The following is a 57,129-nucleotide window of genomic DNA, read 5'->3' as shown; positions in this document are numbered from 1 at the left end:
GAACGGGCGCGGGTGACGGCCACGTTCCACAGATTGACCTCGCGGCAGAGCCAGTTGACCGCGCTGGGGCGCATTCTCGCACCCGCGACCAAGGACAACAGAATCACGTCCTGCTGTCCTCCCTGGAACGTGTGCACCGTGCCGACCCGTACGCGCTTCTCGTGCTTCCAGCGCTCGGCGATCAGGTCTTTCTGGGCGCGGAAAGGAGTGACCACCCCCACCGTCGAACCTTCAGGCAGCCGCATCAGCAACCGCTCCACGGAAAGATGAACGCGCTCTGCCTCCTCCTCGTTCATCCACGACCCGTTGCTGCCTCTGCGCGCCGTTCCCACCACATCGAGCCACTGCACCGCGTCGACTCCGTCGAGGCGTCGCAGCGATCGCGGTTCGGTGAGGACGGTCAGCCGGTCACCGTAACAATGCCGGTTGGAAATGCCGACGATGTCCGGATGACAGCGGAAGTGCTCGTCCAGCAGCAGGGTTTCCCCTGCGGCGCGGGCAGCCGCGTGGAACGCGGAGTAGCGGCGGTGCTCGAAACGGTGCTCGTCGAGCCAGCTCGCCCGCAGCCCCGCCCCACGGTGTGACTCCGCCTCCTGCCGGGGCTGAAGTGTGGTGATGTGCTGCAACTGCATGGGGTCCCCGATCACGAGGGCCCGCCGTGCGCGGAAGAGCAGAGGCAGCACATCCGGCGTGGAGCACTGGCTCGCCTCATCGACGATGACCAGGTCGAAGAGGGCGGCGCGGTCCCGGAACCGTCGTGGGGACCTGGCGGTGACGGCCCAGCCGGACACCTGCGGCAGGATCCGCTCCAAGGACGACCACTGCCGCGGTGATCGGGACTTCACGGCTTCGATGCGGTCGTGGATGGCCGCACGGGCGGTCATTGCCTGCTCCGCCACCGACGCCTGCAGCAGTGCTGCCGACGTCTCTCGAACCTGTCGATCGGTCTCCCGGAGCATCGTGAGGAGTTGGGCGTCGTTCGGTGCCGCATCAGCTTCGGTGCTCTTCCGTCGCCAGGCGGCTTCGGCTTCCGCGAAAGACAGAAGGTCGGCGAAGTCTTGGCGCCCTGCAACCTGTACGGGCAGCGGGGCGAGACCGCGCAGGCATCGGCCCCGCAGCCAACCTCCGAAGATCCCGAGGCGGACCGCCGTGCGAGCCCGGCGCAGCCACCGGCCGAGGGAAACATCGTCGCCCAGGGCTGCGGCAAGCGTCCGCGGGTCGCCATGGTGTTGTTCGGCGTAGGAGAAGCGCAGCCGGCCGAGGTTGGCCAGCTCTCGTTCCCGACGGGCGACCAGCGCGAGTTGACGACGTAGCGCCTCCTGCCCCCGAAGGTGGTTCCGCAGTTCACCGCGGTACATCTGGGAAGACTGGTGGGGCCGGACGCTGCGGGTGAGCTGCTCCAGCGTCCGCAACTCATGCTCGACGGCTGTCTGGTTGCCCGTCCGTACGAGAAGTCCCGGAGCCAGGGCTTCACAACGCTCCCAGACCTCGTCCACCGCCTTGTTGTTGGTCGAGGCGACGAGCACGGTCTGGCCGGCCGCTCTGGCCGTGGCGACCGTGTTGACGATGAGCTGGCTCTTCCCGGTGCCGGGCGGGCCGGTGGCAACCGTGAGCTTGCGGACCATGGCAGCCCGGATGACCGCTCGCTGTCCTTCGTTCAGTTCCAGGGGAGCGACAACCTGTACCTCTTGCTCGGCGGTCTCGTCCGCTCCTGATGCCGCCGGCGCGGTAAATGCTCCGAGCGCGGTGCCTGCGAACTGCCCCACGCTCTTTTGCAGCGTTCTGTAGTCCTTCATCAGCTGTGCGGTGGCCGCGGTGTCCGGCCGTGCGGCGAAGACGACCGCCACATTGCGGACACCCTCATGCGCGGCGTGCAGCGAGCTGCCGTCGCCGAGCGATCCGGGATCGAGGTGCTCCGTGTCGGGCAGTCCCAGCTCCTGCAGCAGACTGCGCAGGTCACGGACCATGTCCTCCCGGAATCCCGGCCGCCAGTTGGGCTGGTAGGCGGCGAGCAGTTCTTTGCCCTCGTCCTTGCCCAGCCGGTCGAGGACGAGTTTGGGATGTAGGGCGATCGGTCCTGTGGGTGTGACCACGCTGCGTCCCTGCGGACCGCGTTCGATCTCGATCTGACGCATGGCGAGCGGCGCGCACACCTGCCGCTTGCCGTCGTAGAGGACGGCGACGGGGTATCCGTACCAGAGGTCGGCGCCGTCCTTGAGGGCACGCTCGGCGAGGTCCACGACACGTTCCGGCGCTTGAACCGTGGTTTCCGTGCCGGAGAGCAGGACTTCCTCCCCGGCTGGCCAGACTGCGCGTGGAGGATCGCTTCCCACCAGTGGCAGCAGTTCGTCGGTGGCGTTCTCCGCCTCCAGACAGTGCTGGTAGTACGTCAGCAACTGTGCCCATTCGACGTCCGTGAAGGCGGAGTCGTCGTGTACCGCCTGGGTAGCCTTGACTGGTGCAGGAGTCACCCCACCCGCTCCGTCGGTGACTGCGGCGTGTCCGGCAGGCAGTGGATTGAGGGCGGGTATCTGACGGCCGACGGCGGCACGGGCTAGATAGATGTCGCCGGTCACGTGAAGACTGGACTGGGTCGGCGTCTGCCGGCGTCCGTCGGGTGCTTTCTGCAGGTCACGGCTGATGTGCCGAAACAGATCGTTCGCGGAGACCTGTCCGTCGCCGTCCAAGTCCGCCTGTCCGGAGTGCAGACCTTCGACGATCGCCCTGGTGAACTGCGAGGGTTGGTCCGCATCAGTGGTGAATGCCTGCTCCCAGTGCTGTGACGCGGTGATGACGTGCACTCCACCGGCCTCGACGACCGGTGCAGTGGCCGATTGTGAAGCCCCCTTGCTGCGGAAGCCCTGCACTGCGCTGCCGCTGAAACAGCAGTCGAGTAACAGGACTTTGCGCCGAGCCGCACACTTCTCCAACTGGTCGGTCACGAAAGAGGCTTCGAGGGCGGTCTGCTGTATCCGAACGACCTCGGTATCCGTGGTGACGTAGTACAGCTGACCGTCCTCACGGTCGTACGCCCCGTGGCCGCTGAGATAGAGCACGACCAGTTCGTCCGGCTCGCGTTCCCTCAGAAACCGTTCGATGGTCTGCTTGATCGCCTCCTTCGACGAGTCCTCGACCCGAACGCACGCCTCGTACCCTCCGACCGCCGGCATCTCCAGCACCTGGCTCAGGTAGTGAACGTCTGCGCGCACGGAGGGCAGAGCGGGGAAACCTACGTCCTCATAGGCAGCGGTCCCCACGAGTAAGGCATGTTTGCGGCTCATCGGGCGTCCCCCGGGCCGGTCTCCGGCCTGTCGCCCCGGCCGTCCCGCAGTGCCTTCACCTCACGCCCGGACACTCCGCCCTGGAACTCCGTGACCGTTCCGTCGGAATGCACCACGCGCACGCTGCGGCTCTTCCGGACCTCGACCCACGCTTTGATGGCGGTCCTCGCCAGCGCGAGGGTGCCTGTGGTGAGGATGAGCACGACCTCCGGAGTCAGCAGTGCCGGCCCTTTCGCACCCTCCGTAGCTCGCGGCGCTTCAGGCGGGGCAAAGCGCACTTCTGCGCCGTCTATCCGGTTCAGCACATCACGGAGCTCCTTCGCTTCGAGCTCCGCATGTCGCGGGTCGGCGCCGAACACCTGGATCCGGGCGGACTCGATCTCGTCGGACATCTTTCCCCTCGCACTGCTGACTTGCATGTAATGAAAGAGAGTTACGGGCGCTGCTGATTCGCCGTCACCCTAGCGATTCTTCCTGCCCCCCGTGATCCGGGTGCCCAACGCCTGCGCCTTGCGCCCTCGTCCGGAACACGCAGGATCCCGTACAGCGGCTCACCCAGGTCCGCCCATCTCCCCAAAGCGTCCCGGTCCACCAGGTGAATCCCATAGCGGGGACCACTGGCTCGCGCGGCTGCCGTAAAACCACCGGTGGTGACGATCACGGCGAAGTGGGCACCATGGTCGTGGCGGTACGTTCCATTGACCCGCTGGACGTCCTGGTCCCCGACCTTTCGGTCCGCCCGCAGCCGCTTGCACTGCACAACGACCCGCCGTTGCGAATGATCGACGACAAGTACGTCGGCGCCTTTGTCCCCCGCTTTGCCCATATGTTCCGCGGTCAGTCCGTCCCTGCGCAGCAGGGAACAGACTGCCAGCTCGAACTCCTGAGGAGAGAGGGCATCGAGATGAGCCAGCGAATAGCGAACCGGTCCCACGGGAAGCGCCGAGCGGCTGGCCCATCTCTGTACGGCCAGCCGCCCCGGCTTCAGGCCCAGCCCCACTGCCACAGCGGTCAGCGCGGTGCCTGTCCACACCGGCCATTGCTCGGCTGCCCGCCACAGACTACTGACCCCGGCCAGGGCGCCCACGCCCCACACCCACCAGGGAACTGCAGCCCATCCTCCCTGGCTCCGCCGGCGCCGCATCAGACACCCGACCCGAAGAGCGCCCACATACCGAATGCGAGACCGAACAACGCGAGTCCCGCCAGGTCGGTAATCGTGACCAGAGTGAAGGCATGGTCTCGGCAACGCGCGAACAGCCCCCTGCGCCTGCGACGACACGGCCGGTGGAACGCTGTCGGCCCCCCGCAACGCGACACCAGCACGGACCCACCGATCACCAGTAACGCGATGACAAACAGCAACGGATCCCCCCGTTCCCCAAACAAGTCTTCATGAGTATCGGGAAAACCACCGTCCCGACCAGTACTTCTTCGGCCGAACCAATGGAACCGGAGGACGCACGGGAGCGCTGACGAGGTTCACTCGTTCCTCGCGCGCGCCATCCTGGCACTCCGCAGGCCCTTCGCGATCTTCGACTACGCCCAGTGCATCCCCTGCCCCATGGCCCCTTCGCTTCGACGAGTACACGTTCCAGCGTGGTGGGAGCAGCGGGCGGATGACACTGGTGCGCCAGCTCGCCGAGCAGTGCTCGGCCTCAGGCTCTCACCAACCCTCCCCCAGCACCTGGCCGTTGCCACGCTCGCAGCGAGGCTGGCCAACTCCGACGGCGCACGCGACTGGCCTGTCGGGACCGAAGTGCTTCTCGACGTGGCCGACGGACTGAGCGACTCTCGACCTGCGCCTATCGCAAGTGAAGTCGGCAATGCGGGTCCCATTGCCGCTTGCCTGCTGCGAGAGACTGCGGGGCTGCTGACGCATAGCTCTCTCCAATAGCTCTCTCCAAAAATCGTCGACACGGCTTGAGCGCCGGAGAAGTCTGGCTTGATCAAGAGGACACGGCGCGGCAACGGGCACGTCGCCGTCCTGGCCTCGGACGGCCGCGACTTCCTGAAGTACGGCAGGCAACTCGCGAGGAGTAGGCGGAGCAAGTCTGGCCAGCGATGCCCGGCAGTTCCTCGCGCCAGCGACGGAGGCCACTGTTCCAGATTCGCCCCCGGACCGGCCCTGCCAACCGGCCCAACGTCGCGATCACCCGTCAGAAAATCGCTGGCTGCCACCCAACCTGTGTGCAACGGCGTCGAGTTGGCCGTCCTGGATTGTCAGCCCCGGTCGCTATCGTCGAATGCCGAACGGAACACCTGGCCTCGCCCACAGGGCACTAACCACCCCCTTCACCGTTAAGGACTGCCCGTGACCTACGTACGCCCCCACTACCGCCGCGACGGCACCTACGTCAAAGGCCACAACCGCCGCAGCCGGCCCCGCGCCGCGCAGCCCCATGCGGCGTCCCGACGTACCGCCCCACGTCCCACTCCTGGGCCGCGGCCCCGCCCAATCTCCACTGGACCGACGGCCTATGTCCGTCCCTACTACCGCTCGGACGGTACCCGTGTACGCGGGCACCACCGGTCCATCAGTCCTCGCACCCTCGCCGTGGCGGCGGGCACGGGCGGATGCGGTCTCCTGCTGTTCCTGTTACTGCTGGCCCTGGCCAGCGGGCCGGAAACAGGCAACAAGGCACCGTCCGGCGTGACGCCATCGCACTCGGCATCGGTCTCGGCGACGCACCACCCGTAGACCACGGCCCACACGGTAGTGGCCCCCTCGAAGCTGACGGGGTACCGCCCGAGGCCGTGTTATAGAGAAGGTCGGCGCGGGCGGCGGATGGCGCGAGCGGTACCCACTGATCTCCCTCGCTGTGCGCCATCAAGCGCGACCAGTATGGGCACGGCACATCGCTGGGAATCTTCCCCCGCAGACGACGTCGACTTCCGCCTACGTCCGAGGAGCCGTGGTCTGTCTCCAAGTCCGAGCCCTACGGCCCCCCCCAGCGCCGCACGCTGGCGAGCCGCTGACGAGGCCACCCCCGCTGTCCCAGACCCCACTCTCGACATCAGCACCTGGGCAACAGCGCCACCTCGGTAGCCGACCCCGACTTCACCTGGCCCGCCTGCGGCAGACATCGCCACGCCTCGGTGCGCCCCGCCGGCCCGACCGTCCCCTTCCCCTGCGAGATGACGAAGCGGGCAAACTCGACCTGGTCCTCGTCGTGGAAGCTGCCCCACGTCCCCTCCCGAGCCTCGCCAAGGACTGGCGACAACCAGAACCCACCCCGACCAACCAAGCCCGCCGCGAGCGACGCGGCGACGAGGTTTATCCGACAGTCGACGGCCTCGTCTTCGCCAGCCGCGCCGAACTCGCCGTCTACCAGCTCCTACAGGAACTCCAGCGGGAACGTCTCCCTCAGAGCACCGTCGCCATCTGGCCGCTGGCCGCCGCCAAGTTGCGCGACGCCGGCGTACGCAGCCCCGACTTCACGGTGCTCGGTAATGGCCGCGCCACCATCATCGAGGTCGACGGGCCGCATCAGTACGGCCGAACCCGCAAAGCCGACGACGAAGATCGCGACCGACACTGGCTCCGCTGCAGCATCCCCACCATCCGCATCGCCCATGAACACACCACCAACCCCACCGCCCCGAAAGGGCGGCTACGCGAAGACCTCACCCGGACGCTCTTTTCACCGCGGTGACCGCGATGTCCTCCGCACCGGCCGGGCCTCTCCAGTACATTCTTTCGCAGCTCTCCCAGCTCCCTGGAGTGCCTACCCATACAGACGGGCAACGTTCCGAATGGCATACGAGGGAGTCAGCGGAGGCATGGATGCAGCAGGACCTTAATGAGCGTCAGCAGGCCGTGCTCGACTGGGTGAGCCAAGGGTGCCCGGACGGGGTCTGGACGGACAGCGTCTTCAAGACCAGTGCCCAGGCCCTGCAAAGTCGCGGACTCATCAAAATCACGAAACGCCTCGGCTCCTGGTTCGCCCAACCTACCGAGAAAGGGCGACAGTACCTCCTTCACTCAGGTGGCCACCCTGCCGAGCAAAGTAACAGCGACACATCCGAGGATCTCAGCGAACGCCCGCCGCGTCCCCGCCCGAGAACCAGTCCGAAGCCTCGCCCGAACTATACGGACCAGCTCCTCGAAGAACTCATCGCCAACAACGGCCATCTCATCAAGCCTCTCGACTCCGGACCATGTTCGGTGAATTGGACGTCACGGGTCAACGCCGCCCGCAAGTCCGGCAAGATCCCCCACACACAGGAACTCTACGGATTCCGGACCCACCGGGGCTACGAAATCAAGCTCGTCGACATCCCCGCCTGGCGCCTCGCGGAACTCACCCCGCTCCCTGTACCGACCAGACTCACCCTCGCCGAAATCGCACAGCAAGTCGGCCTTCGTGGCGAAGCCGCCGAACGCAAACGCCACGCAGACCAGCAAGCCCGCGAGAAGCAGCAGCGGCGCTGGGAAGCCGCCATGCATGAAGCCCGCGCCGCATACGCTCACGCCTATCGCGTCAAACACCTCGAAGAACAGGCGGACGCCTGACACCAGGCCAAGCGCCTGACCGAATACGTCACAGCAGTACGCGACCGCGCCACATCACTGCCGCCCGGCCAGGAAAGGGCTGAGATCGAGGCGTGGCTCGCGTTCGCAGACACGCGCTCCATCAGAATGTGCGTCAAGCGTGCGTCACATGCGTCGAATATGCGTCAAGATATCGCCCGTAACGCCCACAGCGCACAAAATGCACACTCGACGAAACAGCAGGTCAGCGACCCTTCTCCACAGGCTCCAGAATCGCCACACACTCCACATGATGCGTCATCGGGAACAGGTCGAACGCCCGCAGCGTCCGCACCCGGTAGCCGCCCTCGCTGAAGTACGCCAGGTCCCGGGCCAGGGCGGCGGGGTCGCAGGCGACGTAGGCGATCCTTCGGGCGCCCAGGGTCGACAGGTGGGTCACCGTGCTGCGGCCCGCGCCCGCGCGGGGCGGGTCGAGGACGACGAGGTCGACCTCGGTGATGCCGGTGCGCGGGAGGACGGACTCGACCTTGCCCTGTTCGATGCGGACGCGGGGGAAGTCGGCGAGGTTGTGCCGGGCGTCCTCCACCGCGCGCTTGCCGGACTCGATACCGAGGACCGCGCCCTTGTCGCCGATGCGGTCGGCCAGCGCGCCGGCGAAGAGGCCGACACCGCAGTACAGGTCCAGGGCCATGTCGCCCTTGCGGGGGAGCAGGCCCTGCATGACCGCCGTGACCAGGGTGTCGGCCGCCTTCGGGTGGACCTGCCAGAAGCCGCCGCCGCCGACGCGGTGGGTGCGGCCGTCGGCGCGTTCGCGGACGAAGGGGCGGCCGTGGACGCGGTGGACACCGCCGGTCTTCTCGTCGACCCGCAGGACGGAGACCGGGCGGTCCAGTTCGACCAGCGGGAGACGGGCGCCGGGGCGTGGGGTGAGGATCACCTGGCGGTCCTGGGAGCCCGTGGCCGCGATCGCCTCGACGGACTCCATACCCGTCCACTCGCGCCGCTCGATGCCCAGTTCGCTGACGCCCTCCGCGGCGATCATGCAGTGCTCGACGGGCTCGACCTCGTGCGAGCGGTGACGGCGCAGACCGGCCTTCCCGGTGGCCGGGTCGACCGCGTACTGCACGCGCGTCCGCCACTGCGGGACCTCGCCCGCCGGCAGCTTGTCACCCTCGGCCGGCATCACCGTGCCGTCCCAGCCGGCCTCCTCGGGCGTGAGGCCCGCGAGCCGCTTCAGCTGCTCGGCGATCACCTCGCCCTTGAGCCGGCGCTGGGCGCCGGGCTTGGCGTGCTGCCAGTCGCAGCCGCCGCAGCGGCCGGGGCCTGCGTAGGGGCAGGGGGCCTCGACGCGGTCCTTGGACGCCTCCAGGACCCGTACGGCGTCCGCGCGCAGGAAGCGGGCGCCCTCCTCGCCCTCCGTCACCCTCGCCACGACCCGCTCGCCGGGCAGCGTGTGCCGGACGAACAGCACCTGGCCCTTTGCAGTACGGGCGATGCAGTGGCCGCCGTGGGCGACGGGGCCGATCTCGACCTCGTACTCCTGCCCCACCAGGGAGCCCGGCCGCTCTTCCGCCCGCGATCCCGCCTGCGACTTCTTCGGTTCTGCCTGCATGGCGGGGTGACTCCAGATCGGGGTGGTGAGGGGAAAGCGGAAACGGCCGGACAACAACAGCCCACCAGTCTACGTGGGTGTCGTCCGGCCGTTCACCACGAGGCCGGGGCGCGGAGCGTCAGCCCTTGGCCGCCGACGACTCCTTCGGGCGCTCCTGGGCCGGGCCACGGCGCACCGCGCCGGGCGCGCTCCACTCCTGGCGCCTGCGGGCCCGCAGCTTCGCCGCCTCGGAGGACGCCAGCTGGTAGGGCACCGAGGTGACCATCACGCCCGGCGTGAACAGCAGCCGGCCCTTCAGGCGCAGCGCGCTCTGGTTGTGCAGCAGGTGCTCGTACCAGTGGCCGACCACGTACTCGGGGATGATCACCGAGACCGCGTCGCGCGGGGTCTCCTTGCGCAGGCTCTTGACGTACTCGATGACCGGCCGCGTGACCTCGCGGTACGGCGAGTCGAGGACCTTCAGCGGTACGTCGATGCCGCGCCGCTCCCACTCCTCGCGCAGCGCCTTGGTCTCTGCCGGGTCGACGTTGACGGTGAGCGCCTCCAGGGTGTCCGAGCGCATCAGCTTGGCGTAGGCCAGGGCGCGCAGGGTGGGGCGGTGGATCTTGGAGATGAGCACGACGGAGTGCACCCGGGAGGGGCGGACGCTGTCGTCGCTCGGGCCCTCGGGGGCCGCGATCTCGTCGGCGACGCGGTCGTAGTGCTTACGGATCGCCGTCATCGTCGCGTAGAAGATGCACATGCCCAGCAGGGCCACCCAGGCGCCGTGCGTGAACTTGGTGACGAGGACGACGACCAGCACCAGGCCGGTGAAGAAGGCGCCGAAGGCGTTGATGGCGCGCGAGCGCACCATGTGCCGGCGCTTGGCCTGGTCCCTCTCGGTGGCCAGGTGGCGGTTCCAGTGCCGGACCATGCCGGTCTGGCTGAGCGTGAAGGACACGAAGACGCCGACGATGTACAGCTGGATCAGCCGGGTGGAGTCGGCGCCGTAGATGACGGTCAGCAGCATCGCCGTGCCCGCGAGCAGCACGATGCCGTTGGAGAAGGCGAGCCGGTCGCCGCGGGTGTGCAGCTGGCGGGGCAGGTAGCGGTCCTGCGCGAGGATCGAGCCGAGCAGCGGGAAGCCGTTGTAGGCGGTGTTGGCGGCGAGGAACAGGACCAGGGCCGTGGCCGCCGCCAGGACGACGAACAGGAAGCTGCCCTTGCCGAAGACGGCCTCGGCGACCTGGGAGATCACCGGGTTCTGGACATAGCCGGAGCCGACCGGGACACCGCCCCGGATCAGGTCGGTGGCCGGGTTCTCGGCCATGCGGACGTTCGTCGACATGGCGAGGGCGATGATGCCGCAGAACATCGTCACGGCCAGCAGGCCCATCATGGCCAGCGTGGTCGCGGCGTTCTTGGACTTGGGCTTGCGGAAGGCCGGGACGCCGTTGGAGATCGCCTCGACGCCGGTGAGCGCCGCACAGCCGGAGGAGAAGGCCCGCAGCAGCAGGAAGACCAGCGCGAAGCCCGCCAGGCCCTGGTGCTCGGCCTGGATGTGGAAGCCGGCGGTCGGCGCGCGCATGGTGTCGCCGAGCACCAGCCCGCGGAAGGCGCCCCACGCGATCATGATGAAGACGCCCCCGACGAAGACGTACGTCGGGATCGCGAAGAGCTTGCCCGACTCCTTCACCCCGCGCAGGTTCATCAGCGTCAGCAGCACGATCACGGCGACCGCGCACAGCACCTTGTGCTGGACGACGAAGGGGATCGCGGAGCCGAGGTTCTCGATGCCGGAGGAGATGGAGACGGCGACGGTGAGGACGTAGTCGACGAGGAGCGCGCTGGCGACCGTCAGGCCGGCCTTGGCGCCGAGGTTGGTGGTGGCGACCTCGTAGTCGCCGCCACCGCTCGGGTAGGCGTGGACGTTCTGCCGGTAGGACGCGACCACCGTGAACATCAGCACGACCACCGCGACGGCGATCCACGGGCTGAAGTGGTACGCCGACACACCCGCGATGGACAGGACCAGCAGCACCTCGCCGGGTGCGTAGGCCACGGAGGACAGCGGGTCGGAGGCGAAGACGGGGAGTGCGATGCGCTTCGGCAGGAGCGTTTCGCCCAGCCGGTCGCTGCGCAGTGCGCGCCCGATCAGGATCCGTTTGGGCACGTCGGTCAGTTTGGACACAACAGTGGATCGTAAGCCTTCGAACACGGTGTCGCCCACCCGCCACCCCCCTGAAAGACGCGCGGGCGTCCTCAGCGGTCAGGAGGCGGGCGTTTTCCGCGGTCGTAAGACGGGCGGCTCGCGCCCTTCCAGCAGCACGTTCAGCGTGCTGGATGGTGTCCCGCACCTCGCGGGCCGGCTTCTCCACCAGCAGCGGGTCCTCCGCCGCGTCCTCGGGGAAGGCGTCCATGGTGATGGGGGCGCCGAAGCGGATGGACGATCTCCTCGCCCGGGCGGCGCAGCCCGGGCTCCGGTGTTGACGCGCCGGGTGGCGTGCTTGGTGTCGACCACGGACGGCTCGCTGAACTCGCGGGCCACGATGGAGCTGTGCGAGAGCATCGAGCCGATGTCGGTGACGACGCCGCCCGCGATGCGAACAGCGGGGTCCGGGAGCCGTCGGTGCGGCGGGTCACGAGGATCTCCCCCGCCTCGAACTCGCCGGCCCGCCAAACCAGGCCGAAACACCGCGCGGGCAGCCCGGCGGCGGCGCCTCGGTGCCCCGGACCCGCCCGCCCGCCGTGCGGCCATGCCGACCGCCGCGTCGCCGCGTCCTCCGGACGGGTGCCGCCGACCACGCCGCGTCGCCACCGGTTCGGTCGCGGGGCCGGCCCGTACCACGGCCCTTCTCTGCGGGCGGGCCGGGGCCGTCGATCCCGCGCCAGGACCACGCCGTCGTCCTCCCCGCCCCCGCCCGGACCGGACACGCGGGTCTGCGCGGGCAGCCGATACGTTGGGGACAGGGCGACGGGCCGGTCCCCGGGAAGGCCCGGAAGAGGCATCGACCGGCATGATGGTGCACGACGGCCCGCGACCGGGCCGCGACCGTTGCCCGCCGGCGAGCCGAGAGAGAGATATGAGCAGGACGCGTACGCAGGTCCAAGGACCTGTGGGGAGAGTGGTGTAGCGCCGTGCACATCGTCATCATGGGTTGCGGGAGAGTGGGTTCCGCTCTCGCCCAGACCCTGGAGCAACAGGGGCACACGGTCGCCGTGATCGACCAGGACCCCACCGCCTTCCGTCGGCTGGGCCCCGGGTTCGGCGGCCGCCGGGTCACCGGCATCGGCTTCGACCAGGACACCCTGCGTGAGGCGGGCATCGAGGAGGCCGGCGCGTTCGCGGCCGTCTCCAGCGGCGACAACTCGAACATCATCGCCGCGCGCGTGGCCCGCGAGATGTTCGGCGTGCAGAACGTCGCGGCCCGTATCTACGACCCCCGGCGCGCCGAGGTCTACCAGCGCCTGGGCATCCCGACCGTGGCCACCGTCCGCTGGACGGCCGACCAGATGCTGCGCCGGCTGCTGCCCTCGGGCGCCGAGCCCCTGTGGCGCGACCCCACCGGCGGGGTCCAGCTGGCCGAGGTGCACGCCTCGCCGAAGTGGGTCGGGCACAAGATCAGCAAGCTGCAGGAGGAGACGGGCGTCCGAGTGGCGTTCCTGACCCGTCTCGGCGAGGCCATCCTGCCCAGCTCGCAGACGGTGCTGCAGGAGGGCGACCTCGTGCACGTGATGATGCGGACGGACGACGTGGAGAAGGTCGAGGCGTCGTTCGCCGAGGGCCCCGAAGAGGAGAGCGGTCACTGATGAGGGTCGCCATTGCCGGTGCCGGGGCGGTCGGTCGCTCGATCGCGGGCGAACTGCTGGAGAACGGCCACGAGGTCCTTCTCGTCGACAAGGCGCCGACCGCCATCTCGGTCGAGCGCGTGCCACAGGCGGAATGGCTGCTGGCCGACGCCTGCGAGATCACGTCCCTGGACGAGGCGGCGCTGCAGCGTTGCAACGTCGTGATCGCCGCGACCGGTGACGACAAGGTGAACCTGGTCGTCTCGCTGCTGGCGAAGACGGAGTACGGCGTGCCGCGCGTCGTGGCCCGTGTGAACAATCCGAAGAACGAGTGGCTGTTCAACGAGTCGTGGGGCGTGGACGTCGCCGTGTCGACTCCGCGTCTGATGTCCGCCCTGGTCGAGGAGGCGGTGAGCGTCGGCGACCTGGTCCGTCTGCTCCGCTTCAGCCACGGCGACGCCAACCTCGTCGAGCTGACCCTGCCGGAGGAGTCGGCCCTGGCCGGCACCCAGGTCGGCGACGTCGAGTGGCCCCAGGACACCTCGCTGGTCACCATCATCCGCGGCACCCGCGTCCTCACCCCGTCCCAGGAGGACTCCCTGGAGGCGGGCGACGAACTGCTGTTCGTGGCCGCGCAGGCCCGCGAGGAGGAGCTGGAGGACCTGCTGTCGGTGCGGCGGGAGGACACGGCGGACTGAGCCCCTTGGAGGGTGAGGTCTGGAGGCCCACGACGGCGAGGGGCGCCCGGAGATCTCCGGGCGCCCCTCGCCGTCGTGAGGGGGTGTCTGCGCCTACCGGCGGTGCCGGCCGCCGCTCGGTGCCTCACCGAGCTCACCGCGTTCGGCCGCCAGTGCCGCCTTACGCTCCTCCTCGGCCTTCTCCTCCGCCTCCATCTCCGCGAACACGTCGATGGGCGCGGGCGCCTTGGCCAGGAACACCCAGGTCAGCCAGACAGCCAGCAGGAACGGCGGGATCTTCAGCGCGATCAGGACCCAGCCGAGCTGGGTGGTGTCGGCCCACCAGTACAGCGGGAAGAGGATCGCGCACTTGGCGAGCAGGATCAGGCCCCAGGCCCAACTGGCCTTGGCGTACGCCTTCTTGCGGCCCGGGTTGCGGGTGCGCCAGGAGAGGTTCTCCTTGAAGACCGGGCCGAGGATCAGGCCGATCAGCGGGACCCCGGCGAGCGTGGTGACGATGTACGCCACCGCCAGGCCCAGCGTGTAGAGCATGCCGGGCAGATAGAAGTCCTTGGCGTTGCCGGTCATCATCGCGAAGACCACGCCGAACGCGACGCCGAAGACGCCGCTGAAGGCGTGCTTGACGGTGTCCCGCATGGCCAGGCGGACCACGACCAGGATCAGCGAGACCGCCAGCGCGGCGATCGCCGACCAGTGCAGGTCCTTGTTGATCGTGAAGATCGTGACGAAGAGCAGGCCGGGCAGCACCGTCTCGACCATGCCCCGGACCCCGCCGAACGCCTCGAACAGCGCGGCCTCCGTCACCGCCCTGGCATCGTCGTCGGCGGCCGTCTCTTCGGTCGGCTTGTCGAGTGGCGTCACGGGCTACTCCCGTCCGAGGGGTCGCAGTTCGTACTTGGGGTTGAACAGCACCCGGCGGCCCCGGCTCATCGAGATCCGGCCCGATGCGATCAGCTTGCGCCCCGGTTCTATCCCGACGATGGAGCGTCTGCCGAGCCACACCACGTCCAGGGCGGCGGAGCCGTCGAACAGCTCGGCCTCCAGGGCCGGGACTCCGGCGCGCGGGCGCAGGGTGACCGTGCGCAAGGTACCAGTAACCGTGACGATCTGCCGGTCGTGGCAGTCACCGATCCGGGTACAGCCCGCGGTCTCGGCGTCCTCCCGCAGCTCCTCGGACTCCAGGTCCTCCTGCGACGAGGAGAGCCGGTCGAGCATGCGCCGGAAACGCCCCACCGGCTTTTCGGAACGAGGAACAGCACTCATATCTGAAGCGTACCGGGGCGCACCGTCAGGACCTTAACCGCGCTCACCTCTCGAAGCGGTACCCCATCCCGGGCTCGGTGACGAAGTGCTTGGGGTGCGAGGGGTCGGCCTCCAGCTTCCTGCGCAGCTGGGCCATGTACACCCGCAGGTAGTTAGTCTCCGTCCCGTACGACGGCCCCCACACCTCCTGCAGCAGCTGCTTCTGGCTGACCAGCCGGCCGGTGTTGCGCACCAGCACCTCCAGCAGGTGCCACTCGGTCGGGGTCAGCCGTACGTCCTTGCCGCCCCGGTTGACCTTCTTCGCGGCCAGGTCGACGGTGAACTGATCGGTCTCCACCGTCGTCACGTCGTCCTCACCGGGGCCGACGGGCTCGGCCCGGCGGACGGCGGCGCGCAGCCGGGCCAGCAGCTCGTCCATGCCGAAGGGCTTGGTGACGTAGTCGTCGGCGCCCGCGTCCAGCGCCTCGACCTTCTCGTCCGAGGAGTGCCGGGCGGACAGCACCAGGATCGGCACCCGGGTCCAGCCGCGCAGGCCCCGGATCACCTCGACGCCGTCCATGTCGGGCAGGCCCAGATCGAGGACGACGACGTCGGGGTGGCGGGAGGCGGCCAGGTCGAGGGCGGTCCGGCCGTCGGCGGCGGCGTCGACCTCGTACCTGCGCGCCTTGAGGTTGATCACGAGGGCGCGCACGATCTGCGGCTCGTCGTCGACCACCAGCACCCGCGTGGGTGCCTGGGCGCTCGCCCCGGTCGCGCTCACCATGAGGCCTGCCTTTCGGGCTGTACGGGGCCGCTGCCGGCCCACTCGGGACGGAGCGGCTCGGGGCGGGCTCCGGCGGCGCGGAGGCTGAGCACCATGGTGAGGCCGCCGCCGGGCGTGTCCTCGGCGTCGAGGGTGCCGCTCATGGCCTCCGCGAAGCCGCGCGCCACCGCCAGGCCGAGGCCGACGCCCGCTCCGCGCGGGGCGTCGCCGTGCCGCTGGAAGGGTTCGAAGATACGGTCCTTGGCCTCGTCCGGGACGCCCGGGCCGCGGTCGACGACCCGCACCTCGACCCGGTCGGCCATCGCGCTGGCGGAGACCAGGACGGGCTCGTCGGGCGGGCTGTACTTCACGGCGTTCTCCACGATGTTGGCCATGGCCCGCTCCAGGAGCCCGGCGTCCACCTCGACCATCGGCAGCGTCTCCGGGACGTCCAGGTCCACGCTGTCGTCGGGCACCCCGCCCAGCGCCATCGGCACCACCTCGTCGAGGTCGATCTCGCGAATCAGCGGGGTGACGGTGCCGGTCTGCAGACGGGACATGTCCAGCAGGTTGCCCACGAGGTGGTCGAGCCGGTCGGCGCCCTCCTCGATGCCCTGGAGCAGCTCCGCCCGGTCCTCCTCGGACCACTCGACGTCCTCGGACCGGAGCGAGGAGACGGCCGCCTTGATCCCGGCGAGCGGGGTGCGCAGGTCGTGGCTGACGGCGGCGAGCAGCGCGGTGCGGATGCGATTGCCCTCGGCGAGGGCGCGCGCCCGGTCGGCCTCCTCCTGCAGGCGGCGGCGGTCCAGTACGACGGCGGCCTGGGCGGCGAAGGCGGCCAGCACCCGGCGGTCGGAGGCGGGCAGCACGCGACCGGTCAGCGCCAGGGCCATGTGATCGCTGACCGGCATGTCCACGTCCGCGTCCTCGGGCCGCTCCAGGGGCCGGTCGGTGCCCACCCGGCCGGCGCAGGTCCAGGGGTCCACGTCGCTCTGCCGCTCCAGCAGCGCCACCGACTCCATGCCGAAGGTCTCCCGGACCCGCTCCAGCAGGGCTTCCAGGCTGGTCTCGCCGCGCAGCACGCTGCCGGCGAGGAAGGACAGTATCTCGGCCTCGGCGCGCAGCCGGGCCGCCTGGTGGGTGCGCCGGGCGGCCAGGTCCACCACCGAGGCCACCGACACGGCGACCCCGACGAAGATCACGATGGCGACGATGTTCTTGGGGTCGGCGATGGTCAGCCGGTGCAGCGGCGGCGTGTAGTAGTAGTTCAGCAGGAACGACCCGACTGCCGCCGAGGCGAGCGCCGGCAGCAGCCCGCCCAGTAGTGCCGCCGCCACCGTCAGGGCGAGGAACAGCAGCATGTCGTTGGCGAGGCCGAGGGCCACGGCGTTCAGCAGCAGGGCGAGGACCACCGGACCGGCGATCGCGACCACCCAGCCCCAGACGATGCGGACGCGGCCGAGCCGGGCGCCCCGGGCCACGGGCAGTCCGCGCCCCTTGGCGATCTCCTCGTGGGTGACGATGTGCACGTCCAGGTCGGGCCCCGACTCGCGGGCCACCGTGGCGCCGACACCGGGCCCGAAGACGTACTGCCAGGTCTTGCGGCGTGAGGAGCCGAGCACGATCTGGGTTGCGTTGACCCCGCGGGCGAAGTCGAGCAGTGCGGCCGGTATGTCGTCGCCGACGACATGGTGGAAGGTGCCGCCGAGGTCCTCCACGAGGGTGCGCTGGACGGCCAGCTCCTTCGGGGAGGCGCCGGTCAGGCCGTCGCTGCGGGCGATGTAGACGGCCATGACCTCCCCGCCGGCGCCCTTCTCCGCCAGGCGGGCCGCCCGGCGGATGAGCGTGCGCCCCTCGGGTCCGCCGGTCAGACCCACCACGATCCGCTCGCGCGAACCCCAGATCCGCGACACCCGGTGCTCGCTGCGGTACCGCTGGAGGTACTCGTCGACCCGGTCGGCCACCCACAGCAGCGCCAGCTCGCGCAGTGCCGTCAGGTTGCCCGGCCGGAAGTAGTTGGACAGGGCGGCATCGACCTTGTCCGGCTTGTAGATGTTGCCGTGCGCCATCCGGCGGCGCAGTGCCTCCGGTGACATGTCGACCAACTCGATCTGGTCCGCCCTGCGCACCACCTCGTCCGGAACGGTCTCCCGCTGCCGTACGCCGGTGATGGACTCCACCACGTCGCCGAGGGACTCCAGGTGCTGGATGTTGACCGTGGAGACCACGTCGATGCCGGCCGCGAGCAGCTCCTCCACGTCCTGCCAGCGCTTGGCGTTGCGGGAGCCGGGGACATTGGTGTGCGCGAGTTCGTCCACCAGCGCGACGGCCGGGGCACGGCGCAGCACCGCGTCGACGTCCATCTCGGTGAAGCTGCTCCCGCGGTGCTCCAGCTCCTTGCGCGGCATCTGTTCCAGGCCGTGCAGCATCACCTCGGTGCGCAGGCGGTCGTGGTGCTCGACGAACGCGACGACGCAGTCGGTGCCGCGCTCCACCCGGCGGTGCGCCTCGGACAGCATCGCGTACGTCTTGCCGACGCCCGGTGCCGCACCGACGTAGATCCGAAGTTTGCCGCGTCCCATGGCCCCATTGTCTTCCCGTCATGCCTGCGTACGCTGCGTCGACCCTACGGCCAATAATCGCGACAAAAGGGGCCGGCCGGAGACCGGAGGACGTCTTTGACGCGACTCTGACGCCCGGGCCTGCCGGAAGAGGTCCAAGATCCGTTCAGCGTTCGGCCGATCTTCCCGTCGCGCGGCACCTCGAAGGAGGCACCGGGCAGCGCGTGCACGGCGGCGGCCTGCCGCCCGATCACGACCGGTGCCCGCCCCTTCGGCCTCTCAACGGACGGGACCCCGCGATGGTTTCCGCAGCAGGGCACTTGAGTACCGCGGGGCTTGCGCACGGCGGCCGCGCACGGCGAAGGGCCGCACCCCGAGGGTACGGCCCCTGCGCCGGCCGCTGTTCAGCGGACCTCGGTGATCTCCGGACCGCGCTGCAGCTGGCCCATGCCGCCGGCGAAGCGGGACTGGCCCTCGTCCTGCTGGACGCCCTCGGGCACCATCTGCGCGTCGTTCGGCAGCTTCAGGACGATCGGGTCGCGGGGCGCCATCGGGCCCTCACCGCGGACCACGACCGTGTCCCGGAAGACCTGCTCCAGCAGCCCGGCGGCCTGCGGCTGCACCGCGCCCTGCCCGGAGATCACTCCGCGCAGGAACCAGCGGGGGCCGTCCACTCCCACGAACCGCACCACCTGGAAGCCGCCCGTGCCGTCCGGCAGCTGTACCGGCACCTGGGCGCGCAGCTCCCAGCCCAGCGGCCCCTCGACCTCGTCGACGATGCCGCCCTGCTGGGTGATGCCGGACGCGATCTCCTCGCGCACCTCGCCCCAGATGCCCTCGCGCTTGGGCGCGGCGAAGGCCTGCAGCTGCACGGCGCTGTCCTGCAGAACGACGGTTGCCGCGACGATCGCGTCGCCCGCGACCTCCACCCGCAGCTCCATGCCGTCGACGCCCGGCACGAACAGGCCGCCCAGGTCCACGCGGCCCTCGCCCGGGTCGCGCACCTCGGAGCCGTCCCAGGGCCCGTCGGGCCGCGGTTCGGGCTCGAGCCTCACCCGCTCGTACTCACCCTCTTCGTCCGCCTCGGTGTCGACGCTGTCGACGACCTGCTCGGCCTCGCCGGCCGCGTCCTCGGCGGCACCCTTCTTCTTGCGACGTCCGAACACGTCACTGTCCTTCCCGGTCGGATACGACCGAAGCGTATCGATACCCACCCGTCCGGCCGCCCATGGCGGCCCGACCGCTTGTGCCGCTCACGCCGTCCACCGCGGCGTGGCCACCGGTGGACCCGAAGCCCCCCTCGGCCCGCGCCGAGTCGGGAAGCTCCGCCACCTCCTGGAAGCGGACCCTCTCGACCTGCTGGACGACCAGTTGGGCGATCCGGTCGAAGCGCTCGAACCGCACGGACTCGCACGGGTCGAGATTCACCACGATCACCTTGATCTCCCCACGGTACCCGGCATCAACCGTCCCCGGGGCATTGACAAGGGCGACACCGCAGCGGGCGGCGAGACCGGAACGGGGGTGCACGAAGGCTGCGTACCCCTCGGGGAGGGCCACAGACACACCCGTGGGCAGCACGGCCCGCTCTCCGGGAGCCAGTTCGCAGGCGACGGTGGTGCGCAGATCGGCGCCCGCGTCGCCGGGGTGCGCGTACGCCGGAAGCGGTACGTCGGGCTCGACGCGCCGGATCAGCACGTTCAGGGGCTCACGGCTCACGGGTTCACCTCGAAGGCGCGGGCACGCCGGATCTGGTCCGGGTCGTTCATGGCCGCCTGGATCTCCTCCTCGCGGCCGTGGTGCACGAAGTGGTCGACCTTCACCTCGATGAAGAGGGCGTCGGCGCGGACCGCGACCGGCCCGTCGGGGCCCCCGACGCGGCCGGTGGCCCTGGAATAGATCTTCCGGCCGGCCACCGCCGTGACCTCGGCCTCGAGGTACAGGGTCGTGCCGACCGGCACCGGCCGCACGAAGTCGGTCTCCAGTCGTCCGGTCACCGCGATCGTCCGCAGCAGCCAGTTCAGCGAGCCCAGGGTCTCGTCGAGGGCGGTCGCGAGCACACCGCCGTGGGCGAGGCCCGGCGCTCCCTGGTGGGCCGGCTGCACGGTGAACTCGGCGGTGATGCGGACGCCCTCCCCGGCCCGTGCCTGGAGGTGCAGCCCGTGCGGCTGCTGTCCGCCGCACCCGAAACACTCGCCGTAGTGCGCGCCGAGGAGCTCGCCCGGCACGGGCGCATCGGGATGCCGTACGGGTTTCACGGCATCGGCGGGAGGCTGAAGACCTGCGGAACTACCACTCACAGGCGCAGACCTTACCCGCGCGTCCGGGCATCGCGGACACCGTGTCAAGCTGGCTTCATGCAGCTCTCCGCCCAGCCGTACGAAGAACGTCTCACCGCGCCCCGCTCCTGGTGGCTGATCAGTCTTCTGATCGGTGTCTCGTTCGCCCTGGTCCTGCTGCCCTTCGGCACCCTGCCAATGCTCGGCGGCCTGGTCGGCGGCACCGCGGCCACGGCTGTCGTGGCCAGCTCCTACGGCTCCGTCCGCATCCGGGTCGTGAACGGCTCCCTGATCGCGGGCGAGGCGAAGATCCCGGTCACGGCCCTCGGCGCGACGGAGATCCTGGACGCCGAGGAGGCGCGCGCCTGGCGCACCTACAAGGCCGACACCCGCGCCTTCCTGCTGCTGCGCGCCTACATCCCCACCGCACTGCGCGTGGAGGTCACCGACCCGGACGACCCGACGCCGTACCTGTATCTGTCCACGCGGGAGCCGGAGCGGCTGGCCGAGGCCCTGCGGGCGGCCCGGACGGCGGCGGAGGCGGCCTAGTGCTGCGACCGGAAAGGTTCACCGGCTAGCCGCAGTACGGTCCCCCCAGGGGTGACGCGGCGCCGGCCTCAGGGGCCGAGTTCTCCGGAGGCGTCGGTGACGTCCTCGATCGCCAGCGGGTTCTCGGGGACCTCCAGGGGCGGCAGCGCGGGCAGCCGGTCCCACGGGACCTGGATCTTGCGCAGGTCCGCGCGGATGCGGGCCGCGAGTCTCTTGGTGTCGCGCCGGTTCATGACGGCGCCGACCGCGGCGCCGACCATGAACGGCATCAAGGTCGGCAGGTCCCGTACGGTGCGCTTCATGATCTGCTGGCGCAGCTGACGCTTCATCTGGCCGCCGAGAGCGGCGTCGATCGTGGACGGCTTGGCCACGTCGATCCCGCGCTCCCCCGACCAGGAGTTCAGATACGCGGTGCTGCGGGCCTTCAGCTTTCCGGGGGGCCGCACCCCGTACACCTCGTGGAGCTCGGCGATCAGCTTGAGCTCGATGGCCGCGACCCCGGTGATCTCCGCGGCGAGTTCGGTCGGCATCGCGGGCGGCACCGGCAGCATCGCCGCCGCGCCGATCCCCGCCCCGACCGTGGAGGTCCCCATCGCCGCGCCCGCCACCAGCTTGTCCGCGAGTTCCTCGGGTCCGAGGCCCGGGAACTGCCGGCGAAGCGTGGCGAGGTCGCGGACGGGAATCCGCGGGGCTGTCTCGATGATCCGGTCGGTGACGTAGGCCAGTCCCGACCTGGCGCGGACCCTGCCCTGACGGACGCCGTTGCGGGCCGCCCGTCCGGCCTTGCCGCCGATCGCCGTGGCCCTCTCCCAGGCTCTCGGCTCGGTCCGGGCGGGGGATACGCCCATTCGGGTGACGGGCGCGGGCCTTGCCGCCGAAGCGGCGGGGTCACCACGCCCGGACACGGCTTCGAGCGAGGCCGATCCCTGCGATCCGGTCGATCCGGATGTACGGGACGGGCCTCGCTCGTCGTCACGCGCGCCGTGGGGGCCGTCCGTCGGCCCCGGGTCCGCTCCCCCGCGGGGGAAGCGGCGCTTCCAGGGAGGGGTCGAGCCGGTCACGGCCGACCCCGCCTCAGTCGCAGTCGCGGCAGATCGGCTGACCGTTCTTCTCCCGGGCCAGCTGGCTGCGGTGGTGCACCAGGAAGCAGCTCATGCATGTGAACTCGTCCTGCTGCTTGGGCAGCACCCGGACGGCCAGCTCCTCATTGGAGAGGTCGGCTCCGGGAAGCTCCAGGCCCTCGGCGGCCTCGAACTCGTCGACGTCCACGGCGGAGGTCGACTTGTCGTTCCGCCTGGCCTTCAGCTCTTCAAGGCTGTCCGAGTCGACGTCGTCGTCGGTCTTGCGTGGGGTGTCGTAATCGGTTGCCATGTCGCTCTCCCCCTCTGGGTGTCTGCGGTGTCTCCAGCGCACGTAACGCGTGAGAGGCCGGACTTGTGCCCGACCCGAGGCGGAGATTTTGCCTCACATCAAGGTCTGTTACTCAATCGACACCCAACCGGACTCCTCAAGAGTGATCGGCTTGGATGGCGATCGGGACCGTACACGGTCCGAATCTCGCTCTTCAAAGCGGTCCCACCGTGTACTTCCCGTGATCAGGACCCCTGAAAACCCGGATTTTCCCGGCTTTTCGGCGGCCCGCATGATCACGGAGAGTGGATGGCCGGAAAACCGCTCATGTGATCGATCACACACGGGCAAGCCGGAGGGGTACCCCGAAAATTCCGCGCAAAGCGAACATCCCCGCGTGTCCGGGACATGATCTCAGATCGGCAGGGTGACCCGCATCATCAGCCCGCCCCCTTCGCGCGGCTGGGCAGAGATGTGGCCGCCGTGCGCCCGGGCCACGGAGCGGGCGATCGAGAGCCCGAGACCCACGCCCTTGTCGCTGCCCGTGCGCTCGGTGCGCAGCCGCCTGAAGGGCTCGAAGAGGTTGTCGATCTCGTAGGCCGGGACCACCGGTCCGGTGTTCGTGACGACGAGGACCGCCTGGCCGTGCTGGACGTCCGTGGTGACCTCCACCCAGCCGTCCTCCTGCACGTTGTACCGGACGGCGTTCTGCACCAGGTTCAGCGCGATCCGCTCCAGCAGTACGCCGTTGCCCTGGACGACGGCGGGCTTTCGTTCGCCGCGGATCTTGACGCCCTTGGCCTCCGCCTCCGCGTGCACCTGGTCGACGGCCTGCGAGGCGACCTCGGCGAGGTCCACCGGCTTGCGCTCGACGATCTGGTTGTCGCTGCGGGCGAGCAGCAGCAGGCCCTCGACGAGCTGCTCGCTGCGCTCGTTGGTGGCCAGCAGAGTCCTGCCGAGCTGCTGCAGCTCCACGGGCGCCTGCGGATCGGACAGGTGCACCTCCAGGAGCGTGCGGTTGATCGCCAGTGGGGTGCGCAGCTCGTGCGAGGCGTTGCCGACGAAGCGCTGCTGGGCGGTGAAGGCCCGCTGCAGCCGGTCCAGCATCTCGTCGAAGGTGTCCGCGAGCTCCTTCAGCTCGTCGTCCGGGCCGTCCAGCTCGATCCTCCGGGACAGGTCGGAGCCGGCCACCGCGCGGGCGGTGCGGGTGATCCGGCCGAGCGGGGAGAGCACCCGGCCGGCCATCGCGTAGCCGAACGCGAAGGCGATCACGGCGAGGCCGAGGAGGGCCAGCAGCGACCGGCTGAGCAGGTCGTCCAGGGCGTGCTGGCGCTGCTGGTTCACGCACTCGTTCATCGCGTGGTTGAGCTCGGTCGCGGTCGTCCGGGTCGGGAAGTTGCAGGTGTCGCTGGTGACCTGGCCGGAGATGATCTTGAAGGGCAGCTCGCTGCCCACGTTCAGAGCGTGCGCGGCCAGCAGGTAGATGATCGACAGCAGCAGGATGCCGGCGATCAGGAACATGCCTCCGTACAGCAGTGTGAGCCGTATCCGGATGGTCGGGCGCAGCCAGGGGAAGGGCGGCTCGGGCCTTCTTGGGTCCCAGGTGGGTTTCGGTGGCGCCTGGGGCGGCGCGGGGGTGGCGGCCACGGCGGATCAGATCCGGTAGCCGGAGCCGGGCACGGTGACGATCACAGGCGGCTCACCGAGCTTGCGGCGCAGGGTCATCACGGTGACCCGCACGACGTTGGTGAACGGGTCGGTGTTCTCGTCCCAGGCCTTCTCCAGGAGCTGCTCCGCGGAGACGACCGCGCCCTCGCTGCGCATGAGCACCTCCAGGACCGCGAACTCCTTCGGCGCCAGCTGGACCTCCTTGCCGTCGCGGAAGACCTCGCGGCGGTTGGGGTCGAGTTTGATCCCGGCGCGCTCCAGGACGGGCGGCAGCGGCACGCTGGTGCGCCGGCCGAGGGCACGCACGCGTGCCGTCAGCTCGCTGAACGCGAAGGGCTTGGGCAGATAGTCGTCGGCGCCGATCTCCAGGCCCTCCACACGGTCGCTGACGTCACCGGCGGCGGTGAGCATCAGCACGCGGGTGGGCATGCCGAGCTCGACGATCTTGCGGCAGACGTCGTCGCCGTGCACGAGCGGGAGGTCGCGGTCGAGGACGACCACGTCGTAGTCGTTGACGCCGATGCGCTCCAGGGCGGCCGCACCGTCGTACACGACGTCGACGGCCATGGCCTCCCGGCGCAGTCCGGTGGCCACCGCATCGGCGAGCAGCTGCTCGTCCTCGACGACGAGTACGCGCACGTCGCTAGTCCTTCCTGTGTCCACCCGCGTAGCGCCGCTCGGGCACACGCGGGCAGGGGTCTTCATGGGTGTGTGCCTCCATCCTGCCCTTTTCGGCCATAAGTCGGCTGTAAGCCGGGGCAGCGGTGGCCCGGCGCGGGGTGAGGGACGGATGAGGAGGGGGTGTGCGGCGGATGAAGCGCACGGGAATGCGGAATTTTCTCGCGCGGTTGAGGTTTCCGCGGGAGAGAGGTGGGGGAGGACGGCTTTACACCCCGCGATCACGCTCTGCATGTGCCGCACCACCATGCGGTACACCGCGATCCGCTTTCGCGGAGCGGGCGTGGGTGTCCGGCACCGTCGCCGCCCAGCAGGGCAGCGCTGGGCACCTACTGGAGACGTGATCGTCCCTTCCGAACGGCACACCCCCGTGCCACCGACCCACGACCCAGGACGAGGGGGCGCAGCATGGACGCATTCACCGCAGGACTTCTGCAGCGCATAAAGGCGACCGAGTCCGACCTGACGCGGGCTCGTGACGAGGGCGACGACTTCCTCGTCGAGGTGGAGCTGGCCGAGCTCGACGACCTGCGCCGCCTCGCCGCCGAACACGGTGTGGAGGTCGGCGTGTCCGCCGTCTGATCAGCGTGTAGCAGCCTGTGCGTGGGCAGGGCCCCCGGCGAATCCAGCGCCGGGGGCTCCGCTTTCCCCGGGCCCCGGAGGAATCCCGGGCCCGGGATGAATCAGTCGTGCCAGGCGCCGAGCCCCTCCAGGAGCCCCTGGAGGGGCTCGAAGACCGCCGGGGTGGCCGCGATGGTCAGCTCGCGGGACACACGCTCTCCGGGGCGGCCGCCGGTCAGGGCGCCCGCCTCCCGGGCGATCAGGGCGCCGGCGGCGTAGTCCCAGGGGTTCAGGCCGCGCTCGTAGTAGCCGTCGAGGCGGCCCGCGGCCACGTCGCACAGGTCTATCGCGGCCGAGCCGCTGCGCCGGATGTCGCGCACCAGCGGGATCAGGCGCCCGGCGACGTCGGCCTGGTGCGCGCGGACCTCGGCGACGTAGGCGAAGCCGGTGGAGACCAGGGCCTGGTCGAGGGGGGCGGCGGTGCGGCAGGCCAGCTTGCGCTCGCCCGCCCAGGCGCCGGTGGCCCACGCGCCACGGCCGCGCATCGCCTGGAACGTCTCGCCCCGCATCGGGGCGGTCACGACCCCGACGACGGCCTCGCCGTCCTGCTCGGCCGCGATGGAGACGGCCCAGGTCGGCAGGCCGTAGAGATAGTTCACCGTGCCGTCGAGCGGGTCGATCACCCAGCGGACTCCGCTGGTGCCCTCCGTGGCGGCGCCCTCCTCGCCGAGGAAGCCGTCGCCGGGGCGGCGGTCGGCGATCAGGCCGGTGATCAGTTTCTCGGCGGCGATGTCCATCTCGGTGACGACGTCGATCGGGCTGGACTTGGTGGCGGCCACCGCGAGATCCGCGGGGCGGCCGTCCCGCAGCAGTTCTCCGGCGCGGCCGGCCACCTGGCGGGCGAGTTGCAGCAGTTCCGTGTGCAGGGCGTCGCTCACGTGGCTCCTCACGCGTAGGGGCTGTCGGCGCCCGCGGCGGCCGGGCGGGGGGCGCGGGCCGGGCAGCAGCCGACCGGGCAGACGTCGTGGCTCGCGCCGAGGGCACCCAGGGCGCAGGGGCTGACCTGCCGCCCGCGCTCGGCGGCGGCGCGCTCCAGGATCAGGTCGCGGACCGCGGCGGCGAACCGCGGGTCGGCGCCGACGGTGGCCGAGCGGCGCACCGGCAGGCCCAGCTCCCCGGCCTTGGCCCTGGCCTCGGTGTCGAGGTCGTAGAGGACCTCCATGTGGTCGGAGACGAAGCCGATGGGCGCCATGACGACCGCCGGGGCTCCGGCCGCGTGCCGCTCCTCGAGGTGGTCGCAGATGTCGGGCTCCAGCCATGGGATGTGCGGGGCGCCGGAGCGCGACTGGTAGACCAGTTGCCAGGGGTGGTCCACGCCGGTGCGCTCGCGGACCGCGTCGGCGATCAGTTCGGCCACGTCCAGGTGCTGGCGGACGTACGCTCCGCCGTCGCCGTGGCCGGCGACCGGGCCGGAGGTGTCGGCGGCGGCGGTCGGGATCGAATGGGTCGTGAAGGCGATGTGCGCGCCGTCGCGGACGTCCTCGGGAAGGCCGGCGAGGGCCTCGAGCACGCCGTCGATCATGGGTTCGACGAAGCCGGGGTGGTTGAAGTAGTGCCGCAGCTTGTCGATCTTCGGCAGCTCCAGGCCCTCGGCCTCCAGGGCGGCGAGGGCGTCGGCCAGGTTCTCGCGGTACTGGCGGCAGCCGGAGTAGGAGGCGTAGGCGCTGGTGGCCAGGACCAGGATGCGCCGACGGCCGTCGCGGACCATGTCGCGCAGGGTGTCCGTGAGGTACGGCGCCCAGTTGCGGTTGCCCCAGTGGACCGGCAGGTCCAGGCCGTGGTCGGCGAAGTCCTTGCGCAGGGCGTCCAGCAGGGCCCGGTTCTGGTCGTTGATGGGGCTGACCCCGCCGAACAGGAAGTAGTGCTGCCCGACTTCCTTCAGGCGTTCCTTGGGGATGCCGCGTCCGCGTGTCACGTTCTCCAGGAACGGGACCACGTCGTCCGGCCCTTCCGGGCCGCCGAACGAGAGCAGGAGCAGGGCGTCGTAGGGGGTGGCATCGAGCGCGTCTGGCATGTGTCGATCCTGCCACCCGGCACTGACAGCCGGGATCCCGACCCGCATTCACAGGTGCGTCGGGGTCACCTGATCCGTAAGCTGTATCAGCCCCCTTCGCGCCTTACCGGATCCCCGGAGACCCTGTGCCCAGCCCCTATCGCGCCCTGTTCGCCGCCCCCGGCTCCAAGGGCTTCTCCGCCGCGGGGTTCCTCGGCCGGATGCCGCTGTCGATGATGGGCATCGGCGTGGTCACGATGATCTCCCAGCTCACCGGGCGCTACGGGCTCGCGGGCGCGCTGTCGGCCACCATCGCGCTGGCGGCGGCCGTCCTCGGGCCGCAGATCTCGCGGCTGGTCGATCGGCACGGGCAGCGCCGGGTGCTGCGGCCCGCGACGCTCGTGGCGCTGGCCGCGACGGCGGCCCTGCTGCTGGCGGCGCACTTGCGGTGGCCGGACTGGGTGCTGTTCGTGTGCGCCGCCGGGATCGGCTCCGTGCCGAGCCTGGGCGCGATGGTCCGCGCGCGCTGGGCGGCCCTGTACCGCGGCACCCCGCAGCTGCACACCGCCTACTCGTTCGAATCGGTGATCGACGAGGTCTGTTTCATCTTCGGGCCCATCGTCTCCATCGGCCTGTCGACGGCCTGGTTCCCGGAGGCGGGGCCGCTGCTGGCGGGCTGCTTCCTGGCCGTGGGCGTCTTCTGGCTGACCGCGCAGTGCGCCACCGAGCCGCAGCCGCACCCGCGCGAGCACCACAGCGGCGGTTCGGCGCTGCGCTCGCGCGGGCTGCAGGTGCTGGTGGCCACCTTCGTGGCGACCGGGTCGATCTTCGGGGCGGTCGACGTGGTGACCGTGGCCTTCGCCGACGAGCGGGGCCACAAGAGCGCCGCGAGTGTCGTGCTGGCGCTGTACGCGGCGGGCTCATGCACGGCGGGCGTCCTGTTCGGGCTGCTGCGCCCGGGCGGAGCGCCCGCCCGTCGCTGGCTGCTGGGCATATGCACGATGGCCGTGAGTATGATCCCCCTCCTACTGGTCGGAAACTTGCCGTTTCTGGCTGTGGCGCTGTTCGTTGCGGGCCTGTCCGTCGCTCCCACGATGATCACGACGATGGCCCTCGTCGAAGAGCACGTACCACGCGCGCATCTGACCGAGGGCATGACCTGGGTGAGCACCGGGCTCGCCGTCGGGGTGGCGCTCGGCTCCTCGGTGGCCGGCTGGGTGATCGACGCAGCCGGCGCGCGGGCGGGGTACGGGGTTCCGGCGGTGTCCGGTGCCGTCGCGGTCGCGGTCGGTTTCCTCGGGTACCGCCGGCTCAGCAGGCCGGCGCCGGGTCGGGGAGGCTCCGTTGAGCAGCACGACGAGCGCGAAGAACGGCACATGGCGTAACTGGGGCGGCAATGTCGGTGCGCGTCCCGCGCGGGAGGTCACACCTGCCTCGGTGGAGGAGCTCGCCACGGCGGTGCGCCGCGCCGCCGAGGACGGCCTGAAGGTGAAGGCGGTGGGGACGGGGCACTCCTTCACGTCCATCGCCGCCACGGACGGGGTATTGATCCGCCCTCAGCTCCTGACCGGCATCCGCGACATCGACCGGGAGGCCATGACGGTCACCGTCGAGGCCGGCACCCCCCTCAAGAGACTCAATGTGGCGCTCGCGCGCGAGGGGCTGTCGCTCACCAACATGGGCGACATCATGGAGCAGACGGTGTCCGGGGCGACCAGCACCGGCACCCACGGCACCGGCCGCGAGTCCGCCTCGATCGCCGCGCAGATCAAGGGCCTGGAGCTGGTGACGGCGGACGGCTCGGTGCTCACCTGCTCGCAGAACGGGACCGAGGAGGAGCGCGCGGTCTTCGCGGCCGCCCGCATCGGCCTGGGCGCACTGGGGATCGTCACGGCGATCACCTTCGCGGTGGAACCGATCTTCCTGCTGACCGCCCGCGAGGAGCCGATGCCCTTCGATCGGGTGCTTGCCGAGTTCGACCAACTCTGGTCGGAGAACGAGCACTTCGAGTTCTACTGGTTCCCGCACACCGGCAGCACCAACACCAAGCGCAACAACCGCAGCGCCGGACCGGCCAGGCCCGTGGGGCAGTTGGCCGGCTGGTTCGAGGACGAGTTCCTCTCCAACGGCGTCTTCCAGGCGGCCAACTGGGTCGGCCGGGCGGTCCCCGCCACGATTCCGGCCATCGCCCGGATCTCCAGCCGGGCACTGTCCGCACGCACGTACACGGACATCCCCTACAAGGTCTTCACCTCGCCCCGCCGGGTGCGCTTCGTGGAGATGGAGTACGCCGTCCCGCGCGAGGCCCTGGTCGACACGCTGCGCGAGCTGAGGGCGATGGTCGACCGGTCCGGCCTCAGGGTGAGCTTCCCGGTCGAGGTGCGCACCGCGCCCGCCGACGACATGACCCTGTCCACCGCATCCGGCCGCGACAGCGCCTACATCGCGGTCCACATGTTCCGGGGCACCCCCTACCAGCAGTACTTCACCGCGGCCGAGCGCATCTTCACCGCGCACGAGGGGCGTCCGCACTGGGGCAAGGTGCACACCCGGGACGCGGAGTACTTCGCCGGGATCTACCCGCGCTTCGGCGAGTTCACGGCGCTGCGGGACCGGCTGGATCCGCAGCGGCTGTTCCAGAACGACTACTTGCGGAGGGTCCTGGGGCCGTAGCCGGGGCGGACGCGCTCGGTACCGGCGCCGGGCTGCCGGGGCCGGCCGTGCCGGCCGCCGACCCGGCACCCGAGGGGTCCGTGCTCCCGGTGGCGTCCGGCGTCGGCACCGGACTCACCGCTGCCCCCCGCTGCCCCCGCTGCCCCCGCTGCCGGAGGCGGCGCCGCCCGGCCGCGTCCCGTCACCGTCACTGGCTCCGTCACCGTCACCGTCACTGGCTCCGTCACCGTCACCGTCACTGGCTCCGTCACCGTCACTGCCTCCGTCACTGCCTCCGTCACCGCCACCGCCATCGTCACCGTCACCGGCTCCGGCTCCGGCTCCGGCTCCGGCTCCGGCTCCGGCTCCGGCTCCGGCTCCGGCTCCGGCTCCGGCTCCGGCTCCGGCTCCGGCTCCGGGCGGAGGGTCCGCGGGGCGGCCGGGGCCGGCGACTCGTCCGAGGAGGCCGGGGACGGCGCGCGGTGACCCGCCACGGCCGCGCCGACCGTCGCGCCCCGCCCGCCGCTGGAGCTGCCGCCCGGCACCAGTTCATACGCGGTGATGCCGGCCATGGTGACCCCGAAGACGAGGGCGGCCACGAGCACCGCCCGCTTCCAGCTCCGTCCCCCGGGCCCGGGCCCGGGCCCGGGGGACGGTGCCGGTCGTGAACTCGCCCGGAGGCGGCGGCGTCCAGGGAGCGGGGGCGGAGGCGAGAGGCGGCCTGGAGACGACGGCCGCCGTGCGGATCTGCTCGCCGTGCCCCGGAGGAAGTGCTGGAGGACCGAACCGCCGCAGGTGGCGATGACACCGACGACACCGGCACCGAGGATCGTCCCGTAGACGCGAAAGTACGAGGCGAGCTCCGCGGCGACCACCGCCGCCCCTGCGCCGCCCACGACCTGAGGCACGCTCAGGTCGATCCGCCTCTTCCTCACCTCCTCCCCGCCGCCCGGCACACCGCCGCTGTCGGGCCTTTCGCGCATACCCGGACCTTGCCCGCCTCTCCGCACTTGGCCGAAACTGTCGCTCGTGATCGGTCGGCTGCACGAGAAAGGGACGCACGAACGAAACCGTTAGTTCCGTTTCCGGTGCTTACGTGAAGTACGCCACGTTTCGTGATCGAGAAAACCGGTCACGGAGGGTCAAGCCCCGCTCCTTGCCAGAAGTTGGGCGGCGCGCCGATCCACGCAGGTGGTCCGAATGGAGTACTGTTGCGAGCCCTGGGTCCGGTCTCCCGCCAGGGCGTCCGGGGCCTTGCTGGACCGCCGGGAGGGGGCTGGTTGCACAGGGTGACGGAGTTGGTCACTTAGCGTTGTGAACAGGTAACCGTGCCATAACGGCGATCCAGGGCCCGCGCCCGACACGCCGGGCAACTCGGCAAGGTTGTGGCAGGCTGCACCCGGGCAGGCCACACTCGACTAGCGGAAGCAGCGACGCACGTGACGTCGGCAGGCACCACCCGGGAGGTCCCCATGCCCGAACTGCGTGTCGTGGCCGTCTCCAATGACGGCACACGGCTGGTGCTGAAAGCTGCGGACAGCACGGAGTACACGCTTCCGATCGACGAACGGCTCCGCGCCGCCGTGCGCGGCGACCGTCCCCGCCTCGGCCAGATCGAGATCGAGGTGGAGAGCCATCTCCGCCCCCGCGACATCCAGGCGCGGATACGAGCGGGCGCGACCGCGGAAGAGGTCGCCCAGCTCGCCGGCATCCCCGTCGACCGCGTACGGCGCTTCGAGGGACCGGTTCTGGCCGAGCGCGCCTTCATGGCCGAGCGGGCCCGCAAGACCCCGGTCCGCCGCCCGGGCGAGAACTCCGGTCCGCTGCTCGGCGAGGCCGTCCAGGAGCGGCTGTTGCTGCGCGGCGCCGAGAAGGACACCGTCCAGTGGGACTCGTGGCGCCGCGACGACGGCACCTGGGAGGTCCTGCTGGTCTACCTGGTGGCGGGCGAACCGCACTCGGCGAGCTGGACGTACGACCCGCCGCGGCGCCTGGTGCAGGCCGTCGACGACGAGGCGCGCGCCCTGATCGGCGAGTCCGACGACCTCGGGGCCCCGGAGCCGAGCTTCCCGTTCGTGCCGCGCATCGCCCGGCTGCCGCGCGACCGTTCCTTCGACCGCGAGCGGGACCGTCCGGCGCTGCCGGCGCAGGCGTCCGAGCCGGCCGAGGAGAGCACGGGCGAGCGCGACTCGCTGACCAGCCTGCTGGAGGCGGTGCCCAGCTTCCGGGGCGACCTGGTGGTACCGGAGCGCCCGGCGGAGCCCGCCGACGAACCCGACCAGGAGCCGGCGGCGGAGGAGCCTCCGGCCCCCGCGGCCTCCGCCGGGTCGGCCTACGCGGACGTCCTCATGCCGCGCTCGGTCGGCAGCCACCGCGACCGGCTCATCGGCGCCACCGACCGCCAGGCCGAGGCGGACGGCGTCCGCCCGGGCCGCCGGGCCGCGGTCCCGAGCTGGGACGAGATCGTGTTCGGCACGCGCCGCAAGAAGCAGGAGTGAAGCAGGAGCAGCGAGCGGCCGCGGCAACCGTACGAGTCGCGCCGGCCGTGAAGGGAGAGGGCCGCACCCGTAGGGGCGGCCCTCTCCCTTTGCCTGCCCGGCGGCGGGGTGGCTACTGCGGGTCCGGGCCCACGGCGACGGGCCTGGCCGGGTCCGAGGACCACTCCGACCACGAACCGACGTACAGGGCCGCCGGAATGCCCGCCACGGCCAGTGCCAGCACCTCGTGCGCCCCGGAGACTCCCGAGCCGCAGTAGACGCCGACGTCCCTGCCGTCGGCCGCGCCCAGCGCCTTGAACCGCGTCCGGAGCTCCTCCGCGGGCAGGAACCGCCCGTCCGGGCCCACGTTCTCGGTCGTGGGCGCCGACAACGCTCCCGGGATGTGGCCGCCGACCGGGTCGATCGGCTCCACTTCCCCGCGGTACCGCTCCCCCGCCCGCGCGTCGAACAGCACGCCGGAGCGCGCGAGCGCCCCGGCCCCGTCGGCGTCGAGCAGCGGCACCGCGCCCGGCACCGGCGCGAAATCGCCCTCGGCCGGTTCGGGCACCGCGGTCTCCAACTGGCCCTCCCAGGCCGCCAGGCCGCCGTCCAGGACCCGTACGTCGGGGTGGCCCGTCCAGCGCAGCAGCCACCAGGCGCGAGCCGCCGCCCAGCCCTGACCGCCGTCGTACACGACGACGGGCCGGGCCGCGGTCACTCCCGCGCGGCGCATCGCGGCGCCGAAGTCCTCGGTGGCGGGCAGCGGATGACGGCCCTTGACCCCGGGCTCCGAGGCGAGTTCGCGCTCCAGGTCGACGAAGACGGCGCCCGGAATGTGTCCGGATTCGTACGCGGCGCGCCCGTCGAACGGCGGCTCACCGGACGCCTTGGCCAGGCTGAGCTGCCAGCGGACGTCGAGCAGCACCGGGGGGTTCGGCCCCACGAGGGCGTTCGCGAGCTCGGACGGGGAGATGATGGCGTTCATGGTCACCATCCTTGCGCACGGGGTGGCCGCGTCGTCCAGGTCCGACTACTCTGCTCCGCCGGACAGGTCCGATCACGAGGCGTACGGGATCGGCCACATGCTGTACAGCCGATCGACATCCGTCGGCAAACGCAGGGAAACGGGCAGGAAACGGCGCACCGGGCATCCTCCGGACAGGGCGGCGCCCTCGGGGACGCGCCCGGAGCGCGCCCCGCCACGGGTGGTGCGAGCATCGGCTCGGGGGTCCGGAGAGCGGAATCGAGCGGCTACCGCGAGGGGCCGAGAAGAGAGTGACGATGACCGAGGCACCGGAGTCGGCCGGCCCGAACGGCCGGGCACACACTCGGTACACGCCCGGCACACCATGCTGGGTCAGCCTGATGGTCCACGGAATGGCCGCCACCCAGGCCTTCTACGGAGAGCTCTTCGGCTGGGAGTTCGAGCCGGGCCCCCACCAGCTCGGCCCCTACGTACGGGCGCTGCTGGACGGTCAGGAGGTGGCGGGCATCGGCCAGCTGCCGCCGGACCGGCATCTGCCCATCGCCTGGACGCCGTATCTCGCCTCCGACGACGTGGATCTGACGGCCGAATCGGTACGGCTGTGCGGGGGCACGCTCGGGGTGGGCCCGCTGGACGCCGGCGAGGCGGGGCGGCTGGCGATCGGATCCGACCCGTCGGGCGCGGTCTTCGGCATCTGGCAGGCCAGGGAGCACCTCGGCACCGGCGCCGCGGGCGCGCCCGGCACACCCGCGTGGAACGAGCTGCTGACCTTCGAGGCCGCGAGCGTCGCCAAGTTCTACGAAGCGCTGTTCGGCTACGAGGAGAGGCCGGTCGCCTTGGCCGGCTTCGACTGCGTGACCCTGTGTCTCGACGGCCGCCCGGTCGCCGGCATTCACGGTGTGGGCCACGCCCTGCCCCGCGACCGGGGCCCGCACTGGCTGACGTACTTCGAAGTGGCCGACGCGGACACCGCGCTCGAACGCCTCGCCGGTCTCGGCGGCCATGTGCTCACCGCGGCCCGGGACACACCCCACGGCCGGGTGGCTACGGTGACGGATCCGGAGGGTGCCCGGTTTGCCCTGATTCAGAGTTCGCGTTGACCGGCGTGGTCGCTCAGGAGGGTGACACCGGCAGGACGTCGGGTGACAGCGCCGCGGCGCGCGCCGAGGCGGCCGTCATACGGCGGCGGTGGTGCCGGCGGCACAGCACCTCGTAGCCGATCTCGTCCGCGGAGTGGTCGACGTCGCCGACGACGACCTGGGCGCCCTCGACGACCATGACACCGCCCACCGTACGGGCGTTGTGCGTGGCCCGCGCACCGCACCAGCACAGCGCCTCGACCTGGAGCACCTCGACCCGGTCCGCCAGTTCGACCAGGCGCTGGGAGCCGGGGAACAGCTTGGAGCGGAAGTCGGTCGTGATGCCGAAGGCGTACACGTCCAGGTCCAGGTCGTCGACCACGCGCGCGAGTTGGTCGATCTGCTCCGGCGCGAGGAACTGAGCCTCGTCCGCGATCACGTAGTCGGCCCGCCCGCCCTGCGAGAGGTGGTCGACCAGGTAGGCGTACAGGTCCACGCCGTCCTCGACCTCCACCGCGTCCGTGACCAGGCCGAGGCGCGAGGACAGCTTGCCCTCGCCCGCCCGGTCGTCGCGCGTGAAGATCATGCCCGCGAGACCACGCGCCGAACGGTTGTGCTCGATCTGGAGAGCCAGGGTCGACTTCCCGCAGTCCATCGTTCCGGAGAAGAACACCAGCTCGGGCATGGGGAGTCGGGCACCTTTCGGCGATTCGGCGGGGTCGCGGGACGTCTTCGGGCCGGGCGGGGTACGGCGGTGGCCTCAGGAGCGTACTTCCAGCAGGGGCACGAGCTGCTCGGCAGGGGTCATCGAGCCGTGGTTGCCGACCATCGCCGACTCCTTCGGCTCCCGCTCGGAGGCGATGAGCAGGACGTCGTCCCGGGCGGCCGCGACCACGTCGCCGATCCGCGCGTACACCCGGTCGTCGATCCGCGGTCCGAACCAGCCCGCCGCGACCGCCTCGTCGCGGGAGGCGACCCAGAACTGCTCGCCGAGCACCTCGCGCCAGCAGGTCAGCACGTCGCCCTCGGCCCCCGGTACGGCGTACACGTGGCGGGCACGGCCCTCGCCGCCGAGCAGGGCGACGCCGGCGCGCAGCTCCCAGTCCTCGTCGAAGTCGATGCGGTGCTGCTCGTCGAAGGGGATGTCGACCATGCCGTGGTCGGCGGTGACGTAGAGCGCGCTGCGCGGCGGCAGCTGCTCGGCCAGGCGCTGGACCAGCCGGTCGACGTGCATGAGCTGGCCGCGCCAGGTGTCGGAGTCGACGCCGTAGCGGTGGCCGGCGCCATCGAGCTCGGAGTAGTACGTGTAGACCAGGGCACGGTCGCCGGCGGCCAGCTGCCCGGCCGCGAGGTCCATGCGGTCCTCGCCGGTCAGCCGCCCCAGGAACGTTCCTCCGCTGAGGGCGACCCTGGTCAGCGGGGTGTTCTCGAAGGTCGGGGAGGACACCTGGGCGGCGTGCACACCCGCCCGGTGGGCCAGCTGGAAGACCGTGGGGTACGGCTGCCAGGGGCGCGGCTCGGTGTACGGCTGCCAGCGCAGCTGGTTCATCAGCTCGCCAGTGGCCGGATTGCGCACGGTGTAGCCGGGCAGGCCGTGCGCGCCCGGGGGCAGACCGGTGCCCACGGAGGCGAGGGAGGTCGCGGTGGTGGCCGGGTAGCCGGCGGTGATCGGGCGGCCGGTGCCGCCGCGTGAGCTGCCGAGCAGGGAGGTCAGATAGGGGGCCTCCTCGGGGTGCGCCCGCAGCTGCTCCCAGCCGAGGCCGTCGATCAGGAAGACGCACGCGCGGTCGGCGGGGGTCAGCTCCTCGATCCCGGCGGTCATCTCCGGCACGCCCATGCCGGCGGCCAGCGTGGGCAGCAGGTCGGCGAGCGAGCCGGAGCCGTACTCGGGGACGGGTGCGGATGCGACGGCCAGGGGCTCGGGGTGGTCCCAGGCGGTGGGCTGCGCCGCCATCAGCGGGTCGGGTCCGCGGTCGCCTCGGAGATGGCCTGCGCGAAGGCGAGCGTCTGGCGCACCGTCTCCGGGCCGTCGCCCGCCTCGCTGACGCGCAGGCTGAGGTCGTCCGCCGTCGAGTTGCCCGTGTAGCCGTGGTCGGCCTCGCAGTTGGGGTCGCCGCAGGCGGCGGGCTCCAGGTCGATGCGGGAGACGGCACCCCAGCCGATGGTCAGCACGACCTCGCGCGGCAGCGTGCCCGGCGCGTACTGCTCGGGGTTGGCGACCACGCGGCTGACCACGACCGACGAGATACGGCCGAGCTTCACGGACTCCGTGGAGGTGGTGGCGTACGGCGTCGGGGAGGTGCTGTCGGCGGCCTGCTCGTCGGTGTGGCTGACGATGAAGCGGTTGCCGGTGAGGACGAGCACCGTCACATGCCGCCGGACCTCGTTCTGGTCGAACGTGGTCTCCTGGTGGACCAGGTACGACCGGATGGGCTCGCCGCCCACGGCGGCCTCCACCGCCTCGGCCACGAGAGCCGGGTAGTAGCCGCTGCGCTCGATCGCCGCCCGCAGCCCCTGGGTCGTCGTACTGGTCTTGGCCATGCCGTCCATCCTACGGGGGCGCACTGACTGCGAGGCACCGCTCCGGGCCGGGGAAACCCGGTGGGTGCGCCGGGTGCCCGGTCAGTACGCCGGGAGGGTGCGCGGACCGAGGTCGTCCCGGGCGGGCGGCGGCGCCAGGCGCACGCTGGCACCGAGGACGCTGACCCCGCGCGGGGCGACGACGACCGGCTCCAGGGTGACCGCGACAACCTCGGGATGGTCGTCGACCAGCCGGGACACCCGCAGCAGCAGTTCCTCCAGCGCGGGCGTGTCGACCGGCGCCGAGCCGCGCCAGCCGAACAGCAGGGGCGCGGTCCGGATGGAGCGGATCATGGAGGTCGCCTCGCGGTCGGTGACCGGGACGAGCCGGTGCGCCATGTCGTTGAGCAGCTGGGAGGCGGCACCGGCGAGACCGAAGGAGAGCACCGCGCCGGCCGCTGGGTCGATGACCGCCCGCACGAGGGTGTCCACTCCCCTGGGTGCCATCGCCTGCACCACCGGCCGCAGCTCGGCCGGCTCACCGAACAGCTCGGTCAACTCGGCGTAAGCGCGGCGCAGTTGCTCCTCGCCGGCCAGATCCAGACGTACGCCGCCCAGGTCGGCGCGGTGCCGCAGGTGCGGCGCGGTGGCCTTCAGGGCGACGGGGTAGCCGAGGGATCGGGCGGCCTCGGCGGCGGCGCCGGGACTGGGGGCGGGCAGGGCGCGGCGGACGTGGATGCCGTAGCGGCCGAGCAGTTCGCAGGTCTCCTCGGTGCCAAGGGCGAGGCCCTGCCCGCGCGCGAGGAGGCCGCCGATGAGCGCGGCGGCGCCCTTCTCGTCGATGTCGTCGTACTCGGGCACCTTGCCGGGGTGGGCGGCCTCCCGCCGCCACTGGCCGTACCGCACGGCTTCGGCGAGGGCGCGGACGGCACGTTCGGCGGCGGGGTAGGCGGGGATCAGGCGGGAGCAGGTGCCGGAGCGCTCGGCTGGTGCGGTGGAGGGCGGCTGTGCAAGGCCGGTCCGGGCCGGCGGCTGCGCGGACCGCCGGGTGCCCAAGAAGGCCTGCGGCCCCGTGCTGGCCGCGGCCGACAGGGCCTCCGCGAGGCCGCCGAGCTCGACGTGGACCACCAGGACCGGCTTTCCGGGTACCGCCTCAGACGCCGACCGCAGCGCCTCGGCCAGGGCGGCGTCCTGGGCCACGCCCTCCCCCACGGCGGGGATCGCGGTCACGACCACCGCGTCGGTCGTCTCGTCGGCGAGTGCCCGCGACAGTGCCGTCCTGAAGTCCTCCGCGGACGCCGCCGTCGTCAGGTCCCGCGGCGGCTGCGGCCGCAGCCCCTCGGCGAGACACCGGTCGTAGGTGAGCACGCCCAGCGACTCGGAGTTGCCCAGGATCGCCACTCGCGGTCCGGAAGGCAGCGGCTGCCGGGCGAGCAGCAGTCCGGTGTCCACCAGCTCGGTGATCGTGTCCACGCGGATCACACCGGCCTGCCGCAGCAGCGCGGAGACCGTCGCGTGCGGCAACCGCGTCGCCCGGACGGTGTGCCCCGGAGGTGCCGAACCTGCGCCCTGCACCACGACCAGCGGCTTCGCCGCCGCGGTGCGCCGGGCGAGGCGGGTGAACTTGCGCGGGTTGCCGATGGACTCCAGGTACATCAGGGCGACGTCGGTGTCGGGGTCGTCGTACCAGTACTGAAGGACGTCGTTGCCGGAGACGTCGGCCCGGTTGCCGGACGACACGAAGGTCGACACGCCCGTCACCCCCGTGACCCCGCCGCCGCGCCGGTGCAGGCGGGACAGCAGCGCGATGCCGATGGCGCCGGACTGCGCGAACATCCCGATACGGCCGGGGCGGGGCATGTCGGGGGCGAGGGAGGCGTTCAGCCGGACGCCGGGCGAGGTGTTGACGATGCCGAAGGCATTGGGTCCGACGATCCGCATGCCGTACGTGCGCGCCTGCCGTACGAGGGCACGCTGGCGCTCGCGTCCCTCGGGGCCGCTCTCGGCGTAGCCGGAGGAGATCACCACGAGGCCCTGCACGCCGTGCTCACCGCACTCGGTCACCACCTCGGGGACGTGCTCGGCCGGCACCGCGACGACCGCGAGGTCCACGGGGCCGTCGATGTCGCGCACCGAGAGGTGGGCGGGCACACCGTCGATCTCCCGCCGCTCCTCGCCGAAGGCACGGTTGACCGCGTGGAGCCGGCCGGTGAACCCGGCGTCGCGAATGTTGTCGAGGATGCTGCGGCCCACGCCCCCGCGCGTGCGGCCCACTCCGATCACGGCGACCGACCCGGGCGCCAGGAGCCGGCGCACGGACCGGCCCTCCGCGCGCTGCTCCCGCGCGCGCTGCACGGCCAGCGAGCGGTCCGTCGGCTCGATGCCGAACTCCAGGTGGACGACACCGTCCTCGAAGCTCCGCTTCTGTGTGTACCCCGCGTCCGTGAACACCTTGATCATCTTGGTGTTGGCGGGCAGCACCTCGGCGGTGAAGCGCCGGATGCCACGTTCGCGGGCGACGGCGGCGATGTGCTCCAGGAGGGCGGAGGCGACCCCTCGCCCCTGGTGGGCGTCCTGCACCAGGAAGGCGACCTCGGCCTCGTCGGAGGGCCCGGTGGCGGGCATTCCGTCGGCACCGATGCGGTCATAGCGTACGGTGGCGATGAACTCGCCGCCGACCGTGGCCGCGAGTCCCACCCGGTCCACGAAGTCGTGGTGCGTGAAGCGGTGGACGTCCTTCGCGGACAGGCGTGGGTAGGGCGCGAAGAAGCGGTAGTACTTGGACTCGTCCGACACCTGCTCGTAGAAGCTGACCAGGCGGTCGGCGTCGTGGGCGGTGATGGGGCGGATCCGTGCGGTGCCACCGTCACGCAGCACCACGTCGGCCTCCCAGTGGGCGGGGTACTCATGCCGGTCCGACGAGGTCTGCATGGGGCCCAGAGTACGGCTCGCGTCCGACAACGGCGCGAGGCAGTCTGTGGAGGACACACATCGGACCGAGGCCGCGGTCCGACGCCACCCGGGGACGGAACACCTGACTGTTCCCGGCCTGCTTCACGTGTGGGAAACTGGTCTAGACAACCCTGATACACCGAAGGGCAGCATCACATGGCTGAGCGCCGCGTCAACGTCGGCTGGGCCGAGGGCCTTCACGCCCGCCCCGCTTCCATCTTCGTCCGGGCCGCCACGGCCGCAGGTGTCCCCGTGACGATCGCCAAGGCCGACGGCACCCCCGTCAACGCGGCCTCCATGCTGGCCGTTCTCGGCCTCGGCGCCCAGGGAGGCGAGGAGGTCGTCCTGGCCTCCGACGCCGAGGGCGCCGACGCCGCGCTCGACCGGCTGGCCAAGCTGGTCTCCGAAGGCCTCGAGGAGCTCCCCGAGACGGTCTGATCCATGCTCGCGCGATGAAGCCGCGTCGCCCTTCCGGGCGGCGCGGCTTCGCTTTTCACACACGCCCGCAGAAATTACCGGCACCTGAAAAAGGGCAAGGGGAAATACCCCTCCACTGAATATCCCTCTTTGTATACGGCGCCCGTGTTAATGCCGAAGACCTGACATGTTGACGGCATGTTGCGAAGTCCTCACACGGTCGGCGCGGCCCGCCGCCGCGCCGGGGAAACGCAACCGGTGTGCGCCGGTCACGCGCTCGGCGTGCAGGGCGGTCAGCGCCCGCGCCCGCTCGCCGTCGCCGCGCGCGAGGGCGTCCACGATGGCGCCGTGCTCGGCCCAGGACTCCACGGGATCGGCCGGCGCCGCCACCGTGTACATCCAGGCGATCTTGTGCCGCAGCTGGGTGAGCATCGAGGTCAGCGCAGGGCTGCCGCAGGCCTGGGCGAGTGTCTCGTGGAACCAGCCCCCCAGCGAGCGCAGATCCTCGGTACTGCCCCTGCGCGCCCGCTCCTGCCCCAGCCGCACCAGGCCGCGCAGCACCTTGAGATGGGCTTCCGTGCGCCGCTGGGCGGCGCGGGCGGCGCCGAGCGGCTCCAGGAGCATCCGCATCTCCAGCAGGTCACCGGCCTCCTGCTCGGTCGGCTCCGCGACGCACGCGCCCGCGTGCCGCCGGGTCACCACGAAGCCCTCGGCCTCCAGGGTGCGCAGGGCCTCGCGCACGGGGACGCGCGAGACGCCGTAGCGGCGGGCGAGGACTTCCTCGGTGAGCCGGGTGCCGCGCTCATGGACACCGGCGACGATGTCGTCCCGGATCGCCGTGCACACCGAGTGCGCCGGAATACGCATGACCGACCTCCGCCTTAATCCCCGTGAAACGTCGACGATGGACGTGTGTTCCGTGACTCTATTGCAATGAGCCGGAATTTCCGACGGCGGGCCGGAATCCATGGATATTTTTTGGACAGCGGGCGGTCCGGAACATCCGAAAACACCGAAAGCCCCGGCTCGGGAGCCGGGGCTTCGGGGGGTCTTCGACGGCGGTGCGCCGGACCTCCTGCGGACAGGCGCCGGACGCCCCGCCTGCCGGTGCCGGATGCCGGCGCGGCTCGGCGTCCAACGCCCGCGGGGGCCGGTGCCGGATGCCGGCGCGGCTCGGCGCCGGGCACCCACACGGGTCCGCCTCAGACGTTCACGCCGTGCTTGCGGAGGTAGGCCACGGGGTCGATGTCGGAGCCGTAGTCCGGAGTCGTACGGGCCTCGAAGTGCAGGTGCGGTCCGGTGACGTTGCCGGTCGCGCCGGACAGGCCGATCTGCTGACCCGGGGTGACCTTCTGGCCCACCGAGACGCCGATGGACGACAGGTGGCCGTACTGGGTGTACGTGCCGTCGGCCATCCTGATCACGATCTGGTTGCCGTACGCCCCGCCCCACCCGGTCTGGACGACGGTCCCCACGCCGACCGCATGGACCGTGGTGCCGCTCGCGGCGTGGAAGTCGATGCCTGTGTGGGAGCCGGAGGACCACAGGGACCCGCCGGCCTTGTAGCCGGTGGAGACGTAGGAGCCGAAGACCGGCGGCACGAAGGTGTTGAGACGCTTGCGCTCGGCCTCCCGGGCGGCGCGGGCCTTGGCCTCGCGCTCCTTCTTCGCCTGCTCCGCGGCCCTCTTGCGTGCGGCCTCCTCGGCCAGCTTCTGCTCGGCGGCCTGCTTCTGGGCGGCTGCCTGGGCGTCGATCTTCTCCGCGACGGTGTCGCCGATGGTGATGACCGGGGTGAGGCCGGTGTCCTCGGGTGAGGGAGTCTCGGCGGCCAGGGCCGGGGCGGCGCTGAGGGTGCCGATGACGCCGGTGGTGGTGAGGGCCGCGACGCTCGCCGCGCGGGCGGTGGTGCGGTGCATCCGGCCGGGACGGCGGTGCTTCCCGGTGGCGCGGGTGAACGCCATGTAGTGGCTGGTCCTTTCCTTCCCTGTCGCCTACCGGGTTAGCTGACGGGTTCGGAGCAGGAAGGTCTCCTACGGACCCCCTCGCTGCGCGCGCGGGCGTCCGATTCACCCCAGGGACTGGATGGGTCCCCGGCTCCCCTGGCTCGCGCCGTACGGGGACTCGGCGATGGCTGTCCGGTGCCGCGGGTGCGGCGCACTGCCCGACGAACAGCCGGACCGACGCTAAACGGGGCCGCTTTCAATTCCCAAACGGATCAGAGGTTTTGTAGCGCAGGCCACAGGGCAGACAGGCAGGCTCTCCCCTAATTCGGACATCAAGGGGCCCTGGTGACGCTTCGGTCACCAGGGCCCCACGCGCGCGTGCGCATCGACCGCCGCCGAGGTCGGCGGCGGCGTGCCCCTACTCGGCCGCCACGACGGTGACTTGACCGATGCCGAGGGCCTCGACGGGCTCCTTGATCTGCGCCGCGTCCCCGACGAGCACCGTCACCAGACGGTCCACCGGGAAGGCGCCCACCACCGCGGCGGTGGCCTCCACGGTGCCGGTGGCGGCGAGCTGCTGATAGAGCGTTGCCTGGTAGTCGTCCGGAAGGTGCTGCTCGACCTGGTCGGCGAGCGTGCTCGCCACGGCGGCCGCGGTCTCGTACTTCAGCGGCGCCACACCGACGAGGTTCTGCACGGCGACGTCCCGCTCGGCGTCGGTGAGACCTTCGGCGGCGAGCTTGCGCAGCACCGTGAAGAGGTCGTCCAGGGCCGGGCCGGTGTTCGGGGTGTCGACCGAGCCGCTGATCGCGAGCATCGCGGCGCCCGAGCCGTCGGGGGCCGAGCGCAGCACTTGGCCGAACGCCCGCACGCCGTAGGTGTAGCCCTTCTCCTCGCGCAGGACACGGTCCAGGCGGGAGGTGAGGGTGCCGCCGAGGCAGTAGGTGCCGAGCACCTGGGCGGGCCACACGCGTTCGTGGCGGTCGGGGCCGATGCGGCCCATGAGCAGCTGCGTCTGGACGGCGCCGGGACGGTCCACGATCACCACGCGGCCGGTGTCGTCGGCGGTCACCGGCGGCACGGGCCGCGGCTTGGCCGGCGAACCCGCCCAGGCGCCCAGGGTCTCGCCGAGCAGCTCGTCGAGGTCGATGCCGGTGAGGTCGCCGACGACCACGACGGTGGCCGTGGCGGGGCGCACGTGCCGGTCGTAGAAGGCGCGGACGGCTGCGGAGTCGATGGCGCCGACCGTCTCCTCGGTGCCCTGGCGGGGGCGCGACATGCGCGCGGTGGCCGGGAAGAGCTCCTTTGAGAGCTCCTTGGCGGCGCGGCGGGAGGGGTTGGCCAGCTCGTGCGGGATCTCGTCGAGCCGGTTGCGCACCAGGCGCTCGACCTCGCTGTCGGCGAAGGCGGGTGCCCGGAGGGCGTCGGACAGCAGGCCGAGTCCCTTGGCCAGGCGGGAGGCCGGGACCTCCAGGCTCAGCCGTACGCCGGGATGGTCGGCGTGCGAGTCGAGGGTGGCACCCGCACGCTCCAGCTCGGCGGCGAACTCCTCGGCGGAGTGCTTGTCGGTACCCTCGGAGAAGGCCCGCGCCATGATCGTGGCGACGCCGTCCAGACCGGCCGGCTCGGCGTCCAGGGGCGCGTCCAGTAGTACCTCGACGGCGACGACCTGCTGGCCGGGGCGCTGGCAGCGCAGCACCGTCAGGCCGTTGTCCAGCGTGCCGCGCTCCGGCGCCGGGAACGCCCAGGGCCTGGCCTCGCCCGCCTGCGGCCGGGGGTGGAAGTCCATCGTGGCGAGCTCGGTCACTTCGCCGCCTCCTCGGTGTCGTCGGTGGCCGCGGCGTCCGTGTCCGTGGCATCGGCTGCACGTGCCGTCTCAGCCTGGTCGGCTGCGATCGGCTCGTAGACGAGCACCGCCCGGTTGTCGGGGCGCAGGCGGGTCTTGGCGACCTCCTGGACCTCCTCGGCAGTCACCTCCAGTACACGCTTGACGGCGGTGAGGGCGAGCTGCGGGTCGCCGAACAGGACGGCGTACCGGCACAGTTCGTCGGCGCGGCCCGCGACCGTGCCGAGCCGGTCCAGCCACTCGCGCTCCAACTGGGCCTGGGCGCGCTCCATCTCCTCGGTGGTGGGGCCCGCCTCGGCGAACCGGGCGAGTTCCTCGTCGATGGCGGCTTCGATGACCGGGACCTCGAAGTCGCCGGAGGTCTTCACGTCCAGCCAGCCCAGGGAGGGCGCCCCGGCCAGCCGCAGCAGGCCGAACCCGGCGGCGACGGCCGTACGGTCGCGGCGCACCAGGCGGTTGTACAGGCGGGAGGACTCGCCGCCGCCGAGGACGGTCAGCGCCAGGTCTGCCGCGTCGCACGCGCGCGTGCCGTCCTGCGGCAGCCGGTAGGCGGCCATCAGGGCGCGGGCCGGGACCTCCTCCTCCACGACCTCGCGCAGCTGGCCGCCGATGACGTCGGGCAGGGAGCCGTCACGGGGCTCGGGCTTGCCGTCGTGGGACGGGATGGAGCCGAAGTACTTCTCGATCCACGCGAGCGTCTGCCGCGGGTCGATGTCGCCGACGACCGAGAGGACGGCGTTGTTGGGCGCGTAGTACGTGCGGAAGAACGCGCGCGCGTCATCCAGGGTGGCCGCGTCCAGGTCGGCCATGGAGCCGATGGGCGTGTGGTGGTAAGGATGGCCCTCCGGGTAGGCGAGGGCGGTCAGCCGCTCGAAGGCGGTCCCATAGGGGACGTTGTCATAGCGCTGGCGGCGCTCGTTCTTGACGACGTCCCGCTGGTTCTCCATCGACTCGTCGTCCAGTGCCGCGAGCAGGGAGCCCATGCGGTCGGCCTCCAGCCAGAGCGCGAGCTCCAGCTGGTGGGCGGGCATGGTCTCGAAGTAGTTGGTGCGCTCGAAGCTGGTGGTGCCGTTGAGCGATCCGCCCGCGCCCTGCACCAGCTCGAAGTGACCGTTGCCCTTCACCTGCGCGGAGCCCTGGAACATCAGGTGCTCGAAAAGGTGAGCCAGACCGGTCCGTCCCTTGACCTCGTGGCGGGAGCCGACGTCGTACCAGAGGCACACCGCCGCGACCGGGGTCAGGTGGTCCTCGGAGAGCACCACGCGCAGCCCGTTGGCCAGGCGGTGCTCGGTCGCTGTCAGGCCGCCGGAGCCTGCCTCGGCTGTGGCCGTGTGACCCATGGGCATGTACGTCCCTTCGATCGCGGTGGCGGTCTGGAACCGCCGTTTTCCTGCCGGTCCTGCCACTGTATGCAAGCGCGTGGACGCCTGGCGAAGTTCCCGGAGCTCGTACGCCGAGAGCGAGAACGCCCCGCACCCACCGCACGCGCGTGGGAGCCACCCGCGAGCGCCGGACGCGGCCCGCTGCCGGGTGCCGTGGACGCGCCGGGGCACTCGTACCCCGAGCGGAACTGTCTGCCCCGCACCGGAAAGTCGGTGCCGGCTCGCGCGCCGCGCGCCCTCACGACCGGCCGACTGCCGAGCCGCCTCGGGCGACTCGCCTCGAGGGCAGCCGGGCACGCCGGCGGCGGCGCCGGTGCGGCTGGGGACCCTGTGGGACCCGTGGGCGCTGGGGCACGCGAGGCGGCAGGGATGCCGACGGGACGCCCCGCGACGGGACGCGGATGCGTCCGAAGGCGCCCGGGCGGAGAACTGAACGGTCCAGCACGGCACACCCCGGCACGCACGTCCCCGGCCTCCTGGGCACCGGCGCCAGGCCCGCGGGAACATCACGGCCCGTCCCAAGCCCGCTCCGGACAAAGGGAAGTCACTCCGCGGAGCGAACACCGCGTTCGCCCGGGAGGGCGAAGACCGCGGGTCCGTCCGAAGGCGCGCCGGGGGCGGACGCCCCAGCAGTGGTAACCCTCCTGCGCGGCCGGACGCTGGGCAGGGCGGACCGGGGCGGCGCGAACCGGGGCGGGGCGGCGCGAACCGGGGCGGGGCAGGGCGGCGCGGGCGTGTCAGGGGGCCCGGAGCGGCAGGTGAGAGCCGCCGGTGACGGGTCCTGGTCCGCGTTGTCAGTCGCGCGGTCCACAATGGTGCGCGTCAGATCCCGTCACACGCTTCAGCAAGGAGCCGGCAGCGATGGCCCGCCGCAGCACGAAGACCCCGCCGCCCGACGACCCGTACGAGGAGAAGATCCTCGACATCGACGTCGTCGACGAGATGCAGGGCTCCTTCCTCGAGTACGCGTACTCGGTCATCTACTCCCGCGCCCTGCCGGACGCCCGGGACGGCCTCAAGCCGGTGCACCGCCGCATCGTCTACCAGATGAACGAGATGGGCCTGCGCCCCGACCGGGGCTATGTGAAGTGCGCCCGCGTCGTCGGCGAGGTCATGGGCAAGCTGCACCCGCACGGCGACGCGTCGATCTACGACGCCCTGGTGCGCCTGGCCCAGCCCTTCTCGATGCGCGTCCCCCTGGTCGACGGCCACGGCAACTTCGGCTCGCTGGGCAACGACGACCCGCCCGCCGCCATGCGGTACACCGAGTGCCGTATGGCCGAGGCGACGAGCCTGATGACCGAGTCGATCGACGAGGACACGGTCGACTTCGCGCCCAACTACGACGGCCAGGAGCAGGAGCCGGTGGCCCTGCCCGCCGCCTTTCCCAACCTGCTGGTCAACGGCTCGTCGGGCATCGCCGTGGGCATGGCCACGAACATGCCGCCGCACAACCTCGGCGAGGTCGTCGCGGCCGCCCGCCATCTGATCCGTTACCCGAACGCGGACCTGGACGCGCTGATGAAGCACGTCCCGGGCCCCGACCTGCCCACCGGCGGCCGGATCGTCGGCCTGTCCGGGATCAGGGACGCCTACGAGACGGGCAGAGGCACCTTCAAGATCCGTGCGACGGTCTCGGTGGAGACCGTGACGGCCCGCCGCAAGGGCCTGGTCGTCACCGAGCTGCCGTTCACCGTCGGCCCGGAGAAGGTGATCGCCAAGATCAAGGACCTGGTGGGTTCGAAGAAGATCCAGGGCATCGCCGACGTGAAGGACCTCACCGACCGCCAGCACGGACTGCGCCTGGTCATCGAGATCAAGAACGGCTTCGTACCCGAGGCCGTCCTGGAGCAGCTCTACAAGCTGACGCCGATGGAGGAGTCCTTCGGCATCAACAACGTCGCGCTGGTCGACGGCCAGCCCCTGACGCTGGGCCTGAAGGAGCTCCTGGAGGTCTATCTCGACCACCGCTTCGACGTCGTGCGGCGCCGCAGCGAGTACCGCCGCGGCAAGCGGCGCGACCGGCTGCACCTGGTGGAGGGCCTGCTCACCGCGCTGGTGGACATCGACGAGGTCATCCGGCTGATCCGTGCCAGTGAGAACTCCGCGCAGGCCAAGCAGCGCCTGATGGAACGCTTCTCGCTGAGCGAGGTCCAGACGCAGTACATCCTCGACACGCCGCTTCGCCGCCTGACCAAGTACGACCGCATCGAGCTGGAGTCGGAGAAGGAGAGGCTCACCGCGGAGATCGCGGAGCTGACCGGGATCCTGGAGTCGGACGCCGAGCTGCGCAAGCTGGTCTCGGCCGAACTGGCCGCGGTTGCCAAGAAGTTCGGCAATCCGCGGCGCACGCTGCTCCTGGAGGCGGGCGCCGTCCCGGCCGCCGCGGTGCCGCTGCAGGTGGCGGACGACCCGTGCCGGGTCCTGCTGTCCTCGACGGGTCTGCTGGCCCGCACGGCGAGCGTCGATCCGTTCCCGCACGACACGGACGGCAAGCGGCACAAGCACGACGTGATCGTCTCGGCGGTTCCGGCGACGGCCCGCGGCGAGGTCGGCGTGGTGACGTCCGCCGGCCGCCTGCTCCGGGTGAACGTCGTCGACCTGCCCCAGTTGCCGGAGACGGCATCGGCGCCGAACCTCTCCGGCGGCGCGCCGCTGGCGGAGTTCGTGTCCCTGGTGGACGACGAGACGGTGGTCTGCCTGACCACCCTGGACGAGTCGTCGCCGGGCCTCGCGCTGGGCACCGAACAGGGTGTCGTCAAGCGGGTGGTCCCCGACTACCCGTCCAACAAGGAGGAGTTGGAGGTCATCACCCTCAAGGAGGGCGACCGGATCGTCGGCGCGGCCGAGCTGCGCACCGGTGAGGAGGACCTGGTCTTCATCACCGACGATGCCCAGCTGCTGCGCTACCAGGCCTCCCAGGTCCGCCCGCAGGGCCGGGCGGCCGGCGGCATGGCGGGCATCAAGCTCGCCGAGGGTGCCAAGGTCATCTCGTTCACGGCCGTCGACCCGGCCGTGGACGCCGTCGTCTTCACGGTCGCCGGTTCGCGCGGCACCCTGGACGACTCCGTCCAGACGACGGCCAAGGTGACCCCCTTCGACCAGTACCCCCGCAAGGGCCGGGCCACCGGGGGCGTCCGCTGCCAGCGGTTCCTGAAGGGCGAGGACTGCCTGTCCTTCGCCTGGGCCGGGCCCACCCCGGCCCGGGCCGCCCAGAAGAACGGCAACCCCGCCGAGCTCCCCGACGTCGACCCGCGTCGCGACGGATCGGGCGTGTCACTGCCCAAGACGGTGGCGACGGTCGCGGGGCCGGCCTAGACCGGAGAATCCTCGGGGTCCGGTTCCCCGGGGCTTCGTACGTAGCGCAGGACGCCCCACATTCCGTGCTCGTCGGCGTGTGGGGCGTCGTCCTTGCACGCCTCCAGTTCCTGGGCGAGGGCCGGGGCATCGATGCCGGACCCGATGAGCACGAGCTGGGTGGGACGGGGCTCACCGGCCGGCCAGGGCTCGGGGTAGAAGCGCAGGAACCGTCCGACCGCGTGCACGAGGTAGCGGTTGCGGGGGTCGTGGGGGCCGAAGTCGACGTACCCCTTGATCCGGTACAGCCCATCGGGCCGGCTGTCGAGGAAACGCATCAGCCGGCGTGGATCGAGCGGCGCTCCGGAGACGAAGGAGAGACTGTCGTAACGGGCGTGCGGATGCCCGGCGTGACCGTCATGACCGTCGTGTTCGCCGGGCCCGTCGGCCTCGCGGCGTACGTTCAGGTCGTCGAAGGACAGCTGTCCGACGCGCTCCTCGCCCGGCCTGCAGTCGAAGAGGAACCCGGGGTCGACACGCCCGTAGGAGGCCGGTACGACGGCGGCCCGGTCGGCGAGGGAGCGGACGAGCCCGAGGACCCGTTCGCCGCCGTCGGCCCGGTCGACCTTGTTGACGACGACGAGGTCGGCGAGCGCGAGATGCCGGTCGATCTCGGGATGCCTCGCCCGGGTGTCGTCGAACTCGGCGGCGTCGACCACCTCGACGAGCCCGCCGTAGACGACCCTGGGGTTCTCGCTGGCCAGCACCATACGGACGAGTTCCTGGGGCTCGGCGAGCCCGCTGGCCTCGATGACGACGACGTCGACACCGGCGGCGGGGCCGGTCAGCCGTTCGAGATACAGATCGAGCTCGCTCGCGTCGACCGCACAGCACAGACACCCGTTGCCGAGGGAGACGGTGGAGTCCCCGAGTGCGCCCGCGACGGCCATGGCGTCGATCTCGATGGTGCCGAAGTCGTTGACGATCGCGCCGATGCGGCTGCCGCCGCTTCGGTGGAGGAGGTGGTTGAGGAGCGTGGTCTTGCCGGAGCCGAGGAATCCGGCGAGCACGACGACCGGGATCTGGGGTGTGCTCGTACCGGGGCGCGTGTGGGCGCTCGTGCTCGGACTCGGCCCCGGACCCGGGCTCGGCTGACTCACCGTGCGACCTCTCTCACGCCGACGCGTGCACCGGCTCACGTCCACGGTGCACGTACGAAGATTGAATGCCGCCCCAGGATACGAGCCGCAGGAATCCCGATGAAGTGAACGATTGTTAGCAGCAGTTGTGGGGCAGACGATGGACATGGCGCCGGACTGTGCGACCCTCGCTTCCCTCTGTGCGCCTCCTCTCCGCCTCCCCGCCGATCAGAGCCGTTCGGCACCCTGGGAGACGGCAAGCGCCGCCCACCGCTCGCCGGTACCCGTCACCCGACCCATGCCCCGACGACCGGCGGACGGCCGCCTGGATCGGGGGTTGACATGGCCACACAGAGTTCAGGAGTACGGAGGATCGTTTCGGCAGTCAAAGCAGGCTTCGCTGCCGTTACCGATTCCATCTCCGCACCGGGATCGCGTCACCGACGCAGAGTCGCTCTCACCGAACAGCACCGGCTCCATTTCGACCTGCTCTGCAAAGCGATGGACGATCCCGCACTGACCGCGGTCCTCGACACCTACGAGAGCGAGATACCTCTCGAGAAGCAGCGTCAGTTCCTCTTCGCGAACGCTCTCTACATCAATGCGCTGTATTTCCACCGGATCGGGGTGATGTCCCGGGCAGAGCTCTACGGTCACTTGCGAGTCATGGGGCAGAACGCAGTGTTCCGCGAGTACTGGGAAGCGACCCGGCATCACCGCGAGAGCCTGCCCGGGACATCGGAGGAGTACGCGCTGGGGCGGATGATGGACGATCTGATCCAGGAACTCGCCGATTCCGACTCCGACGAGTGGTGGGTCGTGGGCGAGCCGCCGGACGAGCCGGCGTAAGTGCGGGCTCCCGCAGGGAACATGCCGCCCTTACGCCGCACACAGGACGCACGGCGGAAAAAGGGGCCATCCCCTCGGTATGTTCACATCGTCAAGACCGCTCGCCGGATTTCACTCAATCGCCGAGTGAGAACTGACGCAACACACGCACCGGAGTCGATATCTTGTCGCCTGGCCCTCTCCGGGCACTCCGACGAACACCCCTGCGCTCGGAGAGAGATCACTCCGATCAGACACCAGTTCGGAGAAGCCGGGCTCGGAGGAAATCCATCCCTTCGAGCCTGTAAGGCGGTATCTCTCGGTGAAGATCGTGCGACGTGTCGGGGCCTCTCCCCGGGAGCGCGGCAGCGCCACCGGCCAGACGTGCCCCGACATCTTCGAGCTCAGCAACGGCGACTTCGCTGTCATTGGGCGCGAGGCGACCGCGGAACTCGACCCCGAGCTTCCGTCCGACGCCGCACGAGCCGGCTACGAGCGCATCGTGGTCATCACACGAGAGACGCTGGTGCGAGCCAAGGCGGACATCCCCGACGCCTGACGAGCGCGGCGGGTCCGAGTGAATGGGGCCCCAGCGAACAAGGCCCTCACACAGGCCGGCACACCCGTGCGGCCGGCCAGTCGGCGCCCCCGTGTGGCGGGCCAGTCGGTGCGCCCGTGCAGCCCGGCACCTTCGTGGTGCCGGGCCCGGGCCGGATCAGGCCGCCCGCGGCACCGCCACCGGTGCCCGAGGTCCCACATACCGTGCCACCGGCCGGATGATCTTCGAGTCCTCGGCCTGCTCCAGGATGTTCGCGCTCCAGCCGACCACACGCGCCGCGGCGAAGGTCGGGGTGAACATCTCGCGGGGCAGGCCGCAGAGTTCCATGACCACGCCGGCGTAGAACTCGACGTTGGTGTGGAGTTCGCGGCCGGGCTTCAGTTCGGCGAGGATGGCCTCCACCCGGCGCTCGACCTCGACCGCGAAGTCGACGCGCGGGCCGCCGAACCGCCGGGCCGTCTCACGCAGCATGCGGGAACGGGGGTCCTCGGTACGGTAGATCGCGTGGCCGAAGCCCATGATCCGGTCGCCGGCGAGGACGCGTCTCCTGATCCAGGGATCGATGCGGTCGGGCGTGCCGATGGCGTCCAGGGTGTCCAGCGCCCTGCTCGGCGCGCCTCCGTGCAAGGGCCCCGACAGTGCGCCGACCGCACCCACCAGGCACGCCGCCACATCCGCTCCGGTCGATGCGATGACCCGTGCCGTGAAGGTTGACGCATTGAATCCGTGATCAATGGTGGAGATCAAGTACTGCTCGACGGCCCGGGCCCGCTCGGGGTCCGGCTCGGAACCCGTCAGCATGTACAGGTAGTTGGCCGCGTACGACAGGTCCTCGCACGGTTCGACGGGCTCCAGCCCCCTCCCCAGCCGGTGCAGCGCGGTGAGAAGGGTGGGTACGGCCGCGCACGCCACCAGAGCGTCCTGCCGCCGCTGCTCGGCGTCGGTGTCGTACACCGGACGGAAGCCCTTCGCCGTGCCCAGCAGCGAGAGCGCCGTGCGCATACCGGCGAGCGGCCCGGACCCTGCGCTCGCCGCCGCGATGGCCGGCAGCGCCGCGCGGACCTCCTCGGGCAGCCGGCGCAGCGCGGCGGTCGTGGCCGCGAAGGCGGCGCTGCGTGGCGCGTCCGGCAGTTCCCCGTGGACCAGAAGGTGCCAGACGTCCTCGAAGCCGCGGGTCTGCGCGAGTTCGACAGCCGAGTACTGGCGGTAGTGGTAGAAGCCCTCGAGCCCCCGGACATCACCGATTCGGGTGTCGGTGACCACGACTCCCGCGAGTCCCCGCGGTGCGTCGACAAGAGTGGCTGCGGCCCTGCTGACGGACATGTTTCCTCCCTGGACTTGATTCGACTGTCCATGCTTGACTACAGGGCTGTCAATATTGATTGAATCAACGTTCTGACCTGTATGAACACCAGACAGATACGGTGAGCGTCATGCGCGATCAAGAACCCCCCGCCGGCCCCGCGGAACGGCGGCTGAGCACCAAGGAGACCGCCGAACTGCTAGGTGTGAAGCCCGAGACCGTGTACGCGTACGTCAGTCGCGGGCAGCTGAGCAGCCGCCGCGAACCGGGCGGGCGGGGCAGCACCTTCGACGCCAAGGAGGTCGAGACGCTCGCCCGCCGCAACCGGCGCGAGGCCGGCGGCGGTTCGGGCTCCGGCGGCGAGCTGTCGGTGCGGACCCGCATCACGCTCATCGACAGGGACCGCTACTACTTCCGCGGTGTGGACGCGACCGAACTGGCCGCCCGGCACACCTACGAGGAGGTCGCCGAGTGGCTGTGGACCGGGCGGTTGCGCCCCGGCGCCGCCTTCACCGCGCCCGGCGCCTCCGTCGCCGTGGCCCGCCGCGCGGTCGACGCCCTGCCCGAGCACGCCGGGCCCACCGACCGGCTGCGGGTCGCCGCGATCGCCGCCGCGGCCGCGGACCCGCTGCGCTTCGACCTGTCGGAGGACGCCGTGCTCGGCACGGCCCGCATCCTTATCCCGACCCTCGTCGCCGCGCTGCCGCCGGTGCCGCGCGGCCACCGCGACCGGGGCCCGCTGGCCCACCGGCTGTGGGCGCGGCTGACCGGCCGCGCCCCCGACGAGGCGTCACTGCGCGTCCTGGACACCGCCCTCGCACTGCTCGTCGACCACGACCTGGCCGCCTCGACGCTCGCCGTGCGCGTCGCCGCCTCCGCCCGCGCGCACGCCTATGCCGCCGTGTCCGCCGGACTCGGCGTGATCGAGGGGCCATTGCACGGCGCGGCCAGCGGGCTCGCGCACCGGCTGCTCCTGGAGGTGCTCGACCGGGGCTCCGCGGGGCCCGTGATCGCCGACGAACTGCGCGACGGCCGCCGCATCCCGGGACTCGGCCACCGCCTCTACTCCGGCGAGGACCCGCGCGCGCGTGCCCTCTTCGCGCTGCTGGAGGAGATCCCGCGCGCCGCGCCGGCCCTCGCCGCGGCCCGCGACATCGTGGCGACCACGGCGCGCCACGCCCCGCTGCACGCAAACGTCGACCTCGCCCTGGCCGTGCTCACGGCCTCCTCCGGCATGCCGTCGACGGCGGGCGAGACGATCTTCGCCGTGGCCCGGACCGCCGGCTGGATCGCCCACGCCCTGGAGGAGTACGGCGAACGCCCCCTGCGCATGCGCCCGAGCGGCCAGTACGTCGGTCCACGGCCCCCTCAGCCACTCCCCGAGCCGCAGTCGTAGCGGCCCCGGGAGCAGATCACTCCGACGGCCGGAAGCCGCTCCGGCTGCAGTCAGGTTAGGCTCACCTGTGTGAGTACGTGCTCGACCGTCTCCCGGCAGCTCGACGAGCCGATGGCCGCCACCGCGGTCACGGCGACGACATGGCTGCTCCTCGAACAGCCCGGTCCCTGGGGTGCCAAGGCGCTCACTTCGAGCCATCTGGACCCCGCCCTCGGCCGTGCCCTGGAGCGGGCCGCGCGGGGCACCGGCGTCCGGATCGCGCTCATCCGCCGCCCGGGGCGGCACGCCGACTGCCGTACCCCCTCCGCTCCCTCCGTCCGGCACGTGTACGCGGCCCACACCCTTCCGGGGAACGCATGGCTGCACAGCGCCGTGACCTCCGATCCGGAACACCTGCTGGACCTCGACTTCGCCGCACTGGGCGGCGGCGACCACCACACCTTCGACGCGGCCCTGCGGGGCGGTCCCCACACGGGGGACCCGCTCGCGCTCGTGTGCACCAACGGCAAGCGCGACAGGTGCTGCGCCCTCCTGGGCCGGCCCCTCGCGGCCGAACTCGCCGCCTTGGGGGTCCGCGGCGTCTGGGAGGTCACGCACCTCGGCGGCCATCGCTTCTCGCCGACGCTGCTCGTCCTGCCGTACGGATACGCGTACGGCAGGGCGGAGGCGCACGCCGTCAAGGACGCCCTGCACGGCGTGCGGCAGAGCCGGGTGGTCCTGGAGGGGTGCCGGGGCCGTACCGCCTGGGAACGGCCCGGACAGGCCGCTGAGCTGGCCGTGCGGAAGGCGGCGGCCGAGTACCGCGCGGACGCGCTGGCCGTCGTGCGCACCGACGGTGCCGCGCCCCGCTGGCAGGTGACCGTCGCGCACGCCGACGGCCGCCGGTGGCACGTGACCGTCGCGCAGGACGCGGCTGCACCGCCCCGCCCGGAGAGCTGCGGTACGGCGGTCCTCGGCGGGCCGGCGCACATGGACGTGCTGGCCGTCCACGAACTGACGGCGACCCGGCTCGCCTGCTGACGGCGAGGCGCGAGCCGACTCGGCGGCGGCCTGGCCCGTGCGGGCCGCGACCGCCGCGACTGCCGCCGGGGCGCCACGGCACCGGGCAGCTCCGGTTCCCCGAGAGTGGGCCAAGAGATGCACACCACACCCCTGGGGCGGTCCTGCCCGCCCACGTACCGTCGTGGGCATGAGCCCCACTGCCCCCGCACGCCGCCGGCGCCTGGGTCTGCCGCGGCGGGTCTTCTCGCAGGTACTGCTGATGCAGCTGGCGATCGCCGCGGGAGTCACCGTTCTGGCCACCGGGCTGTTCCTCGCGCCGCTCAGTCATCAGCTCGACGACCAGGCGATGCGCCGCGCCCTCGCCATCGCCGAGACCACCGCCAAGGACCGGCGGATCGCCCGGGACCTGCAGAACACCGCCCCCACCGTCGACGGGCCCGTGCAGCGGGAGGCGGAGCGGATCCGGCTGGCCACACACGCCGAGTACATCGTGGTGATGGACGTGCGGGGTGTGCGCTGGTCGCACACCGATCCGGAGCAGATCGGGAAGACCGTCTCGACGGATCCCAAACCGGCCCTGGCGGGCCACGAGGTCATGCAGATCGACACCGGCACCCTGGGCCGCTCGGCCCGCGGCAAGGTGCCGCTGTACGACACCGGCCACCACATCATCGGGGCGGTCTCGGTCGGCATCGCCTACGACAATGTCCGCGCCAGGCTGATCAGCGCCATCCCGGGCCTGCTCGCCTACGCGGGCGGCGCCCTGGCCGTCGGCGCGCTGGCCGCCTGGCTGATCGCCCGGCGGGTGCAGCGGCAGACCAGGGACCTGGCCTTCTCGGACATCGCCGCCCTGCTCGCCGAGCGCGAGGCGATGCTGCACGGCATCCGTGAGGGGGTCGTGGCCCTCGACCGCGGCGGCCGCATCAGGCTGCTCAACGACGAGGCGCGGCGGCTGCTCGGCATCGGCGACGAAGCGGTCGGCCGGTCCCTCGACACGGCGCTCGGGGAGGGCCGTACGACCGATGTGCTGGCCGGCCGGGTGACGGGCACGGACCTGCTCACCGTGCGCGGGCAGCGCGTCCTGGTCGCCAACCGCATGCCCACCGACGACGGGGGTGCGGTCGCCACCCTGCGCGACCGCACCGAGCTGGAGCAGCTTGGCCGGGAGCTGGACTCGACACGCGGCCTGATCGACGCCCTGCGCGCGCAGGACCACGAGCACGCCAACCGCATGCACACGCTGCTCGGGCTGCTGGAGCTGGAGATGTACGACGACGCCGTCGAGTTCGTCGGGGAGGTCGTCGGCGACCACCGGGCCACGGCCGAGCAGGTCACGGAGAAGATCCAGGACCCGCTGCTGGCCGCGCTGCTGGTCGGCAAGGCGACCGTCGCGGCCGAGCGCGGTGTCGCGCTGTGGGTCTCGGACCGGACATGGCTGCCGGACCGGCTGGTCGACCCCAGGGGCCTGGTGACCGTGGTCGGCAACCTGGTCGACAACGCGCTGGACGCCGTCGCGGCGACGCCGCACGCGCGCGTGGAGGTCGAACTGCGCGCCGAGGGACGCACCGCCGTCCTCAGGGTGCGCGACACCGGGCCCGGGATCCCGGCCGACCGGCGCGATCTGATCTTCACGGAAGGATGGTCCACCAAGCAGCCGCCGGCGCACGGCAGGCGCGGTATCGGCCTGTCCCTCGTGCGCAGGCTCGCCGAACGGCAGGGCGGAAGGGTGACGGTGGGCGAGGCGCGCGGCGGCGGCGCGGAGTTCACGGTCGTGCTGCCCGAGGCGCTCGCCGA

At 71.3% G+C, this 57,129-nt stretch carries 48 protein-coding genes and 1 riboswitch (2 of these 49 only partly in view); of the genes, 17 read left to right on the top strand and 31 right to left on the bottom strand.

The features are described from left to right. The 3 genes in view from ACH4UM_RS23400 to ACH4UM_RS23390 are tightly spaced (at most 41 nt apart) and all read right to left on the bottom strand, a layout consistent with a single transcriptional unit that may run on beyond the window. A protein-coding gene (locus ACH4UM_RS23400) for an AAA domain-containing protein (protein ID WP_398182459.1) crosses the window boundary here: on the bottom strand, positions 1–3,281 show its 5' portion. 418 nt of this gene lie to the left of the window's left edge; only the first 3,281 of its 3,699 coding nucleotides appear in the window; it begins with the start codon at positions 3,279–3,281; its stop codon lies off the left edge, out of view. Further along, positions 3,278–3,673: a hypothetical protein gene (locus tag ACH4UM_RS23395; protein ID WP_398182456.1), complete on the bottom strand. Its 396-nt coding sequence runs from the start codon at positions 3,671–3,673 to the stop codon at positions 3,278–3,280. The genes ACH4UM_RS23400 and ACH4UM_RS23395 overlap by 4 nt, the downstream gene beginning before the upstream one ends. 41 nt (positions 3,674–3,714) lie before the next feature. After that, on the bottom strand, positions 3,715–4,425 hold the full coding sequence (locus tag ACH4UM_RS23390; RefSeq protein WP_398182924.1) for a restriction endonuclease: 711 nt from the start codon (positions 4,423–4,425) through the stop codon (positions 3,715–3,717). Between the two features lie 2,029 nt (positions 4,426–6,454). On the opposite strand from ACH4UM_RS23390, the gene ACH4UM_RS23385 reads away from it, so the two are divergent. Together ACH4UM_RS23385 and ACH4UM_RS23380 are read left to right on the top strand one after the other, a co-directional pair. Then, positions 6,455–6,937 (top strand): hypothetical protein, encoded by a 483-nt coding sequence (locus tag ACH4UM_RS23385; RefSeq protein ID WP_398182453.1) that lies wholly within the window; start codon positions 6,455–6,457, stop codon positions 6,935–6,937. Positions 6,938–7,068: 131 nt separating this feature from the next. Further along, complete coding sequence (locus tag ACH4UM_RS23380) at positions 7,069–7,797, top strand: hypothetical protein (RefSeq protein WP_398182450.1); 729 nt, start codon at positions 7,069–7,071, stop codon at positions 7,795–7,797. A 223-nt stretch (positions 7,798–8,020) separates the two neighbouring features. On the opposite strand, the gene ACH4UM_RS23375 is transcribed toward ACH4UM_RS23380, so the two are convergent. The 3 genes from ACH4UM_RS23375 to ACH4UM_RS23365 all read right to left on the bottom strand — a co-directional run bounded on the left by ACH4UM_RS23375 (position 8,021) and on the right by ACH4UM_RS23365 (position 11,936). After that, on the bottom strand, positions 8,021–9,388 hold the full coding sequence (locus tag ACH4UM_RS23375; protein WP_398182447.1) for a class I SAM-dependent RNA methyltransferase: 1,368 nt from the start codon (positions 9,386–9,388) through the stop codon (positions 8,021–8,023). 118 nt (positions 9,389–9,506) lie between these two features. Beyond that, complete coding sequence (locus ACH4UM_RS23370; RefSeq protein WP_398182444.1) at positions 9,507–11,558, bottom strand: APC family permease; 2,052 nt, start codon at positions 11,556–11,558, stop codon at positions 9,507–9,509. Positions 11,559–11,636: 78 nt separating this feature from the next. After that, on the bottom strand, positions 11,637–11,936 hold the full coding sequence (locus tag ACH4UM_RS23365; RefSeq protein WP_398182441.1) for a hypothetical protein: 300 nt from the start codon (positions 11,934–11,936) through the stop codon (positions 11,637–11,639). A gap of 569 nt (positions 11,937–12,505) precedes the next feature. On the opposite strand from ACH4UM_RS23365, the gene ACH4UM_RS23360 reads away from it, so the two are divergent. After that, the gene (locus tag ACH4UM_RS23360) at positions 12,506–13,177 is read left to right on the top strand and encodes a potassium channel family protein (RefSeq protein WP_398182439.1); all 672 of its coding nucleotides are present in this window, start codon (positions 12,506–12,508) and stop codon (positions 13,175–13,177) included. Beyond that, positions 13,177–13,854: a potassium channel family protein gene (locus tag ACH4UM_RS23355; RefSeq protein WP_398182436.1), complete on the top strand. Its 678-nt coding sequence runs from the start codon at positions 13,177–13,179 to the stop codon at positions 13,852–13,854. Before ACH4UM_RS23360 ends, ACH4UM_RS23355 begins: the two co-directional genes overlap by 1 nt. 93 nt (positions 13,855–13,947) lie before the next feature. Here ACH4UM_RS23355 and ACH4UM_RS23350 read toward each other — a convergent pair whose 3' ends face one another. The 7 genes from ACH4UM_RS23350 to ACH4UM_RS23320 all read right to left on the bottom strand — a co-directional run bounded on the left by ACH4UM_RS23350 (position 13,948) and on the right by ACH4UM_RS23320 (position 20,720). Beyond that, positions 13,948–14,715: a DUF3159 domain-containing protein gene (locus ACH4UM_RS23350; protein ID WP_398182433.1), complete on the bottom strand. Its 768-nt coding sequence runs from the start codon at positions 14,713–14,715 to the stop codon at positions 13,948–13,950. Between the two features lie 3 nt (positions 14,716–14,718). Then, on the bottom strand, positions 14,719–15,117 hold the full coding sequence (locus ACH4UM_RS23345; protein WP_105968602.1) for an OB-fold nucleic acid binding domain-containing protein: 399 nt from the start codon (positions 15,115–15,117) through the stop codon (positions 14,719–14,721). A 43-nt stretch (positions 15,118–15,160) separates the two neighbouring features. Continuing rightward, positions 15,161–15,880, bottom strand: coding sequence for a response regulator (locus ACH4UM_RS23340; protein ID WP_398182430.1), 720 nt, complete (start codon positions 15,878–15,880; stop codon positions 15,161–15,163). After that, on the bottom strand, positions 15,874–18,441 hold the full coding sequence (locus ACH4UM_RS23335) for an ATP-binding protein (RefSeq protein WP_398182427.1): 2,568 nt from the start codon (positions 18,439–18,441) through the stop codon (positions 15,874–15,876). Before ACH4UM_RS23335 ends, ACH4UM_RS23340 begins: the two co-directional genes overlap by 7 nt. Before the next feature lie 383 nt (positions 18,442–18,824). Further along, complete coding sequence (locus ACH4UM_RS23330) at positions 18,825–19,586, bottom strand: DUF3710 domain-containing protein (protein WP_398182424.1); 762 nt, start codon at positions 19,584–19,586, stop codon at positions 18,825–18,827. A 1-nt stretch (position 19,587) separates the two neighbouring features. After that, positions 19,588–20,139 carry a dUTP diphosphatase gene (gene dut, locus ACH4UM_RS23325; RefSeq protein WP_398182421.1) on the bottom strand — a complete coding sequence of 184 codons (552 nt, stop codon included), beginning with the start codon at positions 20,137–20,139 and terminating at the stop codon, positions 19,588–19,590. Then, the gene (locus ACH4UM_RS23320) at positions 20,136–20,720 is read right to left on the bottom strand and encodes a PaaI family thioesterase (RefSeq protein ID WP_398182418.1); all 585 of its coding nucleotides are present in this window, start codon (positions 20,718–20,720) and stop codon (positions 20,136–20,138) included. The genes dut and ACH4UM_RS23320 overlap by 4 nt, the downstream gene beginning before the upstream one ends. Positions 20,721–20,777: 57 nt before the next feature. Between ACH4UM_RS23320 and ACH4UM_RS23315 the strand changes: the two genes are divergently transcribed. Further along, positions 20,778–21,248, top strand: coding sequence for a DUF3093 domain-containing protein (locus ACH4UM_RS23315; protein WP_398182416.1), 471 nt, complete (start codon positions 20,778–20,780; stop codon positions 21,246–21,248). A 68-nt stretch (positions 21,249–21,316) separates the two neighbouring features. On the opposite strand, the gene ACH4UM_RS23310 is transcribed toward ACH4UM_RS23315, so the two are convergent. From ACH4UM_RS23310 to ACH4UM_RS23295, 4 genes are all read right to left on the bottom strand, one after another. Further along, complete coding sequence (locus ACH4UM_RS23310; protein WP_398182413.1) at positions 21,317–22,309, bottom strand: hypothetical protein; 993 nt, start codon at positions 22,307–22,309, stop codon at positions 21,317–21,319. A 13-nt stretch (positions 22,310–22,322) separates the two neighbouring features. Further along, positions 22,323–22,619, bottom strand: a complete 297-nt coding sequence (locus tag ACH4UM_RS23305; RefSeq protein ID WP_005481602.1) for a DUF4193 domain-containing protein — start codon at positions 22,617–22,619, stop codon at positions 22,323–22,325. Positions 22,620–23,012: 393 nt separating this feature from the next. Beyond that, the gene (locus ACH4UM_RS23300; RefSeq protein WP_398182410.1) at positions 23,013–24,245 is read right to left on the bottom strand and encodes a sensor histidine kinase; all 1,233 of its coding nucleotides are present in this window, start codon (positions 24,243–24,245) and stop codon (positions 23,013–23,015) included. Between the two features lie 6 nt (positions 24,246–24,251). Next, entirely contained in the window at positions 24,252–24,905 is a 654-nt protein-coding gene (locus tag ACH4UM_RS23295; RefSeq protein WP_351058477.1) for a response regulator transcription factor, read from the bottom strand. A gap of 447 nt (positions 24,906–25,352) precedes the next feature. Between ACH4UM_RS23295 and ACH4UM_RS23290 the strand changes: the two genes are divergently transcribed. Beyond that, positions 25,353–25,526, top strand: a complete 174-nt coding sequence (locus ACH4UM_RS23290) for a hypothetical protein (RefSeq protein ID WP_360963605.1) — start codon at positions 25,353–25,355, stop codon at positions 25,524–25,526. A gap of 101 nt (positions 25,527–25,627) precedes the next feature. On the opposite strand, the gene ACH4UM_RS23285 is transcribed toward ACH4UM_RS23290, so the two are convergent. Together ACH4UM_RS23285 and ACH4UM_RS23280 are read right to left on the bottom strand one after the other, a co-directional pair. Then, positions 25,628–26,443, bottom strand: coding sequence for an inositol monophosphatase family protein (locus ACH4UM_RS23285; RefSeq protein WP_398182407.1), 816 nt, complete (start codon positions 26,441–26,443; stop codon positions 25,628–25,630). A gap of 8 nt (positions 26,444–26,451) precedes the next feature. Beyond that, entirely contained in the window at positions 26,452–27,579 is a 1,128-nt protein-coding gene (locus ACH4UM_RS23280; RefSeq protein ID WP_398182404.1) for a ferrochelatase, read from the bottom strand. Positions 27,580–27,704: 125 nt separating this feature from the next. On the opposite strand from ACH4UM_RS23280, the gene ACH4UM_RS23275 reads away from it, so the two are divergent. Both ACH4UM_RS23275 and ACH4UM_RS23270 read left to right on the top strand, forming a co-directional pair. Beyond that, complete coding sequence (locus ACH4UM_RS23275) at positions 27,705–28,943, top strand: MFS transporter (RefSeq protein ID WP_398182401.1); 1,239 nt, start codon at positions 27,705–27,707, stop codon at positions 28,941–28,943. Beyond that, complete coding sequence (locus ACH4UM_RS23270) at positions 28,903–30,231, top strand: D-arabinono-1,4-lactone oxidase (protein WP_398182398.1); 1,329 nt, start codon at positions 28,903–28,905, stop codon at positions 30,229–30,231. Before ACH4UM_RS23275 ends, ACH4UM_RS23270 begins: the two co-directional genes overlap by 41 nt. Here ACH4UM_RS23270 and ACH4UM_RS23265 read toward each other — a convergent pair. Next, a complete protein-coding gene (locus tag ACH4UM_RS23265) occupies positions 30,204–31,193 on the bottom strand; it encodes a hypothetical protein (protein WP_398182397.1) in 990 nt (329 codons plus the stop codon). The two genes, ACH4UM_RS23270 and ACH4UM_RS23265, sit on opposite strands and share 28 nt — an antisense overlap. Before the next feature lie 489 nt (positions 31,194–31,682). Between ACH4UM_RS23265 and sepH the strand changes: the two genes are divergently transcribed. Further along, entirely contained in the window at positions 31,683–32,708 is a 1,026-nt protein-coding gene (sepH, locus tag ACH4UM_RS23260) for a septation protein SepH (protein WP_398182394.1), read from the top strand. A gap of 112 nt (positions 32,709–32,820) precedes the next feature. Here sepH and ACH4UM_RS23255 read toward each other — a convergent pair whose 3' ends face one another. After that, positions 32,821–33,672 carry a sulfurtransferase gene (locus ACH4UM_RS23255; protein WP_398182391.1) on the bottom strand — a complete coding sequence of 284 codons (852 nt, stop codon included), beginning with the start codon at positions 33,670–33,672 and terminating at the stop codon, positions 32,821–32,823. Positions 33,673–33,968: 296 nt separating this feature from the next. On the opposite strand from ACH4UM_RS23255, the gene ACH4UM_RS23250 reads away from it, so the two are divergent. Next, on the top strand, positions 33,969–34,772 hold the full coding sequence (locus ACH4UM_RS23250) for a VOC family protein (protein WP_398182388.1): 804 nt from the start codon (positions 33,969–33,971) through the stop codon (positions 34,770–34,772). A gap of 13 nt (positions 34,773–34,785) precedes the next feature. On the opposite strand, the gene ACH4UM_RS23245 is transcribed toward ACH4UM_RS23250, so the two are convergent. The 4 genes from ACH4UM_RS23245 to ACH4UM_RS23230 form a co-directional block, all read right to left on the bottom strand. Further along, positions 34,786–35,436: a thymidine kinase gene (locus ACH4UM_RS23245; RefSeq protein WP_398182385.1), complete on the bottom strand. Its 651-nt coding sequence runs from the start codon at positions 35,434–35,436 to the stop codon at positions 34,786–34,788. 75 nt (positions 35,437–35,511) lie between these two features. After that, positions 35,512–36,705, bottom strand: a complete 1,194-nt coding sequence (locus ACH4UM_RS23240; RefSeq protein WP_398182382.1) for an alkaline phosphatase family protein — start codon at positions 36,703–36,705, stop codon at positions 35,512–35,514. Next, positions 36,705–37,301 carry a DUF5998 family protein gene (locus ACH4UM_RS23235; RefSeq protein ID WP_398182921.1) on the bottom strand — a complete coding sequence of 199 codons (597 nt, stop codon included), beginning with the start codon at positions 37,299–37,301 and terminating at the stop codon, positions 36,705–36,707. The genes ACH4UM_RS23240 and ACH4UM_RS23235 overlap by 1 nt, the downstream gene beginning before the upstream one ends. Positions 37,302–37,373: 72 nt before the next feature. Then, positions 37,374–40,202: a GNAT family N-acetyltransferase gene (locus tag ACH4UM_RS23230; RefSeq protein WP_398182379.1), complete on the bottom strand. Its 2,829-nt coding sequence runs from the start codon at positions 40,200–40,202 to the stop codon at positions 37,374–37,376. Between the two features lie 177 nt (positions 40,203–40,379). On the opposite strand from ACH4UM_RS23230, the gene ACH4UM_RS23225 reads away from it, so the two are divergent. Then, positions 40,380–40,661, top strand: coding sequence for an HPr family phosphocarrier protein (locus tag ACH4UM_RS23225; protein ID WP_030171859.1), 282 nt, complete (start codon positions 40,380–40,382; stop codon positions 40,659–40,661). Between the two features lie 147 nt (positions 40,662–40,808). Here ACH4UM_RS23225 and ACH4UM_RS23220 read toward each other — a convergent pair whose 3' ends face one another. The 4 genes from ACH4UM_RS23220 to ACH4UM_RS23205 all read right to left on the bottom strand — a co-directional run bounded on the left by ACH4UM_RS23220 (position 40,809) and on the right by ACH4UM_RS23205 (position 45,775). After that, positions 40,809–41,507, bottom strand: a complete 699-nt coding sequence (locus ACH4UM_RS23220) for a GntR family transcriptional regulator (RefSeq protein ID WP_398182376.1) — start codon at positions 41,505–41,507, stop codon at positions 40,809–40,811. A gap of 335 nt (positions 41,508–41,842) precedes the next feature. Next, entirely contained in the window at positions 41,843–42,601 is a 759-nt protein-coding gene (locus tag ACH4UM_RS23215) for a M23 family metallopeptidase (RefSeq protein ID WP_398182373.1), read from the bottom strand. Between the two features lie 12 nt (positions 42,602–42,613). Beyond that, positions 42,614–42,777: riboswitch (cyclic di-AMP (ydaO/yuaA leader) on the bottom strand. Positions 42,778–43,001: 224 nt separating this feature from the next. After that, positions 43,002–44,390 (bottom strand): M16 family metallopeptidase, encoded by a 1,389-nt coding sequence (locus ACH4UM_RS23210; RefSeq protein WP_398182370.1) that lies wholly within the window; start codon positions 44,388–44,390, stop codon positions 43,002–43,004. Then, positions 44,387–45,775 carry a M16 family metallopeptidase gene (locus tag ACH4UM_RS23205; protein ID WP_398182367.1) on the bottom strand — a complete coding sequence of 463 codons (1,389 nt, stop codon included), beginning with the start codon at positions 45,773–45,775 and terminating at the stop codon, positions 44,387–44,389. Before ACH4UM_RS23205 ends, ACH4UM_RS23210 begins: the two co-directional genes overlap by 4 nt. 897 nt (positions 45,776–46,672) lie before the next feature. Here ACH4UM_RS23205 and ACH4UM_RS23200 point away from each other — a divergent pair. Next, positions 46,673–49,129 carry a DNA topoisomerase (ATP-hydrolyzing) subunit A gene (locus ACH4UM_RS23200; protein ID WP_398182364.1) on the top strand — a complete coding sequence of 819 codons (2,457 nt, stop codon included), beginning with the start codon at positions 46,673–46,675 and terminating at the stop codon, positions 49,127–49,129. On the opposite strand, the gene ACH4UM_RS23195 is transcribed toward ACH4UM_RS23200, so the two are convergent. Continuing rightward, the gene (locus ACH4UM_RS23195) at positions 49,126–50,268 is read right to left on the bottom strand and encodes a CobW family GTP-binding protein (RefSeq protein WP_398182362.1); all 1,143 of its coding nucleotides are present in this window, start codon (positions 50,266–50,268) and stop codon (positions 49,126–49,128) included. The two genes, ACH4UM_RS23200 and ACH4UM_RS23195, sit on opposite strands and share 4 nt — an antisense overlap. Before the next feature lie 321 nt (positions 50,269–50,589). Between ACH4UM_RS23195 and ACH4UM_RS23190 the strand changes: the two genes are divergently transcribed. Both ACH4UM_RS23190 and ACH4UM_RS23185 read left to right on the top strand, forming a co-directional pair. Next, entirely contained in the window at positions 50,590–51,096 is a 507-nt protein-coding gene (locus ACH4UM_RS23190; RefSeq protein ID WP_398182359.1) for a DUF6082 family protein, read from the top strand. A gap of 301 nt (positions 51,097–51,397) precedes the next feature. Continuing rightward, positions 51,398–51,634: a hypothetical protein gene (locus ACH4UM_RS23185; protein ID WP_398182356.1), complete on the top strand. Its 237-nt coding sequence runs from the start codon at positions 51,398–51,400 to the stop codon at positions 51,632–51,634. Positions 51,635–51,790: 156 nt separating this feature from the next. Here the strand turns inward: ACH4UM_RS23185 and ACH4UM_RS23180 are convergent, their stop codons facing one another. Further along, positions 51,791–52,957 carry a citrate synthase/methylcitrate synthase gene (locus ACH4UM_RS23180; protein WP_398182353.1) on the bottom strand — a complete coding sequence of 389 codons (1,167 nt, stop codon included), beginning with the start codon at positions 52,955–52,957 and terminating at the stop codon, positions 51,791–51,793. A gap of 110 nt (positions 52,958–53,067) precedes the next feature. Between ACH4UM_RS23180 and ACH4UM_RS23175 the strand changes: the two genes are divergently transcribed. From ACH4UM_RS23175 to ACH4UM_RS23165, 3 genes are all read left to right on the top strand, one after another. Then, positions 53,068–54,333, top strand: coding sequence for a citrate/2-methylcitrate synthase (locus ACH4UM_RS23175; RefSeq protein WP_398182350.1), 1,266 nt, complete (start codon positions 53,068–53,070; stop codon positions 54,331–54,333). Positions 54,334–54,402: 69 nt separating this feature from the next. Next, positions 54,403–55,353, top strand: a complete 951-nt coding sequence (locus tag ACH4UM_RS23170) for a sucrase ferredoxin (RefSeq protein WP_398182347.1) — start codon at positions 54,403–54,405, stop codon at positions 55,351–55,353. Positions 55,354–55,522: 169 nt separating this feature from the next. Next, a protein-coding gene (locus ACH4UM_RS23165; RefSeq protein WP_398182344.1) for an ATP-binding protein crosses the window boundary here: on the top strand, positions 55,523–57,129 show its 5' portion. It continues 88 nt past the right edge of the window; the window shows 1,607 of its 1,695 coding nt (coding positions 1–1,607); its start codon is at positions 55,523–55,525; its stop codon lies off the right edge, out of view.

This window comes from Streptomyces sp. NPDC020801 (assembly GCF_044334385.1).
GTDB lineage: Bacteria > Actinomycetota > Actinomycetes > Streptomycetales > Streptomycetaceae > Streptomyces.
This window is presented reverse-complemented; position numbering and strand designations above follow the sequence as displayed.

Excerpts from the sequence above, each read along its gene's own strand:
- ACH4UM_RS23245 (WP_398182385.1), bottom strand. The coding sequence starts at position 35,436 with ATGCCCGAGCTGGTGTTCTTCTCCGGAACGATGGACTGCGGGAAGTCG.
- ACH4UM_RS23365 (WP_398182441.1), bottom strand. The coding sequence starts at position 11,936 with ATGCTCTCGCACAGCTCCATCGTGGCCCGCGAGTTCAGCGAGCCGTCC.
- ACH4UM_RS23395 (WP_398182456.1), bottom strand. The coding sequence starts at position 3,673 with ATGTCCGACGAGATCGAGTCCGCCCGGATCCAGGTGTTCGGCGCCGAC.
- ACH4UM_RS23345 (WP_105968602.1), bottom strand. The coding sequence starts at position 15,117 with ATGAGTGCTGTTCCTCGTTCCGAAAAGCCGGTGGGGCGTTTCCGGCGC.
- ACH4UM_RS23380 (WP_398182450.1), top strand. The coding sequence starts at position 7,069 with ATGCAGCAGGACCTTAATGAGCGTCAGCAGGCCGTGCTCGACTGGGTG.
- ACH4UM_RS23335 (WP_398182427.1), bottom strand. The coding sequence starts at position 18,441 with ATGGGACGCGGCAAACTTCGGATCTACGTCGGTGCGGCACCGGGCGTC.
- ACH4UM_RS23340 (WP_398182430.1), bottom strand. The coding sequence starts at position 15,880 with ATGGTGAGCGCGACCGGGGCGAGCGCCCAGGCACCCACGCGGGTGCTG.
- ACH4UM_RS23180 (WP_398182353.1), bottom strand. The coding sequence starts at position 52,957 with ATGTCCGTCAGCAGGGCCGCAGCCACTCTTGTCGACGCACCGCGGGGA.
- ACH4UM_RS23390 (WP_398182924.1), bottom strand. The coding sequence starts at position 4,425 with ATGCGGCGCCGGCGGAGCCAGGGAGGATGGGCTGCAGTTCCCTGGTGG.
- ACH4UM_RS23315 (WP_398182416.1), top strand. The coding sequence starts at position 20,778 with ATGCAGCTCTCCGCCCAGCCGTACGAAGAACGTCTCACCGCGCCCCGC.
- ACH4UM_RS23220 (WP_398182376.1), bottom strand. The coding sequence starts at position 41,507 with ATGCGTATTCCGGCGCACTCGGTGTGCACGGCGATCCGGGACGACATC.
- ACH4UM_RS23250 (WP_398182388.1), top strand. The coding sequence starts at position 33,969 with ATGACCGAGGCACCGGAGTCGGCCGGCCCGAACGGCCGGGCACACACT.
- ACH4UM_RS23215 (WP_398182373.1), bottom strand. The coding sequence starts at position 42,601 with ATGGCGTTCACCCGCGCCACCGGGAAGCACCGCCGTCCCGGCCGGATG.
- ACH4UM_RS23230 (WP_398182379.1), bottom strand. The coding sequence starts at position 40,202 with ATGCAGACCTCGTCGGACCGGCATGAGTACCCCGCCCACTGGGAGGCC.
- ACH4UM_RS23265 (WP_398182397.1), bottom strand. The coding sequence starts at position 31,193 with ATGCGCGAAAGGCCCGACAGCGGCGGTGTGCCGGGCGGCGGGGAGGAG.
- ACH4UM_RS23355 (WP_398182436.1), top strand. The coding sequence starts at position 13,177 with ATGAGGGTCGCCATTGCCGGTGCCGGGGCGGTCGGTCGCTCGATCGCG.
- ACH4UM_RS23225 (WP_030171859.1), top strand. The coding sequence starts at position 40,380 with ATGGCTGAGCGCCGCGTCAACGTCGGCTGGGCCGAGGGCCTTCACGCC.
- ACH4UM_RS23255 (WP_398182391.1), bottom strand. The coding sequence starts at position 33,672 with ATGAACGCCATCATCTCCCCGTCCGAGCTCGCGAACGCCCTCGTGGGG.
- ACH4UM_RS23240 (WP_398182382.1), bottom strand. The coding sequence starts at position 36,705 with ATGGCGGCGCAGCCCACCGCCTGGGACCACCCCGAGCCCCTGGCCGTC.
- ACH4UM_RS23235 (WP_398182921.1), bottom strand. The coding sequence starts at position 37,301 with ATGGACGGCATGGCCAAGACCAGTACGACGACCCAGGGGCTGCGGGCG.
- ACH4UM_RS23175 (WP_398182350.1), top strand. The coding sequence starts at position 53,068 with ATGCGCGATCAAGAACCCCCCGCCGGCCCCGCGGAACGGCGGCTGAGC.
- ACH4UM_RS23290 (WP_360963605.1), top strand. The coding sequence starts at position 25,353 with ATGGACGCATTCACCGCAGGACTTCTGCAGCGCATAAAGGCGACCGAG.
- ACH4UM_RS23190 (WP_398182359.1), top strand. The coding sequence starts at position 50,590 with ATGGCCACACAGAGTTCAGGAGTACGGAGGATCGTTTCGGCAGTCAAA.
- sepH (WP_398182394.1), top strand. The coding sequence starts at position 31,683 with ATGCCCGAACTGCGTGTCGTGGCCGTCTCCAATGACGGCACACGGCTG.
- ACH4UM_RS23280 (WP_398182404.1), bottom strand. The coding sequence starts at position 27,579 with ATGCCAGACGCGCTCGATGCCACCCCCTACGACGCCCTGCTCCTGCTC.
- ACH4UM_RS23375 (WP_398182447.1), bottom strand. The coding sequence starts at position 9,388 with ATGCAGGCAGAACCGAAGAAGTCGCAGGCGGGATCGCGGGCGGAAGAG.
- ACH4UM_RS23205 (WP_398182367.1), bottom strand. The coding sequence starts at position 45,775 with ATGCCCATGGGTCACACGGCCACAGCCGAGGCAGGCTCCGGCGGCCTG.
- ACH4UM_RS23200 (WP_398182364.1), top strand. The coding sequence starts at position 46,673 with ATGGCCCGCCGCAGCACGAAGACCCCGCCGCCCGACGACCCGTACGAG.
- ACH4UM_RS23305 (WP_005481602.1), bottom strand. The coding sequence starts at position 22,619 with ATGGCAACCGATTACGACACCCCACGCAAGACCGACGACGACGTCGAC.